The sequence below is a fragment of the Moritella sp. JT01 genome (assembly GCF_001574435.1).
Classification (GTDB): domain Bacteria; phylum Pseudomonadota; class Gammaproteobacteria; order Enterobacterales; family Moritellaceae; genus Moritella.
The window spans coordinates 340,529-398,199 of record NZ_LOCN01000007.1 but is presented as its reverse complement, the minus strand read 5'-3'; the positions used below and the strand labels follow the sequence as shown (position 1 = coordinate 398,199).

General features: G+C 38.8%; 52 protein-coding genes (2 of these 52 running past the window's edge). 27 read left to right on the top strand and 25 right to left on the bottom strand.

All coding sequences use genetic code 11. The annotated features are described in order from the left end of the window. Both AKG98_RS08425 and AKG98_RS08420 read right to left on the bottom strand, forming a co-directional pair. Positions 1-715, bottom strand: partial view of a calcium/sodium antiporter gene (locus AKG98_RS08425; RefSeq protein WP_067044158.1) — the 5' portion only. The gene continues 308 nt to the left of window position 1, outside the view; the window shows 715 of its 1,023 coding nt (coding positions 1-715); its start codon is at positions 713-715; the stop codon falls past the left edge of the window. 281 nt (positions 716-996) lie between these two features. Further along, a complete protein-coding gene (locus AKG98_RS08420) occupies positions 997-2,025 on the bottom strand; it encodes an endonuclease/exonuclease/phosphatase family protein (protein WP_067044155.1) in 1,029 nt (342 codons plus the stop codon). Between the two features lie 297 nt (positions 2,026-2,322). On the opposite strand from AKG98_RS08420, the gene udp reads away from it, so the two are divergent. Next, positions 2,323-3,093, top strand: coding sequence for a uridine phosphorylase (gene udp, locus AKG98_RS08415; RefSeq protein ID WP_067044152.1), 771 nt, complete (start codon positions 2,323-2,325; stop codon positions 3,091-3,093). Between the two features lie 59 nt (positions 3,094-3,152). Here the strand turns inward: udp and AKG98_RS08410 are convergent, their stop codons facing one another. Next, positions 3,153-3,818 (bottom strand): glutathione S-transferase, encoded by a 666-nt coding sequence (locus AKG98_RS08410; protein WP_067044149.1) that lies wholly within the window; start codon positions 3,816-3,818, stop codon positions 3,153-3,155. Between the two features lie 187 nt (positions 3,819-4,005). On the opposite strand from AKG98_RS08410, the gene AKG98_RS08405 reads away from it, so the two are divergent. From AKG98_RS08405 to can, 5 genes are all read left to right on the top strand, one after another. Continuing rightward, positions 4,006-4,512, top strand: a complete 507-nt coding sequence (locus tag AKG98_RS08405; protein WP_067044145.1) for a type II secretion system protein — start codon at positions 4,006-4,008, stop codon at positions 4,510-4,512. Between the two features lie 298 nt (positions 4,513-4,810). After that, on the top strand, positions 4,811-6,292 hold the full coding sequence (gene zwf / locus AKG98_RS08400) for a glucose-6-phosphate dehydrogenase (protein ID WP_067044143.1): 1,482 nt from the start codon (positions 4,811-4,813) through the stop codon (positions 6,290-6,292). Between the two features lie 22 nt (positions 6,293-6,314). Continuing rightward, the gene (pgl, locus tag AKG98_RS08395) at positions 6,315-7,034 is read left to right on the top strand and encodes a 6-phosphogluconolactonase (RefSeq protein ID WP_067044140.1); all 720 of its coding nucleotides are present in this window, start codon (positions 6,315-6,317) and stop codon (positions 7,032-7,034) included. 562 nt (positions 7,035-7,596) lie between these two features. Then, positions 7,597-8,790 (top strand): Na+/H+ antiporter NhaA, encoded by a 1,194-nt coding sequence (nhaA, locus tag AKG98_RS08390; RefSeq protein ID WP_067044137.1) that lies wholly within the window; start codon positions 7,597-7,599, stop codon positions 8,788-8,790. A 206-nt stretch (positions 8,791-8,996) separates the two neighbouring features. Further along, positions 8,997-9,620: a carbonate dehydratase gene (gene can, locus AKG98_RS08385; protein ID WP_067044134.1), complete on the top strand. Its 624-nt coding sequence runs from the start codon at positions 8,997-8,999 to the stop codon at positions 9,618-9,620. A gap of 173 nt (positions 9,621-9,793) precedes the next feature. Here the strand turns inward: can and AKG98_RS08380 are convergent, their stop codons facing one another. Continuing rightward, complete coding sequence (locus AKG98_RS08380; protein WP_006030497.1) at positions 9,794-10,003, bottom strand: cold-shock protein; 210 nt, start codon at positions 10,001-10,003, stop codon at positions 9,794-9,796. A 681-nt stretch (positions 10,004-10,684) separates the two neighbouring features. After that, positions 10,685-10,951 (bottom strand): acyl-CoA-binding protein, encoded by a 267-nt coding sequence (locus AKG98_RS08375; protein ID WP_067044131.1) that lies wholly within the window; start codon positions 10,949-10,951, stop codon positions 10,685-10,687. 455 nt (positions 10,952-11,406) lie between these two features. On the opposite strand from AKG98_RS08375, the gene AKG98_RS08370 reads away from it, so the two are divergent. Beyond that, positions 11,407-12,222: a hypothetical protein gene (locus AKG98_RS08370; RefSeq protein WP_067044128.1), complete on the top strand. Its 816-nt coding sequence runs from the start codon at positions 11,407-11,409 to the stop codon at positions 12,220-12,222. A 46-nt stretch (positions 12,223-12,268) separates the two neighbouring features. Here AKG98_RS08370 and moeB read toward each other — a convergent pair whose 3' ends face one another. Both moeB and moeA read right to left on the bottom strand, forming a co-directional pair. Continuing rightward, positions 12,269-13,066, bottom strand: a complete 798-nt coding sequence (gene moeB / locus AKG98_RS08365; RefSeq protein ID WP_067044126.1) for a molybdopterin-synthase adenylyltransferase MoeB — start codon at positions 13,064-13,066, stop codon at positions 12,269-12,271. Next, positions 13,066-14,298: a molybdopterin molybdotransferase MoeA gene (gene moeA / locus AKG98_RS08360; protein WP_067044123.1), complete on the bottom strand. Its 1,233-nt coding sequence runs from the start codon at positions 14,296-14,298 to the stop codon at positions 13,066-13,068. The genes moeB and moeA overlap by 1 nt, the downstream gene beginning before the upstream one ends. Before the next feature lie 189 nt (positions 14,299-14,487). On the opposite strand from moeA, the gene folE reads away from it, so the two are divergent. Both folE and AKG98_RS08350 read left to right on the top strand, forming a co-directional pair. After that, the gene (gene folE / locus AKG98_RS08355) at positions 14,488-15,135 is read left to right on the top strand and encodes a GTP cyclohydrolase I FolE (RefSeq protein WP_228140268.1); all 648 of its coding nucleotides are present in this window, start codon (positions 14,488-14,490) and stop codon (positions 15,133-15,135) included. A gap of 216 nt (positions 15,136-15,351) precedes the next feature. After that, entirely contained in the window at positions 15,352-15,924 is a 573-nt protein-coding gene (locus AKG98_RS08350; protein ID WP_067044118.1) for a GTP cyclohydrolase, read from the top strand. A gap of 111 nt (positions 15,925-16,035) precedes the next feature. On the opposite strand, the gene AKG98_RS08345 is transcribed toward AKG98_RS08350, so the two are convergent. Together AKG98_RS08345 and AKG98_RS08340 are read right to left on the bottom strand one after the other, a co-directional pair. Continuing rightward, entirely contained in the window at positions 16,036-17,979 is a 1,944-nt protein-coding gene (locus tag AKG98_RS08345; RefSeq protein WP_067044115.1) for an exoribonuclease II, read from the bottom strand. Between the two features lie 183 nt (positions 17,980-18,162). Further along, positions 18,163-18,642: a glutathione peroxidase gene (locus AKG98_RS08340; RefSeq protein ID WP_067044112.1), complete on the bottom strand. Its 480-nt coding sequence runs from the start codon at positions 18,640-18,642 to the stop codon at positions 18,163-18,165. Positions 18,643-18,917: 275 nt separating this feature from the next. On the opposite strand from AKG98_RS08340, the gene htpG reads away from it, so the two are divergent. From htpG to AKG98_RS08320, 4 genes are all read left to right on the top strand, one after another. Further along, positions 18,918-20,828, top strand: coding sequence for a molecular chaperone HtpG (gene htpG / locus AKG98_RS08335; protein ID WP_067044109.1), 1,911 nt, complete (start codon positions 18,918-18,920; stop codon positions 20,826-20,828). Between the two features lie 167 nt (positions 20,829-20,995). After that, a complete protein-coding gene (gene adk / locus AKG98_RS08330; RefSeq protein ID WP_067044106.1) occupies positions 20,996-21,640 on the top strand; it encodes an adenylate kinase in 645 nt (214 codons plus the stop codon). A gap of 161 nt (positions 21,641-21,801) precedes the next feature. Continuing rightward, positions 21,802-22,782 carry a ferrochelatase gene (gene hemH / locus AKG98_RS08325; RefSeq protein ID WP_067044103.1) on the top strand — a complete coding sequence of 327 codons (981 nt, stop codon included), beginning with the start codon at positions 21,802-21,804 and terminating at the stop codon, positions 22,780-22,782. Between the two features lie 7 nt (positions 22,783-22,789). Beyond that, positions 22,790-23,131: a hypothetical protein gene (locus AKG98_RS08320; RefSeq protein ID WP_067044100.1), complete on the top strand. Its 342-nt coding sequence runs from the start codon at positions 22,790-22,792 to the stop codon at positions 23,129-23,131. Between the two features lie 82 nt (positions 23,132-23,213). Here AKG98_RS08320 and argA read toward each other — a convergent pair whose 3' ends face one another. Then, the gene (gene argA / locus AKG98_RS08315; RefSeq protein WP_067044097.1) at positions 23,214-24,542 is read right to left on the bottom strand and encodes an amino-acid N-acetyltransferase; all 1,329 of its coding nucleotides are present in this window, start codon (positions 24,540-24,542) and stop codon (positions 23,214-23,216) included. A 76-nt stretch (positions 24,543-24,618) separates the two neighbouring features. Beyond that, positions 24,619-24,933, bottom strand: coding sequence for an HI1450 family dsDNA-mimic protein (locus AKG98_RS08310; protein ID WP_067044094.1), 315 nt, complete (start codon positions 24,931-24,933; stop codon positions 24,619-24,621). 193 nt (positions 24,934-25,126) lie between these two features. On the opposite strand from AKG98_RS08310, the gene aroG reads away from it, so the two are divergent. The 5 genes from aroG (at position 25,127) to AKG98_RS08285 (ending at position 31,518) form a co-directional block, all read left to right on the top strand. Next, complete coding sequence (gene aroG, locus AKG98_RS08305; protein WP_067044090.1) at positions 25,127-26,185, top strand: 3-deoxy-7-phosphoheptulonate synthase AroG; 1,059 nt, start codon at positions 25,127-25,129, stop codon at positions 26,183-26,185. Positions 26,186-26,296: 111 nt separating this feature from the next. After that, a complete protein-coding gene (locus AKG98_RS08300) occupies positions 26,297-26,791 on the top strand; it encodes a DUF3085 domain-containing protein (protein ID WP_067044088.1) in 495 nt (164 codons plus the stop codon). A 363-nt stretch (positions 26,792-27,154) separates the two neighbouring features. After that, positions 27,155-28,198 carry an efflux RND transporter periplasmic adaptor subunit gene (locus tag AKG98_RS08295; protein WP_067044085.1) on the top strand — a complete coding sequence of 348 codons (1,044 nt, stop codon included), beginning with the start codon at positions 27,155-27,157 and terminating at the stop codon, positions 28,196-28,198. Continuing rightward, the gene (locus tag AKG98_RS08290; RefSeq protein ID WP_067044082.1) at positions 28,195-31,242 is read left to right on the top strand and encodes an efflux RND transporter permease subunit; all 3,048 of its coding nucleotides are present in this window, start codon (positions 28,195-28,197) and stop codon (positions 31,240-31,242) included. Before AKG98_RS08295 ends, AKG98_RS08290 begins: the two co-directional genes overlap by 4 nt. A 48-nt stretch (positions 31,243-31,290) precedes the next feature. Next, positions 31,291-31,518: a hypothetical protein gene (locus tag AKG98_RS08285; protein WP_067044079.1), complete on the top strand. Its 228-nt coding sequence runs from the start codon at positions 31,291-31,293 to the stop codon at positions 31,516-31,518. A 185-nt stretch (positions 31,519-31,703) separates the two neighbouring features. On the opposite strand, the gene ylqF is transcribed toward AKG98_RS08285, so the two are convergent. Together ylqF and lpxL are read right to left on the bottom strand one after the other, a co-directional pair. Further along, positions 31,704-32,630, bottom strand: a complete 927-nt coding sequence (ylqF, locus tag AKG98_RS08280; protein ID WP_067044070.1) for a ribosome biogenesis GTPase YlqF — start codon at positions 32,628-32,630, stop codon at positions 31,704-31,706. 291 nt (positions 32,631-32,921) lie between these two features. Next, positions 32,922-33,848, bottom strand: a complete 927-nt coding sequence (lpxL, locus tag AKG98_RS08275) for an LpxL/LpxP family Kdo(2)-lipid IV(A) lauroyl/palmitoleoyl acyltransferase (RefSeq protein ID WP_083543916.1) — start codon at positions 33,846-33,848, stop codon at positions 32,922-32,924. 333 nt (positions 33,849-34,181) lie between these two features. Here lpxL and AKG98_RS08270 point away from each other — a divergent pair, with 333 nt between their 5' ends. From AKG98_RS08270 to AKG98_RS08260, 3 genes are all read left to right on the top strand, one after another. After that, complete coding sequence (locus AKG98_RS08270) at positions 34,182-35,324, top strand: fatty acid desaturase (RefSeq protein WP_067044066.1); 1,143 nt, start codon at positions 34,182-34,184, stop codon at positions 35,322-35,324. Positions 35,325-35,384: 60 nt separating this feature from the next. Continuing rightward, positions 35,385-35,741: a hypothetical protein gene (locus tag AKG98_RS08265; protein WP_228140253.1), complete on the top strand. Its 357-nt coding sequence runs from the start codon at positions 35,385-35,387 to the stop codon at positions 35,739-35,741. Positions 35,742-35,885: 144 nt separating this feature from the next. Then, positions 35,886-37,187, top strand: a complete 1,302-nt coding sequence (locus AKG98_RS08260) for an inosine/guanosine kinase (protein ID WP_067044063.1) — start codon at positions 35,886-35,888, stop codon at positions 37,185-37,187. 132 nt (positions 37,188-37,319) lie between these two features. Here the strand turns inward: AKG98_RS08260 and dacB are convergent, their stop codons facing one another. Continuing rightward, positions 37,320-38,774 (bottom strand): D-alanyl-D-alanine carboxypeptidase/D-alanyl-D-alanine-endopeptidase, encoded by a 1,455-nt coding sequence (gene dacB, locus AKG98_RS08255; protein ID WP_067044060.1) that lies wholly within the window; start codon positions 38,772-38,774, stop codon positions 37,320-37,322. Positions 38,775-38,961: 187 nt separating this feature from the next. Between dacB and AKG98_RS08250 the strand changes: the two genes are divergently transcribed. After that, positions 38,962-39,231, top strand: a complete 270-nt coding sequence (locus AKG98_RS08250) for a GIY-YIG nuclease family protein (protein WP_067044056.1) — start codon at positions 38,962-38,964, stop codon at positions 39,229-39,231. Here AKG98_RS08250 and AKG98_RS08245 read toward each other — a convergent pair. Next, positions 39,228-41,015 (bottom strand): GMC oxidoreductase, encoded by a 1,788-nt coding sequence (locus AKG98_RS08245; protein ID WP_067044053.1) that lies wholly within the window; start codon positions 41,013-41,015, stop codon positions 39,228-39,230. The genes AKG98_RS08250 and AKG98_RS08245 overlap by 4 nt on opposite strands. A gap of 359 nt (positions 41,016-41,374) precedes the next feature. Between AKG98_RS08245 and AKG98_RS08240 the strand changes: the two genes are divergently transcribed. Further along, positions 41,375-42,052 carry a metallophosphoesterase gene (locus AKG98_RS08240; protein WP_067044050.1) on the top strand — a complete coding sequence of 226 codons (678 nt, stop codon included), beginning with the start codon at positions 41,375-41,377 and terminating at the stop codon, positions 42,050-42,052. Here AKG98_RS08240 and AKG98_RS08235 read toward each other — a convergent pair. Both AKG98_RS08235 and AKG98_RS08230 read right to left on the bottom strand, forming a co-directional pair. Continuing rightward, positions 42,049-43,935 carry a DUF3413 domain-containing protein gene (locus AKG98_RS08235; protein WP_228140252.1) on the bottom strand — a complete coding sequence of 629 codons (1,887 nt, stop codon included), beginning with the start codon at positions 43,933-43,935 and terminating at the stop codon, positions 42,049-42,051. The two genes, AKG98_RS08240 and AKG98_RS08235, sit on opposite strands and share 4 nt — an antisense overlap. An 83-nt stretch (positions 43,936-44,018) precedes the next feature. Then, the gene (locus AKG98_RS08230; RefSeq protein WP_067044047.1) at positions 44,019-44,249 is read right to left on the bottom strand and encodes a DUF1414 domain-containing protein; all 231 of its coding nucleotides are present in this window, start codon (positions 44,247-44,249) and stop codon (positions 44,019-44,021) included. A gap of 80 nt (positions 44,250-44,329) precedes the next feature. Here AKG98_RS08230 and yejK point away from each other — a divergent pair, with 80 nt between their 5' ends. Continuing rightward, the gene (gene yejK / locus AKG98_RS08225; protein WP_067044044.1) at positions 44,330-45,364 is read left to right on the top strand and encodes a nucleoid-associated protein YejK; all 1,035 of its coding nucleotides are present in this window, start codon (positions 44,330-44,332) and stop codon (positions 45,362-45,364) included. A 67-nt stretch (positions 45,365-45,431) separates the two neighbouring features. On the opposite strand, the gene AKG98_RS08220 is transcribed toward yejK, so the two are convergent. The 3 genes from AKG98_RS08220 to AKG98_RS08210 all read right to left on the bottom strand — a co-directional run bounded on the left by AKG98_RS08220 (position 45,432) and on the right by AKG98_RS08210 (position 48,549). Next, positions 45,432-45,929 carry a hypothetical protein gene (locus tag AKG98_RS08220; protein WP_067044041.1) on the bottom strand — a complete coding sequence of 166 codons (498 nt, stop codon included), beginning with the start codon at positions 45,927-45,929 and terminating at the stop codon, positions 45,432-45,434. Positions 45,930-46,239: 310 nt separating this feature from the next. Next, positions 46,240-46,653, bottom strand: coding sequence for a hypothetical protein (locus AKG98_RS08215; RefSeq protein WP_067044038.1), 414 nt, complete (start codon positions 46,651-46,653; stop codon positions 46,240-46,242). 180 nt (positions 46,654-46,833) lie between these two features. Beyond that, the gene (locus tag AKG98_RS08210; protein ID WP_067044035.1) at positions 46,834-48,549 is read right to left on the bottom strand and encodes a choice-of-anchor I family protein; all 1,716 of its coding nucleotides are present in this window, start codon (positions 48,547-48,549) and stop codon (positions 46,834-46,836) included. A 208-nt stretch (positions 48,550-48,757) separates the two neighbouring features. Between AKG98_RS08210 and AKG98_RS08205 the strand changes: the two genes are divergently transcribed. Then, positions 48,758-49,057 carry a Dabb family protein gene (locus AKG98_RS08205; RefSeq protein WP_067044033.1) on the top strand — a complete coding sequence of 100 codons (300 nt, stop codon included), beginning with the start codon at positions 48,758-48,760 and terminating at the stop codon, positions 49,055-49,057. Positions 49,058-49,225: 168 nt separating this feature from the next. On the opposite strand, the gene metE is transcribed toward AKG98_RS08205, so the two are convergent. Next, positions 49,226-51,508, bottom strand: coding sequence for a 5-methyltetrahydropteroyltriglutamate--homocysteine S-methyltransferase (gene metE / locus AKG98_RS08200; protein WP_067044030.1), 2,283 nt, complete (start codon positions 51,506-51,508; stop codon positions 49,226-49,228). A gap of 215 nt (positions 51,509-51,723) precedes the next feature. Between metE and AKG98_RS08195 the strand changes: the two genes are divergently transcribed. Further along, on the top strand, positions 51,724-52,644 hold the full coding sequence (locus AKG98_RS08195) for a LysR family transcriptional regulator (RefSeq protein WP_067044027.1): 921 nt from the start codon (positions 51,724-51,726) through the stop codon (positions 52,642-52,644). A 100-nt stretch (positions 52,645-52,744) separates the two neighbouring features. Here the strand turns inward: AKG98_RS08195 and AKG98_RS08190 are convergent, their stop codons facing one another. Beyond that, positions 52,745-53,542 carry a response regulator gene (locus AKG98_RS08190; RefSeq protein ID WP_067044024.1) on the bottom strand — a complete coding sequence of 266 codons (798 nt, stop codon included), beginning with the start codon at positions 53,540-53,542 and terminating at the stop codon, positions 52,745-52,747. A gap of 694 nt (positions 53,543-54,236) precedes the next feature. On the opposite strand from AKG98_RS08190, the gene AKG98_RS08185 reads away from it, so the two are divergent. After that, positions 54,237-54,485 carry a DUF3297 family protein gene (locus tag AKG98_RS08185; protein ID WP_067044020.1) on the top strand — a complete coding sequence of 83 codons (249 nt, stop codon included), beginning with the start codon at positions 54,237-54,239 and terminating at the stop codon, positions 54,483-54,485. 185 nt (positions 54,486-54,670) lie between these two features. Here the strand turns inward: AKG98_RS08185 and AKG98_RS08180 are convergent, their stop codons facing one another. The 3 genes from AKG98_RS08180 to AKG98_RS08170 all read right to left on the bottom strand — a co-directional run. Next, the gene (locus AKG98_RS08180; protein WP_067044017.1) at positions 54,671-55,666 is read right to left on the bottom strand and encodes a hypothetical protein; all 996 of its coding nucleotides are present in this window, start codon (positions 55,664-55,666) and stop codon (positions 54,671-54,673) included. Between the two features lie 232 nt (positions 55,667-55,898). Next, positions 55,899-57,365 (bottom strand): cell wall metabolism sensor histidine kinase WalK, encoded by a 1,467-nt coding sequence (locus tag AKG98_RS08175; RefSeq protein ID WP_228140251.1) that lies wholly within the window; start codon positions 57,363-57,365, stop codon positions 55,899-55,901. Continuing rightward, on the bottom strand, positions 57,355-57,671 hold the end of the coding sequence (locus AKG98_RS08170; protein WP_067044014.1) for a response regulator transcription factor. It continues 388 nt past the right edge of the window; the window shows 317 of its 705 coding nt (coding positions 389-705); its start codon lies beyond the right edge, outside the window; it ends in the stop codon at positions 57,355-57,357. Before AKG98_RS08170 ends, AKG98_RS08175 begins: the two co-directional genes overlap by 11 nt.

Genomic DNA, 57,671 nt, shown 5'->3' with positions numbered 1-57,671 from the left:
CAATGACAGTCGCGAATGCAATTTCAGGCATACCACGGCGAACACCTGCGATAGCAGCGGCTAGTTCGGGTAAGCTCGTACCAAATGCAACAATTGTTAGACCAATCAACAAGTCGCTAACACCCATCGCTTGCGCAAGTTGTACACTACCCCAAACCATGATTTGTGAGCTGATTAATAGCATGAACAGCATGGCGATAGTTTCAACTAATGCTCGATTTTGGCTTACATCTAAAAACTCTAGCTCGTTCTCAACATCTTCGTCCGATGACGATTTAGCGAGGTATACACAGTACAGTGCAAGTAATAGGATCAGGATAAGACTGTCCCACATCGTAATTGAGCCATTTGACATTAACGCAATTACAGCAATAAGTGCGACAACTAGAATCGGTAATTCGCGTTTAATGAAGCGTACTTGAATAACAAGCGGCATAAATAAGGCACAAAGCGCTAGTACTAAACCACAGTTAATGATGTTAGATCCGATAGCATTACCGACAGCAAGACCTTCTGCACCATTAAATGACGCAATTGCGCTTACGACTAATTCTGGGAATGAAGTACCAAAGGCAATGACGGTCATACCAATAAACATGACTGAAACACCAAACTGTTTGGCTAATGTTGATGATACTAAGATAAGACGGTCGGCACTTACGGTAAGTAAAATGAAGCCAACTAACACTGCGATGATGGGTAATAATAAAGACATAGGGTTCTCGTACGAGGGCATTTAGACATAAACAAGCGACACCCTGCCCTCGAAAGTAGGTGTTTACTTGTTCAAGTCTCATCAAACTTAGTTTCGGATTATTAATCTCGAACTAGATTGAATACACCACGACCTGCGGGTCAGTTATGTTGATGTACTCCCTCACTTGCGTGAAGCGACTACTCCCTCGAATAGATTGGCGCATTATAAGATAGAATTGGGCTAACGCAAGCATAATATGTAATTTAATTACAGAATGATTAAATCGCTTTATGTAAGTGTTAATTTCTCAATTGCAAATTGATTTGTACAACTGCATGGTCGGTACTTTCGCTATCACGCTCATAGATAGGGTTAATCAGGTGGCGATCATACGTGTGGTAATCGCTGACTTCATAAAGGCTTCGCTGATATTCTGCATTAAACTCACACGACAGTAAGATGTAATCTAATACCGAGCCTTTGTTGTAAAAGTAATGTGTCGCGGGACGGGGGACTGGCGTACAGCTGGCGACCGAGCCATTTGTGGCATGCTGATATAAATGCCAACTGTCTTGTAAGCTAAATAGTTTAACAATATCTTGTGCTTGTGGATCTGAATTGAAACGTAAGGTATTCATAGTTAGGTGCGATAATATTCCATCGCGGTCATTATCTAATACGTCGTTAAAGTCACCCATTAACATCATTGGATTGTTAGTCGCTAGTCGACGTTGGATCATTTGTTGAAATAGTAAAGCAGCTTCTGAACCGCGTTGTATCGATGATCCCCAACTTCCGCACATTTGTTTGGTAAAAGCATCGAGCACAGCTTTGGTTGTCGCCAGTTCATTATCTTCACTTTCTAGCATTGGCCGTTTAGATTTAAAATGCACAACATAGCAATCCGTTGTGCCAAGGTGTGGCAATTCAATACTGGCGCGCAGTGGTTTACGGCTAAATTGATACTCTGATGATAATCCCATACTGACGGCAAGATCACTCTCGGGCATGACTGCTGCGATATCTGTTATCGGGTAGCGTGATGCGATAGCGACTACAGGGCTGCGAAAAATATAGTCTTCGATAATATCGGCGCTATCGACCACTTCAAAATAGGGGTAATCACATTCCGCCATTAATGCTTTTAAAGAATCAGGGCTAAATACTTCTTGAAAACCGATGACATCAGGCTGATGTTCGGCAAGATAATCACGTATCCACTTTTGCTTTTTCTGCCATTGTTGCTCGTCATAGATTCGATCAAAATCATAACAGGCAAACGGTGGTTCAATGTAATTAAAAAGATTAAAGGTGGCAATTTTTAGCATAGGTAAGGAATACCATGAAATAGAAAATAACAACTATGTTATAACAAGCTTAGGAGCATGGGGCAAGTTTGGTCATAGTGATTCTGGTTTTTTGTTGCTTTCACTTGAAGCTAACCAGTGTGTTGTTTATAAATCGAGCACCCATTAAGCATAACTATTATATGTATTAAACATGTGACAATTATCACTTTATGGGTGCTCTCGCTGCATTATGATTACGTCTTATTTTTACCGTTATTTTAATATCGTTATATCATTTTTATTATAATGGTTTTCTCCGGTTTTAAGGAATATGTTATGACTACTGCAAATGTTTTTCACCTTGGTATCAACAAATTAGATTTAAAAGGTGCTGAATTGGCAATCATTCCAGGTGATCCAGCTCGTGTCGAAAAGATCGCACTGCAAATGGAAAACCCACAATTTTTAGCAAGTCATCGTGAATACACTGTTTATTTAGCAGAGCTAGAAGGTAAGAAAGTTGTCGTATGTTCGACTGGTATTGGCGGTCCTTCTACATCGATCGCCGTTGAAGAGCTTGCTCAGTTAGGCGTTACTACATTCTTACGAGTGGGTACTACTGGCGCAATTCAAGAACACATTAATGTTGGTGATATGATTGTGACGACTGCATCAGTACGCCTTGATGGTGCAAGTTCACACTTTGCGCCAATGGAATATCCTGCTGTTGCTGACTTTGCTGTTGCAACAGAAATGAAAGCTGCTGTTGATGCAGAAGGCATTAAAGTGCACATGGGCGTAACCGCATCAAGTGATACTTTCTATCCAGGCCAAGAACGCTATGACACATTCTCGGGTCGTGTTACTCGTCGTTTCCAAGGTTCAATGCAAGAGTGGCAAGAAATGGGTGTTCTGAACTTTGAAATGGAATCGGCAACGCTTTTTACTATGTGTGCAAGTCAAGGTTTAAGAGCAGGTTGTGTTGCTGGTGTTATCATTAACCGTACTCAAAAAGAGATCCCGGATCAGGCTGCGATGAAAGCGGTAGAAACATCATCAATTAAAGTTGTAGTTGATGCTGCACGCCGTATGCTAGCTGTATCATAGTCGCATTGATTATAATTTTAGAGCCAGACTACTTAGGTAGCTCTGGCTTTTTTGTAGGTCTAACTTGCTGATGCAAAATACACGGCTTTATCGCCAGCTGACCATTGTGGATATTTGTACATAATATCAGTAAACAGAGGTGAGCTTGTGTGTCGTGTTAACCATGTGCGTAATTTAGGGTAGGGGGACTGTGAAAACCAATCTTTGTCCACACTTGCGAATTGGCGGATGAAAGGAAAAATGGCAATGTCAGCCAGGCTAATTTCTTCGTCAATAAGGTTACTGTGCAATGTTAGCAGGAGCTCTAATTGATTCAGGAAATGGCAGCCTTGTTCGCGATACACTGCTTCAGTATATTCTGGATGGCGATCCGCGTATTTATATTTGTCTAAAATTGCTTTAAATTCGTTATCGTTTTCATCGATCAGTGAGGTGATCTGCTTTTGTAATTGGGGCAGATTCTTACGAAGCCAATTATTACTGTCGTTTTGTGATAGCGCCCACTGCATAATATCGCGACTTTCATCAATAATCTGTTTGTCGTTGGTGACAAGAACAGGCACTGTTCCTTTTGGAGAATAAGCTAACAAGCTTGTTGGTTTATCTTTTAAAACCACTTCTCTTAGCTCTACTTCAACTTGGCTATAACGAATAGCTAGTCGTGCTCTCATTGCATATGGGCAACGTCGGAATGAATAGAAAACAGCAGGGCGGTTAGCGCTCATGAATAGGTTCCAGCATCAAATGTTTAAGGTCAATAACGTAAGATATCTCGATTTAGTTATAGTATCAAATACTCATGTAACATATATTAAAATGATGGATTAATTAGTTTGATTTATACACCCTTATCATTTTCATGTATGTTAATATTGCCCTGTTAACTGATATTAATTAAGGTTTTACATAAAAATGAAAGATAAAATGGGCTTTTCATTGATTGAATTAACGTTTGTGATTGTAATTCTTTCTATCCTCGCTATGTTCGCCATACCTGAATATACAAAGACACACCGAGAAGCTAAGATTGCAGTGCTTAATGATATGCGTGGCAAGTTGAATAATGCGGTCGATAATTTAAAAACAGCCTCAAATATTGATTCGCGAAAACAAACGCTTCCAAATGGACTAACCTTTGTTCAATACGATACCCATAAAAGCTATCAGGTGTCAGGTCAATTACTCTATCCAACAGAAATATGCCATATTTTAGGTTTAACGACACGCCCCCTTGTCGAAGGCATTGAAGTGGACTCTATCGATGCCAGTTATACCTGTAAAAATGAAAATAAAAGTTATTCTTGGGTCAAGATGAATAAACTTGAATCGACAGATTGCACGTTATCTTATAGGGCGAGGTATAACGAAGACATTATCACATCTGTAGACATTAAACTTGTCGGAGAATGCCAAGAATAGTGAACCCTTGTTTGTAACGTAGGTAAATCGCACTATGTTTAACATTTAACGCTGCGTCCTGACTTTCTAAACTTTCGTTTTTTCGTTTCATTCGAAAGTGATTTAGGGTTTTATTTGAGATAGACTTTTACTTGAATACTCATTATTAGGTATTTATATAATATATTGCTGAAACCATTTTAGTTTTTCGTCATTTTGAGTGATAATGCCGCGCCCTAGTCTGTTATCTACGCGCAATGCAAACTAGCTAGAGCGATATATTCTAATCTTTTCGATAAAATCTTTAGGAAATAAAACCATGGTAAAACCTGAGAATAACAGTATCGTCATTTTTGGTGCTTCGGGTGATTTAACAAAACGAAAGTTACTTCCCGCGCTTTATCACCTTTATGTCAATGAACTGTTACCTGAAGATTTTTCTATTTTGGGTGCGAGTAAAACAGCATTCACGGATGATTCATTTCGTGAAAAAGTAACTAATGATTTAATCAAAAGTGAAGGCGTCTCTCAGCAGCAAGCTGAAGATTTCTGTCAACATTTGTATTATATATCGATGGATATGACAGATGCTAATAGCTATATAGCCTTTAAAGAACGCTTAGAAACATTATCTGAGACGCATAATACGGTTGGTAATGCTATTTATTACATGGCTACGCCACCAAGCCTATACGCATCAATTTCATCTAATTTAGCTCAACATAAATTGAATAAAGACCGTAACGGTTGGAAACGATTAATCGTTGAGAAGCCGTTTGGTTATGATCTTAAGTCAGCAAACGAGTTAGATGAACATCTACATACTTGTTTCCGTGAACGTCAGGTTTACCGTATTGATCATTATCTAGGTAAAGAAACAGTACAGAATCTATTAGTATTCCGCTTTTCAAATGGTTTATTTGAACCACTGTGGAACCGTAGTTTTATTGATTATGTGGAAATTACTGCAGCAGAGAGTTTAGGTGTTGAAGAGCGAGGTGGCTATTATGATCATTCTGGCGCGGTTCGAGACATGCTGCAAAACCACTTGTTGCAAGTGTTAGCACTTGTTGCGATGGAACCTCCTGCGGTCATTAACGCCGATGCAATGCGTAACGAAGTAGTTAAAGTGATCCAAAGCTTACGTCCCCTTGAAGAACAAGACTTACGTGATAACCTCGTATTAGGGCAGTACACAAAGAGTGTTGTAAATGGCGAAGAATTGCCAGGTTACCGTAGTGAAAATGACGTTGATGAAGATTCTCGCACACCTACGTATGTAGGCATGAAGATGATGATTGATAACTGGCGTTGGAACGGTGTGCCTTTCTATGTACGTACCGGTAAACGTATGCCAGAACGTCTAACTGAAATTGTTGTTCACTTTAAGAAAACCCCACATCCAGTGTTTGGTCAAAATGCCCCAGAGAATAAGTTGATCTTACGTATTCAACCAAATGAATCGATTCAAATGGATTTCGGTTTGAAAAAACCGGGTGCAGGTTTTACTGCGCAACAGGTATCGATGAGCTTTAATTATAACAGCCTGGAAGAAAATAATTTATTAACGGCTTATGAGCGTTTGCTACTGGATTGTATGAAAGGCGATGCGACTTTATTTGCTCGTTCCGATGCAGTTAAAGCATGCTGGGAATACGTGCAACCAATCTTAGACTACAAAAAAGAAGTGAAATCTTTATTTGGTTATAAGTGTGGTACTTGGGGTCCGAACCGAGCAGATGAAATGTTAGAGAAAGATGGCCGTGAGTGGCGCTTTTCTAGCGAAGAAGTGATTAATTAATTTAAACTTTAGAAGTGGAACTATGATGGATTATCGTACTTTTGAAACACCTCAACAAGTTGTTGAGTCATTAGCTAATTCGCTCGTCGAATACAGTAAACAAAATAAGCCTGTGCATATCTCGTTATCAGGCGGCAGTACACCAAAACTTCTATTCAAAGTACTAGCAAAGGCTCCTTTTGCTACAAGTATTGAATGGGGTAACTTGCACTTCTGGTGGGGTGACGAACGTTGCGTAGCACCTGATGATGCTGAAAGTAACTTTGGTGAAGCTCAAACGTTATTATTTTCTCAAGTTGCATTACCTACAGAGAATATTCACCGTATTTTAGGTGAAGATGCACCAGAGCAAGAAGTTGTTCGTTTTGCACAAGAAATGAAAGCATGTATTCCAGCGAATAATGGACTGCCTTGTTTTGATTGGATCTTGCTTGGCATGGGGGGTGATGGACATACTGCATCATTATTCCCAGGCCAAACTGATTATAATGATCAAAATATTGCAATTATTGCGCAGCACCCAGAATCAGGACAGTATCGTATCTCTAAAACGGCACGTCTGTTAGCAAATGCAAAGCGTATTAGCTATTTAGTGATGGGTGAAGGTAAAGCACAAGTGATCAAGCAAATTCATGATAATGATGATGCCGCACTTGTATACCCTGCGGCACAAGTAAAAGCCAGCCAGGGTAAAACTGAATGGTTTTTAGATGCAGATGCCGCTAGGTTAATTAACGGTTAATCCTTATAAGTAATTTCGATAGCTCACTGAGCTTAAAGTAAAAGACCTGTTAGTTTATACTAACAGGTCTTTTTTTGTTCGTTTGTTTGTTTTTCATACTTACCTTAAATATATAATACTTCATTAAATTATCCTAAAAGGCTTTTAAAGCACCATTTAAAATTCAGCTGATATTAGTTTGAGTTGCACTTAGATCGTTTCTTATAAAGCTAATTAAGTGGCTTGTGGGAAGGGTTTTGTTTCCATTCTGTGTTGTTTTTTATTTTTGATAGGTTTTATAACTGTTTTAGCGCTGTTTATTAGCCATTTATGGCTATTTTTTAGAACTGTGTTTGATATTTATATGTGTGATTTCTTATTATTATGTGTCATATTACTTGCCATATTATGTCGATAAGACGGAGGCGGTAGCAGTAGTAAAGCGTCTTAATAGCATTAAATATAATTATGCTTTAATTTATATAAATTGATAATACTGACATATCGTCATTCTATATTGGTGTAATGGACTAGTTGTATTGAGCGACCATTTATAGATGAATATGTAGGTATAAGGAAAAGTATGAACAACACACAAGATTCATTTTTATCTAGTTTCTTTAAACTAGAATCAGCGGGTGGCATTATCTTAATGTTCTCAGCTGTATTAGCTATGGTTTTAGCTAATAGCCCTGCACAAGATTTATATGCATTATTTCTGGAAATTCCAGTAGAGATCAAGCTTGGCGGTTTAGAGATCGCGAAACCATTATTACTTTGGATTAATGATGGTTTAATGGCTGTGTTCTTCTTTTTAGTTGGACTTGAGCTAAAAAGAGAATTAGTAGAAGGGGAGTTATCTGATCCTCGTAATATTATTCTACCGGGCGTGGGTGCTATCGGTGGTATGTTATTCCCAGCGCTTATTTATGTTTACTTTAATATGGATGATCCTGCTGCGTTAAGTGGTTGGGCTATCCCTGCTGCAACAGATATTGCATTTGCGTTAGGTATCCTGAGTCTATTAGGTTCTCGAGTGCCTGTTAGCTTGAAAATATTCTTAACATCGCTCGCTATTTTTGATGATATTGGTGCAATTTTAATTATTGCCTTCTTCTATACATCGAGCCTGTCTATTCCTGCACTTATTATTTCGGCATTATGTATTCCTGTGTTGGCCTATTTCAATAAACGCAACGTTGATTCGAAAGCATTGTATATCATCGTTGGTATTGTGATGTGGGTGGCAATGTTGAAATCTGGTATTCACGCAACATTGGCGGGTGTTATTCTTGCACTGTTTATTCCGATGCAGTCAAAAGATAAATCGCATTCACCACTGAAGACGATGGAGCATGGACTACACTTTATTGTTGCATTCGTTATCTTACCTGTCTTTGCATTTGCGAATGCCGGTATTAATTTATCGGGTGTTGGTCTAGATCAAATCTTACACCCAGTGCCTATGGGTATTGCGTTAGGTTTATTTATTGGTAAGCAAGTTGGTATCTTTGGTTTATGTTGGTTAGCGATTAAATGTAAGATTGCAAAAATGCCAAAAGGTATGGATTGGTGTTCTTTATATAGTACTGCCATTCTATGTGGTGTTGGTTTCACCATGAGTTTATTTATTGGCTCATTAGCCTTTGAAGATACAGGTACAAACCCATTATTTGATGAGCGCCTTGGTATTATCTTAGGTTCATTACTGTCTGGTATTGTTGGTTTCTTCATGTTGAGATCATGTCTATCCAAGCAAGGGGACGTCGCTAAATAACGTAGCGTTCACCTTGTAATTTAATAAAAAAGCACCCTTGATTGGGTGCTTTTCTATAGCTGGCTTGTACAGTGTTTTTTTTAATTTTTACACTCATAAGTCCAGTGGCTTATATTCGAAGATTACTTATTTATCAGTTGAATATATTGATTAAACAAGCTAATTTAAGGATTCAAAATGTAGTTATTTAATCAGAGAGCGTAGTCTTGAGTACTATTAAATCGATATTTGAACGTAATCGCGCATGGTCAGAACAGATTAATGAACAGTTCCCTGACTTTTTTGAACAACTTTCTAAGCAGCAATCACCTGACTATCTCTGGATCGGCTGCTCCGATAGTCGCGTACCAGCAAACCAGATCATGGCCCTGCCTCCGGGGGAAGTTTTCGTGCATCGTAACATTGCTAATATTGTTGTGCACACCGACTTAAATTGTTTATCAGTGATCCAGTACGCGGTTGAGGTGCTTAAAGTTAAGCATATTATTGTCTGTGGCCATTATGGTTGTGGTGGCGTTAAGGCAGCTATGGGTGATGAGCAGCATGGTTTAATTGATAATTGGCTGCGTCACATAAAAGATGTAGAACGCTTTCACATGGATGATTTAAAAAACGTTAGTGAAGAAGATAAAATTGATCGCATGTGTGAATTAAACGTTGTAGAGCAGGTTAGAAATGTCTGTAATACCACCATTGTGAAGCGAGCTTGGCGCAAGGGTGAAGAATTAACGATTCATGGTTGGATTTTTAATATTAGTAATGGTGTATTGAAAAGCTTAACTGAGAGTATTAGTTCGAGAGAGAAGCAACTGGAAGTAATTACTAAGTAGTCCAAATATTTAAGCGCGTAGTCATACCTATAAAAAAAGCCAATGAGATACCTCATTGGCTTTTTTAGTATCTAAACCTCATTCCACATTACATGTCATAAATTTTAGACAATAAAAAAGGTGAACTAAGTTCACCTTTTTTGATAACTGTTTAACCGATTAATAGTAAACTATTAAAGAGGTTTAACGTTCTCAGCTTGAGGACCTTTTTGGCCTTGGCCTACAGTGAACTCAACTTTTTGACCGTCAGTAAGTACTTTAAAGCCATCAACTAAGATAGAGCTGAAATGTACGAATACATCTGGGCCATTTTCTTGCTCGATGAAACCGAAACCTTTAGCTTCGTTGAAGAATTTTACTTTACCGATTACTGTATTAGACATATTAAAAACCCTGTATATATATACGTTATTAAAAAAATTGTTAAAAAACCAGGGTGTAACTTATATAAACAATACAAAACACAATAATCAATACGAGTATTAACTAAAGCTTATTCTACCGATATAAACTAGCCTAATTTCTTAAGACGAATTATACATGGTTAAAGGCTCATAGCAATACACCCGCTCGTTATTTTTATGAAATTGTTGTTTTCATTAACAAAATCATTATTCTCAAGGCCTATTTGATGCCTTTTTAGGCGTTGTAACGCTTATTTCGTGCAATATACGTTCATATTACACCCAGTTTATATTTCGATCTGGTTTTGCAGTAAATTTAGAACTGTAGTTATTGGTTATTGCTAACGTAGCTGTGTTTAAAACCACATAATGTAATTCATAAGCTTTTGATATAAAAGATCTATGATTGATATTGGTTATAGGTGTAGTTGGATTGATTTTTAGCAGAAAGTAGACATTTATAAGATAAATTTAAGGCGTGATGATGAGTAAGTGTGCTAGTAGACAGTGGTTTTTTAGCCAAAAGAAAGTAGTGAAGCGCTTCATTAATAAATAATAGGTCAGATATTTGAAGTCTATTTCTTAATGAATAGATGAGCTACTCTAAAAACTGTCAGTAAATAAGCTTATTTACTGACAAAATGTTATTTTCTTTATCAATTAAGCTGCGTATTCTTCTTCTACGCGAGCAATGTATTTTTCCATTGCTTGCTCTGTCGATAAACCGCGTAACTTATCCCATGCAGTCCATTTCGCGAAAGCAACCATATCAAAAATAGATGGTTTCTTTGTTGCGACATCACCTTCCGTTGCTTGCTTAAATAATGAGTAAAATTCTAACTTTAATTCTTGAGAAGGTTTTTTCTTTGCTGTGCCATTTTGAACTTGGTCTACTGTTGCTTCGAATTTAACGCGTAGGTCTGTCATTGTATATTCCTTTATTTATCTAATTATGAATCAATAAGTACTTAAATATCATTACAATCAATAAAAGTGTAATGCACCTACTAATGAGTAGTTAAGTCGCGAATCGAATATTACATTTATTTTTGTATTAATACACTCTTTAATTTCAATTTTAGGTATGAAATTAAATGATGAAAAATCCTTATGTTTCAAACTGGTAACGAGTAAATAAGTATGAACTTTCTAAATTAGATAATCATTATACTGTCAAAATGATAAGCCGAAGAATCTTCTAAATATTGATATAGCGTATGAATGCTAATATTTTAGGTTAAAAAACAGTAATTAAACTTGATATATATGGAATAATATATATCATTACCCATTTGTAGTTACGACTTTTTGGGTGTTAGGGATATATTTATCTTTAATGCTAGAAATGGAGTAGCGCTAAACTCATTTATTGTAAATAAGATATGATCGGACAACAATCGAAGAGCAAGATAACATTATTCGAGGCTGTATTGCACAACCTCACAACCTTACAACGCTGCTTGATGTTCACTTTCGCGTTTTTAGTGATGAGTGCCATTGTGTTTGCCGAAAAAACGAACATAGCATCGTTTTTTTTCGCTAGCTTGCCGATGGGACTTGGTTTAACAAGTAACTTTATTACACCTTTAGTTACTTTAGGTTTATTGGCGCTATCCAGTGCGGCTTATTTTGGTATCGTCTATGCGACTAAGATGTCAACACCGCCGCGGCAAGATACCAATCGTTCAGGTTTTTTATCTGAATTACAGCTTACTCTGGTATTCGGGGCTTGCTTTGGTTTATTGACCGCTATTTTATGTAGTTTGATCTTTGTGATTGCTGAACCGCATTTACCGCAGGCATTCCTTAAATACCATCAAATATTTGGTTCGTTAGATATTGCTTTAATTCTAGTTACAGCAACAGTCTTAAGTACCTTATATTTAGGCTTGCTTATGTTACCGCTATCTCTTTTGCTATCTCGGTTATCAGAGAGGGAAGGGAACGTGACGCCAATCAAACTCACGACTCGAATTATTCTTACGTCATCACTTATAGCCTCGTTATTCGTGGCACTGTTAATTGCCATCATCACATCTACGTTCTCAATAAACCTGATTGTGTTTAGTGTGATTATATCTGTGATTACAGCCACGGCGTTAGGTTTGCTATATTGGTTTGTAGGACTGGAGGCGAGTATCATTGGCAACGTGGTATATTGCTTATTAGTGTCTTATCTGGCAAATATATTTTTATAATCTAGCGCAATTAACTGTCGGTTGATAACCGCGTTAGATTATAAGGTTATGCTGTTCTTGAAGCGTGACAAACCGTACAGGTAGGCAGTTTTGGTAGTTTCATCTGTTGAAATGAAAGTGTGAGACCATCGACAATTAAGACTTTTCCGGTCATTGGCTGACCAAAATTAGCAATAACCTTAATTGCTTCCATTGCTTGCATCGCACCAATAATACCCACCATCGGCGCCATAATACCGGATTCCACACAGCTTAATGTCCCGTTACCGAATAATTGGCTTAGGCATTGGTAGCAAGGCTCATCATCGGCATAAGTAAATACACTGATTTGACCTTCCATGCGGATCGCTGCACCTGATACTAATGGCGTGCGTAAAGCAAAACAAGCACGGTTTATCTGCTCTCGTGTATCGACGTTATCAGTACAATCGAGCACGATATCATGTTGTTTGATTAAGTCCGTTAACTCATCTTCAGACAGCCTTTTAGTGATGGCCTGCACTTTACAGTGTGGATTTATCTGCTCCAGCTCATATTTAGCTGAAAGTGATTTTAATTCACCAATACGACTATCACGGTGTAACAATTGGCGTTGTAAATTCGATAATTCAATATGGTCAAAATCGACCAATGTCATCTTACCCATACCCGCTGAGGCTAAGTATTGGCTACTCGCACAGCCAAGACCGCCAGCACCAATAATTAATACATTGGCTTGTTTTAAGGCTTCTTGTCCGTCAAAGTCAAAGTGACGTAGGACAATTTGACGGTTATAGCGTAACTCTTCTTCCGAAGATAAGATGTCTTCGGAAGGTAAGTCGCCATTAGTAAAGGGGGTTTTCATTAATTTAAGATCTCGTTAAATGGTTCGATAGTCACTGTTTCACCGATTTCAACATTACCGCGGTCCTGCTCTAAGATAGCATAACAATTAGAGTGGCTCATGCTACTAAATACGCCTGAACCTTGACTGCCTGTGGATACAACTTCAAGTTGTCCGTCTGCATTGACACTATAAATGGCGCGTTGGAAGTCCATACGACCAGGTGCCTTTTTCAATTTTGTTGCCGCAATAGCATTGAAACGTGGTGTTGGAGTGTAAACTTGGTTGGTCATTTTAGCTAATGCAGGTACAACAAGTTGATGAAAAGTCACTGTTGCTGATACCGGGTTACCTGGCAAACCAAAGAATTTACTGTTTGGCAGCGTACCGAACGCAAAAGGCTTTCCGGGCTTAATCGCTAATTTCCAAAAGCCAATCTCCCCCAGTTCTTCAAGTAATATTTTTGTGTAGTCAGCTTCACCAACTGATACGCCTCCTGATGTGATCACTGCGTCTGCAGCTGCATCGGCTTTGATGAACGTTTCACGAAGTAGGGCTTCATCATCAGGAACAATACCAAAATCAATGATATCTAAATTTAAACGCGACAGCATTGCTGTGATGCTGTACCTATTACTGTCGTAAATCTCACCGTTAGCTAAAGGTTGGCCCAAGCTTTTAAGTTCATCACCTGTTGAGAAAATTGCAACTTTTAAACGACGATAAACGGTTACTGTATCAATTCCAATGCTTGCTAGCATTGGGATATCACGTGGCGTGAGACGGCGACCTTTGGTTAACACTGCTTGACCGACTGCAATATCTTCTGCGGTATTACGAATATTGTCATGCATTGGCGGTAAAGCTTCAAAAGTCACCAAATCACCATCGACTTGTGTTCGTTCTTGCATGATGACGGCTTCACAACCTGTCGGCACTGGTGCGCCAGTCATGATGCGAATACAAGTACCAAGTGGCCATACATCATTGAATGGTTGACCTGCAAAGGCTTTTCCAGCAAGTGGTAGTGTCATTGATTGTGTCAGATCTGAGATTCGAACAGCATAACCATCCATTGCTGAATTATCAAAAGGTGGGACATTAATTGGAGAGACGATATCTTCAGCGAGAATATAATCGAGCGAATCAGCTAAGTTTAATGTGAGTGTTTCTTTCACTGCATCGATATTGGCTAACATCTCTTGCATCGCTAAATCCAGCGGCTTTAGCCCTTGTACGTCACAACATCCCATTGCATACCCTTAGTTGGTTATTTTTTAATATATCGGTAATTATGACAAACTCAGCTGGTTGACGATAGGATCTATAACAATAAAAAGCTTAATTAACGCTATTTCAGCTAATTTGTTTATCTTACTTAATTGTTAGATGTTATTATGCGCCATTATTTTAAAGTCGAACCGTTTGTGGAGTAATCAATGATCTGCCTAAGTAAAGAAGCTTTATTAGTCCGTTCAGTCTTGGAAGAGCGCGGGTTAGAAACACCTATGATCGAAACTGGGCTAACGAGCGCAGAAAAAAAAGAAAGCATTGAATCGCATTTTACCGAGATTCTAAAATTATTAGAACTAGATCTAAGCGATGATAGTTTGACTGAAACGCCACACCGTATTGCAAAAATGTACGTGAATGAAATATTCTCAGGCTTAGATTATGCATCATTTCCTAAAATCACTTTAATTGATAATAAAATGCAAGTCGATGAAATGGTTAAGGTGAGTAATATTACGTTAACGAGTACGTGTGAACATCACTTTATTACTATCGATGGTAAAGCCACTATTGCGTACATTCCTCGCAGTAAAATAATTGGCTTATCAAAGATTAACCGTATCGTGCAGTTTTTCTCACGCCGTCCACAAGTGCAAGAACGTTTAACTCAACAAATCTTAGTTGCGTTGCAAACCTTGCTTGATTCGCAAGATGTTGCTGTTAGCATTACTGCTACACACTATTGTGTGAAAGCACGTGGTGTGATGGATGCAACGAGTGAAACAACAACGACATCACTGGGTGGTATCTTTAAATCTCGTCCTGAAACAAGAGCTGAGTTCTTACATTGTCGATAGTGATTGATGGTTAATCGCTTATTAAGTTGACCCGGACTACAATTCTCGAGTGCTTCCACTCTGTAGTTTGGGTTTATTCATCATTTTTACCGCATCATCTAACGACCACATTGCCACATTTCGTCATTATTCATCTTTCTTCATCACTTTAATGAAATTTAATCGCCACACTTGCTTGGTTTAATAGCCTCATTGATGATTAATGAGTTGCTTTAAATGAATCCGATATTAAAACTAAATCCACAATGGAAATTACACGACGGTCACCAACAATTTGCGCCGCTGTTATTACTGTGTTGTTTCTTCGTTTGCCTTACTGCAATAACAAGTTTAATCCTGATCAATTCAAATAGCGTTAACGCTAAAAATATGGCGTTATTATCCATTTATGATGATAACTCAACACAGGGCATGGTGAATATAGATGGTATTTATGCCGATGCGATCAACATCGATAGCCGAGCTATGGTGGATGTCACGTTGGTGAAGGATCAGGTAAAGTACGAACAGCTTAAATTTGAAGAAAAGTTAGCAGATTTAGAGTTTGTGTTACAGCAGTATCAAATGATGGAGTTACAAGCCTTTAACTTTGTGATGGATATGCCGAAACGTGAGCAAGTCACGATGGTAATGCTGACGCATTTAAAAAACATGCTGGCGGAGTTTACGGCGTTAAATCCGGATATTAGTGCGAACTGGCAGATAGATCCAAATAACAAGCTTAAATTAATTGTGCAATTGCACACAGAGCGACAGCGACATTGGGGTAGGGCAGGGTTTATTATTTAACGAGGGCAAGCGATCTTGCCCTCGTTAACTGCGTTGTATAAAAACAAGGCTATAACAACGAATACGTTACTACTATTTGCGATTACTATTTGTTATTAATAACTGCGGCGATTAACTCGCTATTTTTTCAACTGGTTTAGCAACAATGTTACGTTTTTCTTTGTTGATTTCAGCAATGTTTACGTAAATCACGTCACCTAGGCTGTATTCAACTTGATCTTTAATGCTGATTTGGCCAGTTTCAACTAAGCATTTAACTTCTTTCTTATTATCATGTAATAAGCTAGCAGGGATAAATGCAACCGCACCATTCTCAAGTAAACGCACACGTAAACCACCACGGTTAACATCCATAATACTTGCTTCGAATGCTTGTTGGCTTTCTACTGCAGGTGTTAGGTAGTCAACGTATAACCACGATGAGATATCACGTTCAGCCATTCTGTGTTGACGACGACGTTCTGACATTAAGATAACTTCATCTTCAGTCGCTGACGGCGCAGAACCATTGGTCAATGTTGCTTTGATTAGACGGTGGTTAATGATGTCACCATATTTACGAATAGGTGATGTCCACGTTGCATAACCGTCTAAGCCCATCGCGAAGTGGCGTTCTGCACTTGCACTGATTATGCTATAGCTTTGCATTCGACGTAAACGACTGTCTAACGCTGGATTGGCTTTTTCAGCGAGTGTACGTTGTAATTCAACATAACCTGGTAGTGATTGGATGTGCTCTTTAGTACATTCAATACCATGCTCAGTTAATAACTCGACAACCAGATCAATTTTCTCTGGGTCGAAACCAGCATGGGTATTAAATACACCAATATCACCATTTTGACGGAATAAACGTGCTGCTGTAATGTTCGCTGCAACCATTGTTTCTTCAATCATTTGATTGGCAATACGACGGTGTTCTACATGAATAGCCAGTACATTACCGGTGTCATCTAGTTCAAAGCTATAATCAGGTTGGTCTGGGAATACGATTGCATTCTTCTTGCGCCACTGCTGGCGATGACGTGAAAAAGTAGCCAGTGATTGTAGCTGTTCTGCCAGTTGTGCTTCAGGCTGCCAGTCAGTTGATACTTCTTCAATCCAATCTGATACTTGTGTGTAAGACAGTTTGTGCTGTGATGTGATCCATGCTGTGAAGAATTCAAATTCTTCAGCTAATGCACCGTCTTCTTGGATAGTATAAGTACAGCATAATGTTGGGCGTTTTTCGCCAGCAACGAGTGAACAAACACTATCACTGAGTTCACGTGGCATCATTGGGATATTACGGCCCGGTAAATACACAGTGAATGCACGTTCTGCTGCAATTTTGTTTAACTCTGAATCGGCAGGGATATATGACGTTGGGTCGGCGATCGCCACTGTTACTTTTAAATTACCTTCCGCTGTTTTTTCAACAAGTAGAGCATCATCCATATCTTGGGTTGATGCTGAATCGATAGTGAAAAAGGCTTTATCGGTTAGGTCTACACGTGTGGTGTCATCTTTGAATTCAACCGAATCAGGCATTGCCGGTACATCTTTAGCTAAGTCTTGACGTGCTAATGTTACCCACCATGGTGCATTTGGATCGGTTGCCGTCGCGACGAAGCTTGTTACTTCTGCAGCAAAGTTACCGTCTTTTAATGCATGAGATTTAAGTTGTGCAACGACCCAGTCACCTTCATTCACTTTCTGGCCACCCAAACCGACTAATTTCGCTTTGATTGGCATATTGATAACAGGGCTATCTGCAAGAATGGTGAGTTTATTTTTAGTAATACTGATACGCGCAATAAAACGCGTTAACTTAGCTTCAACTAAAGTATCTGGTTCTGCGGATGTTTTATCACCGTTAGTTTCGATATACGCTTTAATTCTATCGCCATGCATGATTTTTTTCATGTGAGGCGGGGCAATGAAATAGCTTTCGCCATCATCCGCTTCAAGGAAGCCAAAACCACGTTCAGTGCCTTTAACTGTACCTTCTACACTCGGCGTGTTTTGGCGCATATTTTGTTTTAATTGAGATAGTAGTGGATTGTCGCGAAACATGTAAAGCCTTCCTATAATGAATTGCGCATACTATACGACAGAGAAAGGCGAAGTTCCACCCCTTATGAGGGTTGTTTGTTGTAAACATAAACGATGTTAAATAGTTAGCTTTATCTAAAAAAACCGCCAACCATTTAACTAAGTTATTGTAACTATTAAATACTTTATTAAAAAAAAGAAAATCTACAGTAGTTTTTCAATGTCTTTAACCATGCCTTTTGGTGACAAGGTCGGTGGAAAGCGATCGACAACATCGCCATCGCGGTTTACTAAGAATTTAGTGAAATTCCATTTAATGCCTTTACTGCCTAATATGCCTTTTGCTTCTGTTTTAAGCCAATTATAAAGCGGGTCTGCATTATTACCGTTAACATCGATTTTACTGAACATATCGAACGTTACGCCAAAGTTAAGTTGGCAAAATGAGTTGATGTCCGCATCTGAGCCTTGCTCTTGTTGTTTAAATTGGTTGCAAGGGAAGCCTAATATAGCTAATCCTTTACTGCCATATGTTTGGTGTAACTCTTCTAATTCTGCATACTGATTAGTAAATCCACATTTACTTGCTGTATTTACAATCAACACTGCTTGGCCTTTATAATCACTGAGTTTTTTCTGTTCACCTGTGATTGTAGTTACTTCGAAATCATAAAGCTTAGTCATTTTAAGTACCTTAATAATAGAATGAGCACGAATGCTAATGTGTACCACTTAATTTAAGTTGTGCACAATATATTGGTAGTTAGCACACTAATGTGCAAGGACTTTCTTATATTTAATGTTATTTTGTAGTGTATTTTATAGTTGTTGCGTTAGCGGTCACAGATAAAAATTATAAACTGCCCTTGAAAACACTGATAACAAACCCATCTATCTATTAACGAATAAATTCAGATAGTTTTAATCTGAATCACCCCATTAGAACAAAGGAACAAGTAATGACTGATACAGTTAATACTGAAACTCACGGCTTTCAAGCTGAAGTTAAGCAGCTGCTTAAATTAATGATCCATTCTTTATATTCAAATAAAGAAATATTTTTACGTGAACTCGTCTCTAATGCGGCAGATGCAGCCGATAAACTTCGTTTTAAAGCATTATCAGACAACAGTTTATATGAAAATGATGGTGAATTACGTGTACGTGTATCGTTGGATAAAACAGCGCGTACAATTACTATTGCTGATAACGGTATCGGCATGTCACGTGAAGATGTTATCTCACACCTAGGTACGATTGCACGTTCAGGTACATCTGAATTTTTTGACAATCTATCTGGTGACCAAGCGAAAGATTCGCAATTAATCGGTCAGTTTGGTGTTGGTTTCTATTCTGGTTTCATCGTAGCAGATATGATGACTGTAAATACACGTGCAGCGGGCGCAGCAGCTGACCAAGCGGTACAGTGGGAATCTGAAGGTGAAGGCGACTACCGCCTTGCTGAGATCACCAAAGAAAGCCGTGGTACTGAAATCATCTTACATTTACGTGAAGGCGAAGATGATTTATTGGATGAATGGAAACTGCGTCAAATCGTAAACAAATACTCTGATCATATCAGTATCCCTGTTGAAATGTGGAAAGAAGGACAACCTGAGTCAGAAGGTCCTGACGGTGAAAAAACACCTGCAGTTCCAGGTGAGTGGGAATCGGTAACACGTGCAAGTGCATTGTGGACTTTATCGAAAAATGAACTGAAAGATGAAGAGTATCAAGAGTTCTACAAGCACATCGCACACGACTTTGAAGATCCACTAACATGGAGCCATAACCGTGTAGAAGGTAAGCAAGAATACACCAGCTTACTTTATATTCCTGCGCGCGCCCCATTTGACATGTGGAACCGTGAAAAAGAACACGGTCTAAAACTGTACGTACAACGTGTATTCATTATGGATGACGCAGAGCAGTTCATGCCTACTTACCTGCGCTTCGTGAAGGGTGTGTTAGATTCAAACGATTTACCACTAAACGTATCTCGTGAAATCTTACAAGATAATAAAGTAACAACATCATTACGTACTGCTTGTACTAAGCGTGTACTTACGATGCTTGATCGCATGGCTAAGAATGATGACGATAAATACCTGAAATTTTGGAATGAATTCGGTCAAGTACTGAAAGAAGGTCCAGCTGAAGACATGGCGAATAAAGAAAAAATTGCTTCTTTATTACGTTTCTCTTCAACATCTGTTGATGGTGCCGCACAAGAAGTTGGTTTCGATAAATACATCGAAAACATGCAAGAAGGCCAAGAAAAGATTTATTACATCACCGCAGATAACTACACAACAGCTGTGAAGAGTGCTTATCTTGAGATCTTCAAGAAAAAAGGCATTGAAGTATTATTATTAACAGATCGTATTGATGAATGGTTACTGTCTCATCTAACGGATTTTGATGGTAAACAACTTGTATCTGTCACTAAGGGCGATCTTGACCTTGGTGCATTAGATGATGAAGATGCTAAAAAAGCGAAAGAAGATGCAACGGAAGAATTTGCTAGCTTCATTGAGCGTGTTAAAACAACGCTAGGTGAAAAAGTAGCCGATGTTCGCTTAACTCATCGTCTAACTGAAACCCCGTCTTGTGTTGTAACAAATGAAGATGGCATGAGCAGCCAAATGATTAAGTTAATGGAATCTGCTGGCCAAGCTGTACCACCACAAAAGTACATTTTTGAACTAAATCCTGAACACGAAATGATCAAACGTGTTGCTGATGAAGCAGATGAAACCGTATTTACTGACAGAATTCAATTATTGTTAGAGCAAGCACAGCTTACCGAACGTGGTAGTTTAGATGATCCCGCTGCATTTATTGCGCGTATGAACCGTTTAATTGGTTAATTTCGGACTTAACTTCGTGGGTATTATTTTTATCGTATTACTCACAAAGTTGTATACAAAAAAGTAACAAAACTGAGCTGGACTTGAACACATCGGATTTCCCGTGTAGTCTAGCCGTTCTGAAATTTAAGCTATTTATACAAGCTAAGTCAATTTAAGGGCAATTTATGCGTATTATTTTATTAGGTGCACCAGGTGCAGGTAAGGGAACTCAAGCACAGTTCATCATGGAAAATTATGGTGTTCCGCAAATCTCTACTGGTGATATGCTACGAGCTGCCATTAAAGAAGGTTCTGAGTTAGGTCAAAAAGTTAAAGCTGTTATGGATAGTGGCCAACTAGTATCTGACGAACTAATTATTGAATTAGTTAAAGATCGCGTTAAGAAAGAAGATTGTGCAAAAGGTTTCCTACTAGACGGTTTCCCACGTACTATCCCACAAGCTGACGCGATGAAAGAAAACGGTATTGACGTTGATTTCGTACTTGAATTTGACGTACCTGATGAAGAAATCGTTAAACGTATGAGCGGTCGTCGTGTTCACGCTGCTTCAGGTCGTGTTTACCATACTGTTTACAATCCGCCTAAAGTGGAAGGTAAAGATAACGAAACTGGTGAAGAATTAACAATCCGTGTGGATGATGTTGAAGAAACTGTTCGTAAACGTTTAGGTATCTACCATGACCAAACTGCACCACTTATTGCTTACTATGGCAAAGAAGCGGAAGCAGGTAACAGCAAATACGTTACATTTGACGGCACACAAACTGTTGAAGCGGTAAGCAAGCAATTAGCTGAATTACTTGGCTAGTCTGGCTCTTAATTGAGAGAGTATTCTGTCGATTAATTTGTATACGGTTATGAAACCTCGAGCTTGCTCGGGGTTTTTTTATGGCTAAATTTGAGGGAGTTATTGAATCCGATACGTTTAATCGCTTAGAATAACGATACTCGTTAAACGACATAGTGATTATGTGTAATATGACTAAGCAAAGTGTATTATTGGTTAACCTTGGTACGCCTGAATCGGCAACACCAGCGGGCGTTAAAGCATTTTTAAAACCATTTCTTTCTGATCCTCGTGTTGTTAGCATTCCGCGATTATTTTGGTTACCACTATTAAATGGTGTTATTTTACCTTTGCGTTGTAAACGTGTCGCTAAAGCTTACCAGTCGATTTGGTTTGATGATGGTTCGCCATTATTACATTACAGTCTATTACAGCAAAAAGCCTTGTCTTCTTTATTTGAAAACGCGGGTCAAAATGTCAATGTTGAACTGGCCATGACCTATGGTGAACGCAGTATTAAAAATGCCATTGCTAAGTTACAGCAAGCGGGTTCTGAACATATTGTTGTGTTACCGTTATTCCCACAGTATTCCTCAACAACGACTGCGCCGGTATTTGATCAAGTTGCTCATTATCTGCAAACAAATATCGATGTACCAAGTGTGAGCTTAGTGAAGCATTATCATAATAACGCAGCCTTTATTGATGCACTCGCACTGAGTATTGAACGACATTGGGCAGAAAAGGGCAGAGCAGAGAAACTGTTATTGTCTTACCATGGTATCCCTAAGTTCCTTGTTGAAAAAGGCGATATTTATGCTGATCATTGTGTTGAAACGACCGCATTGCTTTGTGCGCGTTTAGGCTTAGCCGAAGATGAGGTTGTACATTGTTATCAATCTCGTTTTGGTAAAGCTGAATGGTTACAGCCGTATACCAATGAAACCTTAGTGAAACTGGCTGAAAGTGGTACTAAATCGTTAGATGTGATTGCACCTGCGTTTGCGGTCGATTGCTTAGAAACGTTAGAAGAAATGGCAATAGAGAATAAAAAATTGTTTGTGGGTGCAGGTGGTGAGGATTATCGTTTTATTGCGTGTTTAAACGACGACGAAGCGCATATTCGTGCATTGCATGCTGTTGCGAGCGATTACTTTCGTTAGTTTTATTATGTTCAAATTAAGACTACTCTTTATAACCGCTGTGTTTTTAATTGGTTGTACACCTGAGCATCCATCACCTACATCCAATATTTTTGAAAATAATATTCCAAAAATGGGAGTTCTATTAGAAGTATCTGAGGATGGGCAACTGATTAATATTCCCCAAATTGAATCGTCGTTAAACGATAATCAAAATAAAATTTTTAATTTGTCAATGCAGTGGATTGCGACTGAATCGGAAATTAAATTTATTGAGCTTAAAGGCAAATCGGCATACTTAATAATTCAGATTGCAAATTGCCTCAAGATCAATGAGAACAAAGGCGTTGATTGCATAAAATCAACGTGAGTAATATAAAGTGAAGGTTCGTTAAGCACTAGGCTTATTTATTACTCCAAAGTGCACATAAAATATTACCGAACCACATCACTTATAAACGCTTCATTAATATTTTCGAACGACGTTGCAGATTATACAATTCTTGTTTTTCTACCGGTAATTGTTCTAGCGCTACAGGTTCAAAGCCTCGCTCTCTAAACCAATGAATACTGTGTGTGGTGAGTACGAAGAGATTATTCATGCCTTGCAGTTTGGCTTGTCTTTCGATCTCTTTAACCAATAAATCACCGCGACTTAAACGTCGATATTCTGGATGAGTTGCTACACTTGCCATTTCAGCAATATTACCAGAGAAGCAATAAAGTGACGCACAGCCAATAATAGTGCCATCGCGCTCAACCACAGTGAAGTGTTCAATATCCTTTAATAGCTGCTCTCTTGTGCGTTGTACTAGCATGCCTTGATCAACTAACGGTTGGGTGAGTAACATTATACCCGCCACATCTTCAATTTTGGCTGGGCGAGTTTGCTCGGCACTTTGACGGACAATCTGGGTACCGACACCATCACGTGAAAACAACTCTTGTAATAGCGACCCATCGGTTTTGTAGCTAACCAAGTGACAACGGGGGACACCTGCTAACGATGCATTGATTGCCGCACGTAAATAAGATGCAGTACCGCTATTTATGCCACCTTGAGCATCAATTTCGGCTAGACGTTCTTGAGCTTGTTCTGGGAACATTTCAGAAATCAGGTTACCGTTATAATCCAAAACACCTTGAGCTGAACAAAAACTGATCAGTTTGTGTGCATTTAGTTTAATGGCAATGTTGGTCGCAACTTCCTCGGCACTGAGATTAAAGCTTTCACCGGTAACGGAATAGCCGAGTGGGGGGATGACGGTGATGGCGTTTTGTGCAAGTTGATATTCTAATGCATCGGTATCGACACGCCTAACACGGCCGGTATGACAAAAATCAATGCCTTCATCAATACCCATCGGTTGCGCAGTAATAAAATTACCACTGACAATATTAATTTTTACGCCGTGCATCTGGGTGTTGACCAGTCCCATTGAAAATGCTGCTGTGATCTCATATTGGAGTCGGCCAATGACTTGCTTGATTAGCGGGAAAGCTTGTTCATCGGTGACGCGCTGTCGCTTGTGAAATACACTTTCACAATTGTGTTGAGCCAATATTGTGTTGATTTGTGGGCGAGCACCAAACACCAGTACGATACGAATGCCAAGAATATTTAATAAGGCGATATCATTGACGATATTAATAAAATTAGCGTGTGCAATCGCTTCACCGCTCAGTGTGAGTACGATGGTTTTATCGCGATGAGCATTGACATAGGGTGCGGACTGGCGAAACCACCGCACTAACTGGTTATCTTGTAGACTCAATTCCATCTCCTTGGATTTTAATGCTTATTCTAAACGCTAATATTCCTTAAATCGGAGATGAAATCAAGTCACAGCGGAACGATTATTCAGTTTTCCAAAGAATATGGATAAACTTATCTCCGGCTTTTTTCTTTACTAGTACACGACCGAATACATCACTGAGTAAATCTTTGTCGTCAACCAGTCCAATATGTAACTCACAATATTCGTCGTCATTCACACCCATCGCCACACTTGCTGGCCAATCGCTACCAAGGTCGACGATATCAACCGCACCACGATCTTCGAATTGCATGGCAAATAAGATTTGATCAGCAGGCTCTAAATACGTTTGCGCACCCTCTAAAAAAGCGTCATAGGCAAAGTCAATTAGTTCATCTTCAGTTTTTAATCGCATGGAATTTCCAAATTTAGAATATTTTGGCTGGATGTTACCTTAATCTCGGCAAGATAAGAATATTTCTTACAATATCCATGGTTTTTTTATGTGATTTCTAATTGCTTCCGAGTGAAATAGACGTTACATTGAATGCGGACAATATCACATTAGAGTATGAATGCCTGAGGGCGAATAAAGGAATATTATTAGTATGCATTATCAAACAGACGACGTCAGAATCCGTGAAGTAAAAGAATTATTACCGCCAATTGCAGTGTTAGAAAAATACCCTGCTTCTGATGATGTGACTAAAACAGTATTTGAATCACGTAATAGCATTAGCCAAATTCTTAGACAAGAAGACGACCGCCTTTTAGTGATTGTTGGTCCTTGTTCAATTCATGACACCGTGGCTGCATTAGAATATGCAGAGCGATTAGTGGCATTGCGTGAAAAGTATAAAGACACACTCGAAATTGTGATGCGTGTTTATTTTGAAAAACCACGTACAACTGTAGGTTGGAAAGGTTTAATCAATGACCCGTATCTAGATGATAGCTTCCAATTAAATGATGGTGTACGTATCGCACGTAAACTATTACTTGATGTGAATGCAATGGGTTTACCTACAGCGGGTGAATTCTTAGATATGATTACGCCGCAATATGTAGGTGATTTAATGAGTTGGGGCGCAATTGGTGCACGTACTACAGAGTCTCAAGTTCACCGTGAACTGGCTTCTGGTATGTCTTGCCCAGTTGGTTTTAAAAATGGTACAGACGGTACAATTAAAGTTGCTATTGATGCGATTGGTAGTGCAAACGCACCACACCATTTCTTATCCGTCACTAAATTTGGTCATTCTGCGATTATCTCAACAGCAGGTAATCCTGATTGTCATTTGATTCTACGTGGTGGCAGCAAGTCGACCAACTATTCTGCTGACGATGTAGCAACAATTACAACTCAGTTAGAAGCGGCTAAGCAAGACGTTAATATCATGATTGATTTTAGCCATGCTAACAGTGAAAAGAAATTCCAAAAACAAATGGATGTTTCAACTGATGTTTCTGGTCAAATTAGTGCTGGTAACAAAGGTATCTTTGGTGTGATGGTTGAGAGCCATTTAGTTGAAGGTCGTCAAGATCTTGTTAACGGTAAAGTTGAAACTTACGGTCAAAGTATCACTGATGCTTGTATCGGTTGGGCTGACACTGAAACAATGATGGCACAGCTATCTGAAGCAGTTGCGACACGCCGTACAGTTTAATAAGCAAGCGGTTAGCTGACTTGCATTACAACGCTGTTTAGGTATATAGTCCTAGCATATTATAAAGCACAAACTTTGGTTTGTGCTTTTGTCATTAAAGAGCGGACCAAAATGAAACGAATTATATTTTCTCTTGATGAAGTTTTGCCTATTGAGGCTGAAGCGTTAGCAGCAAAGACTTTTACCCCTACTTATGATGATCTTTGGGACCCGACGAAATTTAAAGGTTCTAAAGTTATTGATGAGCACGGTAACAATGAAGTTGAGGCATTAAGTAAAGGTCTTAACTTCTGGCCAGATGTTAATCAACTGAACCCTAAAAAACTAACAGCACAATTAACCTTGATGGCTGAGCACGGCGTTTTCATTATGAACAATGTTTCAAGTGATATCTCGCCAATTGAACGAGGTACATTAGCGTACGCACAAGGTTGCCACCCAGATAATGATGCTGATTTTCAAATCAATCAAGATGAAGTTTTTGATGGTGAAATGGGCTCAATCACAATTCCATTGGAATGGGTGAGTCGTTCTGTGAAAGCCGGTAAGGAACAGTTCATTATTGAACTTGGTGATGATGACGATGTGCGTCTAATCATTAAATAAACTGTTAAGTACAAAGTTAAGAAAGCGCCTCTCGTTACTGTAATGAGAGGCGCTTTTTTTTAACGCTAGTTAATATTATAACGGCTAAACGCTCAATCACTGCGGCTGTTTCGTCACAGTTGGCTATTACCCGTCTTAGCAATAATACGATTAGCGAGGATATTAATCGTTGTTTATTTTTCCATTGCAGGCATAACTTCTGCGATTTCTTTACGGGCTTTGTGCATATGCCTGCGGTGCTTATTTTACGACATATAATAGTGAAAATTTATTACCCTCTATTTCGAGCACCTCAAAATAGGTACTATCCTTGTTGTCCATCACCTTTCAGTGTGAGGGATATTTTCTTAAAGGGATATATAAATGAAAGTAAAATTCAGCATCGCAGCAATTGTTGCAGCTATGGTTATTTGGCTCGGTAACGATTATTTTTTTAGTCATGCAACTGAAATTAATCATTCACCTCAGAATATTAAGGTGGTTGTAACCAAAGTAATGGCTCAAAACGTGCCGATTCAGGTCAAAACGATAGGAACGTTATCAGCAAAAAAAGCAATCGATATTAGTCCTGAAATAGAGGGTAAAATAGAGTCTATTCTATTTCAATATGGCACAAAAGTTAAAAAGGGTGATCTTTTATATCAACTTGATAGTCAGCTTTTTCAAGCTCAGTATTCTACGGCGAGGTCTGAGTTACATTTAAGTAAATTAACTTATGAACGCAATTTAAAGTTAATGGAAAAAAACATTATTTCTAAACAATCCTTAGATGATGCGGAGTCTAAATACAATAATAAAAAATATGTGTTAGAAGAGCTTCAGATTAAGCTAAATAAAATGGCAATAAAAGCACCCTTTTCAGGTGTTATTGGAGCGAGTCAGATTGATGCGGGTCAATATGTAGATAGTGGTGAAGCTTTAGTTAAACTGTTTGATAATACGAGTTTGATTGTTAAGTTCAGTATTCCTGAGCAATATTTTAGTCAGGCCGCCATCGATAACAAACTGATTATTTACTCCGATTCCTTACCTGAAAAACAATTCTCTGGAAAAGTCAGTTATATCGCACCAAATGTAGATACTAACAGTAGAACTATGACAGTATGGGCGGAAATCAAAAATACCGATTCAATATTATCCCCTGGTTTATTCGTCCAAGTTGAGCTTGTTCTAGGTATAAAAAATGATGCTTTATTCGTTCCACAAACGTCGTTAATACCAACAATTGAAGGTAATGATGTATTTATTATTGAAAATGGTAAAGCTTATAAACGATCTGTAGAGATAGCTCAAATGATAGGGAATACTGCAGAAATTGTAAAAGGTATAAACGTGGGTGATTCTGTCGTCACGCTTGGGCAAGAGAAGCTAGCTAATGGTCGAAATGTGGAGCTAGTATCATTATGAAAATTAAAAACCTTTATATTGAACGTCCCGTTTTTACCTGTGTATTAAGTTTATTGCTTATTATTATTGGCGTTATTTGTTACCTAAAATTACCGCTACGTTATTTACCGAAAATAACAGTACCTGTGGTAACGATTAGTACTGATTATCCGGGGGCATCGAGTACTATTGTTGAAACTCAGGTAACAACCATTCTAGAAGATGCGATGTCTGGCGTTCAAGATCTTGAGTATATGATGTCAACGAGTCAAGACGGTAACAGTAATATTATGCTTACATTCAAGTTAGGCTCTGATATAGATGATGCTGTCGCTGATATACGAGATAGAATAAGTAAAACTGTTGATGAATTACCATCGGAAATCCCTGTTATTTCGAAAACAGATCCAAATGCCCAACCTGTTTTGTTTCTTGCGTACTTTGATTCAAATGAGTCTATTGGAGTACTGACTAATTATGTGAAACAGTTTATTGTGCCGCAATTTGAAGCCTCAACGGGGGTTGCAAATGTCCTATTGTGGAGTAGTCATCATTATGCATTAAGGATTTGGTTACATCCGGATAAAATGGCAGCTCGTGGAATCACTGTTGATGAGGTAACTCAACTATTAGAGAGCCAAAATGATACAGTCCCAACAGGCTCTATTGAGGGTGATAGCCTGTCTTATACGATTGTGGCGGATCTTACATTAGAGAACACGGCTGAATTTTCAAATTTAATTATTAGGAATAATGATAATCAGCTCGTTAGATTAAAAGATATTGCCACAGTTGAAATGGGTAATGAACATAGAACGAGTGATACACAAGTACGTTATTTTTCTGTTAGTGGTAAATCGGGCGTTGCGATTGGAATAGTACCTGAAGCTGGGGCTAATGTATTAGATATGACGAGTAAAGCACTTGAATTATCAGAGAAAATATCTAGTACACTACCTAGTGGTATGAAATATATAGTTGAATATAACGAGTCTGAATTCACAGAAGCAGCGCTTCACAGTGTGTATAACGCGATTTTTGAAGCATTCATTCTAGTTCTACTCGTCATCACTTTATTCTTAGGCAGTATCAGAGCATCACTTGTTCCTATTGTGACTATACCTATTTGTTTAATTAGTTCTTTTGCTGTGATTTATGGCTTGGGGTATACGATTAATAGTATAACTTTATTAGCTTTGGTTTTAGCTGTTGGTTTAGTGGTCGATGACGCAATTATCATGCTTGAAAACATTTCACGATTTATCGAGGAAGGAGAGCCTCCATTATCTGCTGCTCTTAAGGGGGCTAAGCAAATAACGTTTCCCATTATTTCTATGACGATGACATTAGCCGCTATCTATCTTCCTATTGCATTTTTTGGTGGTATATCAGGTGTTATTTTTAAAGAATTTGCTTTTACGTTATTGGGAAGTATATTTATTTCAGGATTCCTTGCACTTACGTTATCCCCTATGATGTGCTCAAAAATATTGCGAGCATCGAGTACAAAATCCAGTTATACGATTTATTCTGAGCGGTTATTTAAGCGCCTTCAGTCCGGGTATCACAGATATTTATCCTTATTTTTAGCAAGATCTCAATGGGCACTTAGTGGTCTAACCCTATTAATGTTTATTGGTATTGGGATTTTTTATTTATTGCCAAAAGAATTTGCACCAGCGATGAATATGCCATTGCTTAGTTTATCAGTACAAACGTCCCCTCAGGATAGCTTTAGTCGAACCCAATCATTTATACCTCAATTTGAAAAGGTATTGGATGAAACGCCTGAGGTGCAGGATTATTTAATGCAAAACTGGAAACGGGGATCTTTCTATGCCGCAGTGGTCGTAAAGCAGGATGAAGTTAAAAATAGTCATCAAATAGCAAGCCGTTTGCAAGATAAGTTTTCTAATATTCCAGGAACACAAGTTAATATTGGTGTTGTACCTCCACCATTAACTTGGTCTCTTCCGTCAGTTTCATCAGGGGAAATTGAAGTTAAAGTATTGACGACAGGGAGCTATGAGCAACTGCGCAGTACGATGCAAGAATTAGTTAAAGAGACTGAAAAGCATAAAGACATAGTGAGTTCAAATTCAAACCTTAAATGGGATACTAGACAATTGAAAATTCACCTTAACCGTGAATTAGCAGCAGATCTAGATATTCCCATCAATAAGATAACAGATACGTTAGAGACAATGTTAGGAGGGAAGCAAGTCGGTAAATATAATTTTGGTAGCCAAAATGTAGATGTCATTATACAGCTACCTGAGGAAAAACGTCAGTCTTTACAGGTGTTAGAGGAGATATACGTTAGAAGCAATAAGAATGAAATGATTGCTTTGCAAAGCTTGGTGAGAATTAGTGAACATAATGCCCCTTCAGGCTTAGAGCATTATAACCGCCTTCGTTCGGGAACGCTGACAGTCAAATTAGCATCGAATATTTCTATTGAGCAGGGAATTAATGTATTAGGCATAATTTCTAAAGAAACACTTCCATCCAATACGACTATTGCTTTTTCAGGTAGTGCGCAGCAGTATTTAGAATATACAGAGAGTATGATTTGGTTATTTCTATTTGCGTTGATCTTTATATATTTGATTTTGGCGGCTCAATTTGAGAGTTTTGTTGAGCCATTGGTTATTTTGACTTGTGTCCCTTTTGCACTTATCGGTGCTTTACTGTTGTTAAAAGTAACTGGGAATAGTTTGAATTTATACAGTGGTATTGCATTGATTACCCTGATTGGACTCATTGTTAAGCATGGTATATTGATTACACAATTTGCGAAACAAAAACTAGAAGAAGGGGAGCTTTTATTAACGGCAATTTTGGATGCTGCAACGTTGAGACTTCGCCCTATTTTGATGACAACATCCGCCACGGTATTAGGGGCTTTACCACTTGCGTTGGCCATTGGTCCTGGAAGTGAAAATCGACAACAAATTGGTTTGGTGATTGTGGGAGGTTTGTTACTAGGCACATTCATTTCATTATTTGTTGTTCCTTTGGCATTTACCTTTATTAAATCTATAGGTAAAAATAAAGATGAATAGATTATTTTTACTAGTGGTTTTAGCCGTTTAATCTGCGCTGCAGACAGTGTGACGAAAGAACAGGTTAATAGCGTTCTTGATGTAATAATAGGCTCCGATTTTGATAGTGACGCGAACTGTGGCGCTGATTATTTGACGCATATTAAATACACGATAGGTAATGCTCAAGATAAAAATGCACGAGTTCACACGATACGTTATAACACCAAAGGTGCGAATGCCAAAGGTGAGGCAGGATGGAAGTGGGGGCGGAGTGACATATTATTAGAATGGTAAAATTATTAGTGAATCTGGTACTTCAGAAGCGAATTTGTCGCTAGAAGTAGAAAGCGGTTAGTTTAACGCTTACAATTACTAGTGAAGAGCCCTCGTTGAACTGGCCCCCAATAATTGGACTACCAATTACTGGGGGCATTTTTATTTTTCGAACGAAGGGTTAACGACAGTTTAATATTTCTTGATTAACGACGTTTTTTCTTTGGCTTACGCTTTTTAATCTTCACGCCTTCAAGGGCTAGGCGTTCAATCACTGCTTTTTTTTCTGCTTCAGCCATTGCTGGCGTTTCTAAACTGATACGACAGATCTTGGCAGTACGTAATTCATTGATTAAAATAGCAGCAGCTTTGTTTAAATCAACAAAACCACCTGGGCCTAAACAACCACGGCCACGACCAATGTCTTCTAACAATTCTATGTCTGTCTTGTCTAAGTTATCTAGCTTGTAACGTGCACGCATTGCGTCTGGGTAGGTTTTACATAAGTATTCTGCTGCATACATACCAATGTCATCGTATTCAATCGCAGTATCTTTAATTGCGCCTGTTGATGCTAAACGGTAGCCAGAAAGTGGGTTTTGTACTTTTGGCCATAACATCCCTGGTGTATCAGACAACACAATACCGTTGTCTAACTTGATACGTTGCTGCTGTTTCGTTACCGCAGGCTCATTACCCGTTTTAGCAATGATACGATTTGCCAGGATATTAATCGTGGTTGATTTACCCACGTTTGGAATACCCATGATCATCGCTTTAATGACTTTATGTGCACCTTCTTTATTTGGTACGAGTTGACGAATTAGTTGTGGGATCTTTTTTATCTCGTGCACATCTTGCGTGGTGAAGGCATACGCTTTTACGCCTTCTTCTAATTCTAAATATTCTAACCATTGCGCAGTAATGATAGGATCTGCAAGATCACTTTTATTAAGAATCTTAATACAAGGGGTATCACCACGTAAGTCAGAGATCATTGGATTCTCGCTGCTATAAGGGATCCGTGCATCGAGTACTTCGATAATGACATCCATTTGCGGCATAACTTCCGCGATCTCTTTACGGGCTTTGTGCATATGCCCTGGGTACCACTGAATCGTTTGTTTACTCATTTGAAATGTAAGCCTTTTATTTTTCTTTCTATCACACCAAGTTCGCTGAAGGCACTCAATGTGTTGGTTTGAAAGTTGGTTGCTAAAGCAGTGACTATTAACTTTTCCTGCCGTAGTCTGATTAACTGGCGCTAGTTTAACGTAAATCGTGATTTCGGTCACTAAGGGTTAATGCATCAATTTAAGTAATTTTAGCTAATCGCCGCTGGTGAGCAAGCTATTAGCTAATTGTATTGAGAATCTATAGTGTGGTTTACGCTCGTTATTCGTATATATCAATACTGCATAACATTATTTATAGACTGAAGGCGAATCTTGATTTGGGCGAGTTTTAAATCGTCTGTGTAACCACATATATTGAGCCCTATTTTTATCAATGATTTGTTCGATAATGGTATTGCCTCGTTTTGCGTCTGCAACGTGATCTTTGCTTGGGAAGTTATCGAGTGGTGGCATTATTTCTATGGTATAGCCTTTATCATCAGCATTACGTACTACGCTAAATGGTAACACTTTTGCTTTCCCAAGGTGAGCTAGGGTACTTGCACCTGTGATCGTTGCTGCATCGGGCATCGCATAAAAAGGAATAAAGGTTGCGCTGGAACGTCCGAAGTCTTGATCCGCGGTATACCAGATCACATCAAGATTGCGAAGGCTCTTAACCATTTGACGAAGATTGCTTTTAGGCACAAGTGCTTTGTTAGATCTTAGGCGTCCCTTTACTTGTAGGTACTCCATTACGGGATTCTTATGCGGGCGGTAAACACCGACTCCGGGGTGGAATTGACCAAATATTCTGGCCCCCATTTCAAGTGGTAGGCAATGTACAGCGAATAAGATTACGCCGTGACCATCTGCAATGGTTTGAGTTATATGCGCTTGGCCTTTAATCGTCATATGGCGTTGAACTTTCTCGTCTGACCACCACCAAGCATTAGTAATATCGAAAATAGCTTTACCGATCTCTTCAATATTATGCTCAAGCAGGCGTTCTCGTTCTGCCTCCGGCATATCAGGAAAACAGATCTCTAGATTTCGTTTTGCTATACTCACACGACGGCTGATAAGTTTTTTAACCAAGCGGCCGATTGCGGCTCCTAATTTCATTTGCTTGTCCAAGGGAAGGAATTGGGTTAAACGTGCCAAGCTGGCACCAAACCAAAGCGACCAATACTTGGGATGAAATAACGTATTTGAAAATTGCGCTTTTTCTATCAAAATGACCTCGAAACGATAATGTGAGTATTACTTTAATCGTATTGTAAGCATTTTTGTTGGAAGATACTATACGGAAAACTACTGGTCTTTCTTGTTAAGGATCAAGTTTATAATAACGATTAATCGTTTAGTCGATGATGCGCTAGTTGTTATTTTTAATTGGAGTTTAGAGAAAATAAAAACATGACACGTATCACAATTCTAGTTATATAATATAAAACAGCCGATTATCGAGCTATTTTGGTAACATTGGTTTGCTTTAATTAATAACTCAGCTTACACTTGTGCGCTATTATTAGTAAAACTACTTCATTAGGCTTTAGAGATAGTATTATGAAAAAACCACCGTTAATTTGGTTAAATGTATTCGTTTTTGCTTCAACCTTCCTTGTTGCTATAACGGCAGTGCCTTGGTATGGCTATGTATATGGTTTTGAGACCTTCGAAGTTGTAGCTATGATCATCGGCATTTTCGTGTGTGGCTTATCTATTACAGGTGGTTACCATAGACTCTGGTCTCACCGTACTTATAAAGCGCATTGGTCAGTACGATTGATTTTTGCACTAGGTGGTGCGTTTGCATTACAAAATAGTGCAATCCATTGGAGTTCTGATCACCGTCGTCACCATAAACATGTTGATCACGATGATAAAGACCCGTACTCAGCGAGTCATGGTTTTTGGTTTTCGCATATTGGTTGGATGTTACGTGAGTACCATGCAGTAATGTATCATGACTATTCTAATGTGCGTGATTTACAGAAAGACGGTATCGCAGTATGGCAGCATAAATACTATAACGTACTTGCGCTGGTGATGAATGTTGGCGTGCCTATCTTAGTGGGTCTTCTGTATGGAGACGTTTGGGCAAGTTTATTATTGCTAGGTGTTGCTCGTTTAGTATTAAGCCATCATTTTACATTCTTCATCAACTCATGGGCACACATGTGGGGCTCACAGCCTTATACCGATCGTAACACTGCTCGTGATAATGCATTATTGGCTATCTTCACTCATGGTGAGGGTTATCATAATTACCACCATATCTTTGAAACTGATTACCGTAATGGGATTAAATGGTACCAATATGATCCGACTAAATGGTTAATCAATGTTTTAGCGTGGTGCAACTTAGCAAGCGACTTACGTATGGTACCTGAAGCACGTATCGAACAGGCTAAATTGAAGATGGAATTAAAACGTCGTCACGATAAAGTGCAGCATTTACCTAACGCTGAAGAAGTAATTTTACGTCTAAATCAAGAATACGATGTGTTATGTGAGAAACTTAACGCTTTTTATAAAGCAAAAATCGTATTATTTGAATCGAAGAAAAAATCACTGAATGAGAAATTTGACAGAATTCAATTTGAGCAACAAATTCGTGATACTAAATTGCAACTAAGCCAACTTAAAGACGCGTTCTATGCACAGCGCAAAGTCTGGAATAACATGCAGTTTAGTTTTTCTCATTAGATAATAGATGAATAACAGTCAGGTTGTCTTAATACACCCTAACTGATTGCCAAGGATGGCATGTTAATCACGGAGGATATTTTGATCAAGCATAAAGATATGCGTAAGTATTTACTTGCGCACGATTTACTAACCAATGATTTCGGCAACGCCTCATTTTTCGCCTTTGTTGAATATGTCAGCCCATTACGCAAGTGTAGAGTTGAGACGCTTGTCAGTTTCGTTCTTGCTGGCTATTGTGAAGGTACTATTCGTATCGATCCGAATGAAGCATTGACTCAAATGGAATATATGATGAATTTCACCTGCGCTTGGCATGAATGTGAATTTGACCTTGTGAGTAATAGTTTTGTGATTCGTGGTCGTGATGAAACAAAAATGGGTGGTGATTTTGTGGTAACGATTCGACAGTATTAAGCTTGATTTTTTGTTTTTTTCGATTAAATCTATGTGATCGACCAAAATATGGTTAATAATTGGATCATTAATTTGGTTTTACTGGTATTTCAGAATTAGACTGGTAAAATCAGCCCCCTTTTATTCTCTCATGCTGGTTCAAATATGAAATTTCCCGGTCAACGCAAGTCTAAGCATTATTTCCCTGTAAATACAGGCAATCCATTTGTCAAACCAGCAAACATTGCAAATGTAGCTCAACCTGTATTATGTGGTATTGATCAGACACTCGTTGATATTGAAGCACATGTCGAAGATGCTTTTTTAACTCGTTTTGGGCTAGTAAAAGGCGAGTCACTGATGATCAGTGATGACATCGCTGAGCAAATTTATACTGAGTTAAAGCAAAATGATCTTATCGTGAGTGAATTCGCTGGCGGTACTGTTGCCAATACACTACATAACTACGCAATCCTGTCTGAATCACAGTCACTGCTATTTGGTACTATGTGTGACCAAATTAAAATTGGCAGTTATGCGTACCAATATTTATGTAATACCAGCAGTAAAGTAAACCTTAATTACCTGCAACCTGTAAATGGCCCCATTGGCCGTTGCTTTACCTTTATCTCTTCTGATGGTGATCGTAGCTTTGGTATTAATGCTGGTTTAATGAATAAATTAACGAAAGAGCATTTGCCTGTTGATCAGCTACAGAAAAGCTCTGGTTTACTTATCTCCGCTTATTTATTACGGTGTGCAGATGATGATCCAATCAAAGACGCTGCGATGCACATGGTTGAGCAAGCTAAATTCCTTAATATTCCTATTATCCTTACACTCGGTACGCGTTTCATTATTGAAGGTAATGAGAAGTGGTGGCAGAATTTCATTAACGAATATGTCACTGTTATTGCAATGAATGAAGATGAAGGTGAAGCATTAACAGGCTTTACTGACCCATTACTTGCTGCGGATGCGGCACTAGAATGGTGTGACCTTGTTCTTTGTACTGCGGGAGCTGAAGGTCTTTATATGGCGGGTTACACGGATGAAAAATATAAACGTGAAACCAGTGGCCAATTATTACCTGGTGCGATTGCTGAATTTAACCGTTATGAATACAGTCGTCCAATGCGCTTGGCTGATACGACCGAACCACTAAAAATGTATTCACATATTGCACCGTACTTAGGCGGTCCTGTCGAAATTAAAAATACCAATGGCGCGGGCGATGGCGCATTATCTGCAATCTTACATGATATGTTAGCTAACTCTTATCACAGAGATATCGTGCCTAACTCTGATAAACATTCTGCGAGTTGTTTGGCTTATTCATCGCTTTCACAGCTGTGTAAATACGCAAACCGTGTAAGTTATGAAGTTTTGGCGCAACACTCGCCGCGTCTATTAAAAGGCTTGCCTGAACGTGAAGATTCATTAGATGAAGGCTACTGGTCTAGCTAATATCTTTATTGCTGATACTCGCATTATCTAGCGTTAGTGCGGGTTGATAAATAATACAAAAAATGGCGAACAACGAAACTGATAATCAGTTGAGTTGCTCGCCATTTTTTTGGTTCGATTAGTCACAAACTATTAATAATTAGACACGATGGTATTAAAGAATGCGGCCGAATATTGCGTCAGAGGTGATGCTTTTCTCGGTTTATTACGCTTATCTTGCTCAATAGCCTTCGGGTTGTAACCACTCACCATCAGCACAAAAGGTACCATGTGGTTTTTTTCTGTTTTTACAAAACCAACTAAATTAGATAAACCTTTTAATGAACCGGTTTTAGCGATGATCTTACCTGTTAGTTTCTTCGTTAATAATCCGCGACGATATTGCAATGTACCATCTACACCTGATATTGGCATTGTGTCTAATAGTTGTAGTTCATCATCATGGCGGATGACATACTCTAATACACTGAACATGGTGTGTGCCGACACTAAATTGTGACGTGATAGTCCAGAGCCATCGGCAATCACATTCGATGCTAATGAGATGTCTTTTTCGGCCAAGATTAAGCGCATGGCTTGAGCGCCATTTCGGTAATTACCTGCTTGCTGGAAGTACTCTGCTCCGATGGTTTTAAATAATATATCAGCAATTAAATTATCTGATTCTTTCATCATTTTAGCAACAATTTCAGAAAGCGGTGGTGACTGGTGATTGATCACTTCGGCTGTCTTTACTGTTTGATGGCTTTCAACAACCTGACCTGTAAATTTAATGCTAGCTTGTGCTAATTCTGCTTTAAGCAGTGCTGTAAAGTAAGTGGTCGGTTCTGAAATAGCAAATGACAAGGGAAGGTTACGTTTAGAGGGCGTAATACAGCCAAATAACGTGTAATTGTTGTCTGGATGGCGTGTGACCTCTAAATCACAAAATTGTGCCTTCTGCTGTTCTTTAGTGATGATATTAACTTGGCTCGTTAATATTATCGGTTCATAGTCCGGAATGTAAACAGTTGCTTTTTCAAGATCGGCAGAGCGCTTTAAATTTCCTAATACACAATTACTGTTGATGACCAAGGCTGACGCTTGTGTGGCATAACAGACCGCTTGATCATTCCATACCTGACCATTACCCCAATTATAACCGTTAAAACGGCTTTGATTAAGCGTGATATCACCGTTAATCTGTGTGATTCCTTTTGCTTTTAATTGCTTAAGCATTTTACGTAAATCTTCTCTGGTGAAAGTTGGGTCACCTGTAAAATTAAACTCCATTTCGCTTAATGTCTGTTTATAAACATTGCCATGTAAGCTGGTCTTAAAGATATACTCGTCTGTAAGGTAAAGTTTGGCTGTTAATGCTGTTAGCAGTTTTTGTGTTGATGCTGGCGTTAATAAGAGGTCGGCATTATGTTGACTGATGGTGTTATTATTGATTTTTTCAGTTGCATTGAAAGGTTGACCAATAATATAGGCAACATTTGTACCTGGCGGGAGCAGTTTTGCTAAAGGCGCTATTTCATCGGTATTAGCGTTGGCATTAATGCTGATGAAGCAGAGAGTTGTACAATAAAGGAAAGTTCGTAACATATTATTTTTTAATATTGATTGCTGTATGGATGATTATTCTATCTGAGATTGTAAAATAATAAAATGCGTATAATTAAATTACACAAAATATTCATAGATGAGATATTACTATACGAGTGATATTTAAAATGAGAAAACATAGTCATGTATTGATTGTTATGGCTATAAAAGCAAAGGCTAAGTCGTGATGAAAGTAGTAGAACGGTTATGGATTGTTTACCTTATTGAAACTGATGCGGGCCTGTATTGTGGTATAACGACCGATATGGAAAGACGTTATCAGCAGCATTGTAAAGGAACGGGGGCGAAATTTTTTCGTCGAGCGAAACCGATACGGATTGCTTATACTGAAATCCAACCCGACCGAAGTCGGGCCAGTAAACGAGAGTACGCGATCAAACAGCTACCGCGGAAACAAAAACTCGCTTTAATAAAGGCGACGAGCTTTTGCCATTAAACCGCTTTGGTTAGGATCTCAGGCATACCCGCGGATTGGATTGCTGAAGGATTACCGTCGAGCGCTGCTGAGAAGTGAATAGGTTTAATCTTAGCGGCTCTTTCGGCATCAAATACTGGGATCTGTGCCATCGCATGTTCAGTTAAGGCCAGGATCGTAAGCGATGGATTTACGCCTAAATTACCGGCAATAATTGAACCATCGAGAATACGCAGGTTTTTATAGCCATAAGTCTGACCTGTATCATCAAGTACCGCTGTTTTAGGATCTTTCCCCATTCTTGCTCCTCCCATCATGTGAGCGGTGATAGGGGTGCCAACAATGACTTCTAAGGCCAGGTTACCTGCATCACCACCCGAACGTTTTACGTAATGCTCAGCTACTTTATGCGCAATCGGGAAGTAGTTTCTAAGTTTTTCGTCACCTTTATGTTGCACCGGTATCCATGTTGGTTTGAATGGTGAATACCAAGCGCGTTTACTTTCCAGGTGAATGTGGTTTTGTGCTGTCTGCATCACTAATAAGATAATCGTGTCTTTTGCTTTACCAATTGGGTTTGCCATTTTAAGGGTTTTAATGGGTTGCTTAGCGATATTAATGAGCATGCTCACTGAGCGGGGTATACCAGACTGTTTTGACGTCAGTGGTACTGACATGCCACCTGTAAATGCAGCATCACTGCCTTTTGCATAACGTACAATCTCAACTTTGGTTTCATCATCTGGTGAGAAGATCGACGTAATTGCAGTGCCATTCCAAACTTCTTCTTTTTGTTCCTGTTGGGTCAAGCGATTGTGTGAAACGGTTAATAACGTTTCAGAGTTTGTTAGCACGTTCTGACCAAGGTTTGGACTTAGATTTGGTAATGTCTTTTCGACATCGCGCATTCTTAGCAGCAATGGTATAGTGCCAAATACACCACCTGAAACGACGACACCACGTGTTGTTAAGGTGTATTTTTTCTTATTAAATAAACCTAAACCTTCGGTTACATGGATTGTGTAGCCCGCACTACCATCTTTTACGCCGTTTTCATCAGCAATAGGTTCAATCTTAGTGACATTTGATTCTGGACGTATTTCTGCGCCATTACGTTCAGCAAAATAAAGGTAGTTTTTATCGAGACTATTTTTAGCATTGTGACGGCAACCTGACATACAGTTGCCACAATAGGTACAGCTATTGCGCTTTGGACCATCACCATTAAAATAAGGGTCGCCACGATCTTCACCTAAGCGTTCCACGTCAATATTTTGTGAAACCTTATTTTCACCTTTTGGATAGAGTAAGCCGCTATATACCGTTTTAAAGGTATCTTCACGTCCCATCTCTTTTGCCACGTCTTTTAGAATAAGGTCTGCAGGACCAAAGAACCGGTTTTGTTGGACGCCAATCATACGCTGTGCTAATGCATAATAAGGAGACAAACGCGCGTGCCAGTCTTTATGCATGCCTGTCCATGATGGGTCAGCAAAGATCTCTGGGCCTGGGATAAGGTGAGTGTTGCCGTAAACAAGTGAGCCGCCACCAACCGCACTACCATGAACCAAGTTAATTTTACGTGTGATAGACAGGGTAAATGGTCCTGTAAGGCCTAATTGAGGCAGCCACATAAAACGCTTTAAATTCCAGCTCGTACGTGAGAACTCTTTTGTTCTAATACGTTTACCACGCTCTAATATTAGTACTCGAAATCCTTTTTCTGTTAAACGTAATGCGCTGGCTGATCCACCAAAACCAGATCCAATGATTATCTGGTCAAAATCAAAGTTAGTATCTGACATATATTACCCCTACTGCTAATCCTTTAGTTTCACACCAAGACTGTGCTTCAAGCACTATGTTTGTTTTAGAATATCCTTGGTGTGTTCATTAGGTTAATTAAGATTAATGACTGAAATATGTTATCAAGATGTCTTATCATTGTATGCACCATACTGTAGGTATGTTGCGGAATATTTTCCTCAATTAATTGTTAATGTTGTATTTAATCTATATTAAATAATACTAGTAAAATTATCAGGCTGTTATGTTTCGAGGCGTTTTCATTGATTAAGCCGTGCTGGCGTTGACTTATGATAGCGCTAACGTGAACGCAATCGCAAAAATAAAATATTATCATGTATACCTAATGAGGTAGAAAATGCGAATACATAAAAATATACCAATCAACCATAAAGGGCGGGACTTCTTTGTGGGAGACATTCACGGTGAATATAATTTGTTATTAGCGACATTAGCGCAGTGCCAGTTTGATTTTGAGTGTGACCGTTTGTTTTCTGTCGGGGATATTGTGGACCGTGGTCCTGACTCAATAGCTTGTCTTGAATTACTGCATAAACCTTGGTTTTACGCCGTGAGAGGAAATCACGAAGAAATGCTATTCGCTGATACCGAGAGTGAATTGGCTCGGATTCATCGTAATACAGGGGGGGCGTGGTTTTTTCAGTGCTCAGTAGACGAGCAAGCTAGATTAAGATTACTCATTGATCAGTATTGTCCCGTCGCGTTTACAATCGAGTCAAAATTTGGCTCGATTGGCGTCTGTCATGCGAATGCACCACTAAATTGGCCATCGTTACAAAATGCAAATATAGATGATATGGCATTATTAAAAGAATGCGTTTGGTCGACTAAACAATATCAACAGGTGAAGCAGGGAAAAATATTTCATATTCAAGGGGTTAAATTTACGATACATGGGCATGTAAATTGTGCGCGAGTAACAACTAATTTAAATCAATTATGGATAGATACATTAATGCGGACAAGACGATTAACCATCTTATCCGCACAACAAGCATACATGGTTATAGCTTAGTCATCAGTCTGCGCTGGCGCTGCTTTATAAAAGTGATTTAACTCACTAAGTACCTGATTAAATTTAGCTTCATGCATTGCCGTTCTTGGAACTGACTTATAAGTGCTACGATTACGTACATCATGGTTACCCTGGCGACTAAATATACCTTGATAAGAAAATAATGTAATCGTGTCTTCTTGAAGGATAACAAAGTTATTCTCATCGCCGAGTAACTGCCATGTTTTAAAGTTACCGGCAAATAAATCAATACCATTGCTGTAGTCTGAAATTGGGTTTTTTACAGCCGATAAGTTGGTCAAAATAGTCGGAACCAAATCTGTGTGGTTTGTGTCTTGTTCTATGACACTTGGTTCTTTACCTGGCCACACGATAAATAATGGTACTTGCGTTTGATAGATAGAATAAGAACTTCCATAACCCCATGTATGGTTTTCTGAGTCATTAAACTCAGTGCCATGATTAGACGTAAATACGATGACCGTGTTATCAAACTGGCCAGTCTGCTTTAGCTTATAAACTAATTTTGCAATCGCTTTATCGACATAACTAACACTGTTTCGATAGCTGTTAAATAATGCGAGTTGGCGGTTATTTGCCTGGCTATTTAGATCTTGAATATTTGGGTAAAACATAGCTGGAAAACCATTCGGGGTTTTCATGTTTTGCACAGAGTTCAGACTGACATAGGTAAACCAAGGCTGTGTATCTTGTTGCTCACCTAACCACTTTATTGTTGCATCGATAGTTTTATTGTCACTATTTGATCCTTCAAAAATGGTTGTCTGTGCTGAGTCTAAATTAATAAACGCCGTTTGTTTTTGTCGATAATATGCTAAATCATCAGTACTAAATATACCAAGGTTATAGTTTGCTTGAGTGAAATAGTCGAGCATAAACGGAGATTTCGCTGAGGTTTGGATATCATCCCAGTATTGTGATGCAAGGCCATACATCATGCTGAAGTTACCCAAAATATTATCATTACTGGTACTAAAGTGATGAGTGAACAACTGAGCTTGTTGTGATAACTTTGTCATTTCAGGCATGACGCTATCATTAAGCATATCTGCTCGAAGCGTGCTTATGTTAACGAGTAAAACGTTAAGCTTTTGACTCTCTTTGTTAATTACCAATGGATTTTTAGGGTAGTCGAGACGTGAATTTGATCGTTTTTTTGTATCACTCACACGCTTGTCAAATGCCTTTTTATCTAACCAACCGTATTTAGCAAGGAAGGTTCTTGCTGTCATAGGGTAAGCCAGTGGGAAATTTGCTTTTTGTGCGGTAATAGGGCGGTACACTGCCGCATCAGCCCACATGTGTAGCAGGTGCCCGGTTAAGAAACAGCTGAAAAAGAAGATCGCAATAATAGGACCCAGTTTAAAGCGGCTTAAACGTCTTAATCTGTGCCACAGAAAACTTGAGATAAGTAATTCGAGTAAGAATAAGAAGGGCACGAAAACAAAGAACGACTGCCAATCGGAGTTAAGTGTTTGTTCACTTTCTCCCAGTAATATCTCAAAGATAATTGGATTTATATGTAAATTGTAGAGCTTAAATATTTCTGTATCGATAATTAACAGCGATATCCCCAACGTGGAAAATATGACCGTTAAAAAACGTAATGTCCGCGGAAACGGTATCAGAAAACTGACGGGGAAGATTACCACCAGATATAATATAAAAATTATAAAACTAAAATGACCAAGCAAGCTGATAAGGGAATAAACTTGACCCAGCATCGTTTCAGGCCATTCGGCGATGAAAAGGTAACGTGATGCAACAATGATTGCCAGTAAGATATTGGCTAAGCTAAACCAATGACCCCAACTGATAATTTTGGAGACCTGATCGCGATAATGATGTCCTGTTTCTAGCATAAGTTAAACTGCTGTCTCATATAGTATTTTTATAGTGTAATGGCGAATAATAAATGACAAGGCATCCTTGCCTATCATTTTAATTAATGTGATGTATCTTTACTTTTTACTGATGCAACAAGTGCTTTAGCAAATTTTTCAGCAACCGCTTGGCGTTGTTTTGGTGATAAAGAAGCATTGATGATATTTGCAGCTGCATTACCAAGTACCATTAAACCAAGGTCTAGTGGTGCGTCGTGTTTTTCTAGTACATCAATAACTTCATCAATAACTTTTTCAACTTTATTACTTTTGTATTTAGAAACTATAGGCATAATTTAATCTTTTAATGTATGAATGGGCAAAGATGATTATAATACCTCACAGAATTCATTAACTCTAATACTTTAAATATATGCAGCTAAAATTAAATAACATTATTCTACATTCGTTAGCCTTTAATACAGAAGGTGAGCTGAAATGTTACCCTCGCAGTGAGGAATTGGTTAATTCACAGCCGGTTGAAGACCTTGCAAGTGAACTACATCGAATTTACAACGCTAAACCAGCGAAAGGTTTTGGTTATTTTAAATGCGCAGAAGCGGACAATAGCCGTCTACCTTTTGAAGTCGAACTGCGTAAATTCATCGATGAAGAAAGTAATTTTGTTGATTTTTCAAGCTCAGCATCAAATTTGTTGGTGGGTGAGCTACTAAAATATGATTTCGGGACACAAGGTATTCTGTCTTTTGTTCATTATAATTGGATGGCATCTGATTACCTTATCGTTGCGTTATTGGAAAATAAAGACAGTGTAATGGTCACTGAACAACTCGATCTCAGTAATACGCATTATCTTGAACTGTCTAAAGTACAACTTGCCGCTAAAATTGATTTGACTGAGTGGCGACAAAATAGCGATTCGAAACGTTATTTATCCTTTATTAAAGGTCGTGCCGGACGTAAAGTGTCTGATTTCTTCTTAGATTTTCTTGGCTGTACAGAAGGAATGGATGCGAAACTACAAAATGCAGGCTTAATGCGTGCTGTTGATGAGTTTTGTCATGTAGCTGAGCTAGATGCTGATGAATCGATACAAGCACGTGAGCAAGTCGCGCAGTACTGTAATGAACAAATTAAAGAAGGTAAGGAGATTGAAGTTAAAGATCTATCCGATCATTTAGCGGATGTGACATCACGTGACTTCTATCAGTATGCGTCAGAAGCTTATGAACTTGAAGATAGTTTCCCAGCAGATCGTGGTGCAGTACGTAAGCTTACTAAATATGTCGGACAGGGCGGTGGCCTCAGTGTTAGTTTTGATCAAAAATTGATGGGTGAACGCATTACCTATGATGCACAAACTGATACGTTAACAATTGTTGGTATTCCGCCTAATTTGCGTGAGCAGCTTATACGTCGTAGTAGCTCTGTTGATGATAACGAATAGTATTTAACTCGTTATTTGTTGTAAATACAGATGATGGTAATGACGATTACTATCATCTGTTTAAGTCTCATTCAATCAATTTATTTTCTATAGATCTCGCTTGTTTTAATCCCCATTCTCCTTTAACCGCTACTTTTATCATCATATCTAAAAATATATGTAAGCCATTATTATCGAGGTCAAGACAGATACCATGGCTTTCTCGAGAATAAATATATAAGGCGACAAGATTATCAGGTTTTTTATCTAACGAAATTCGCGTGGTTAGCAGCGCATCGGGTTTTGCTGGTGTCGATTTTTTCTGTATTTCGGTTCGCCCTGCAGCATCATGTAATGCTTGTTGATGTTTATCTGCGAAAGATGCTTCTTGGATCGTTTTGTTTTCTTTGTATAAAGATTGAATTTTATCTAGCTCATATTGCAGCGTTAACTCAGCATTTAGCATTTCTAATAATTTTTTGCACATGTGACGAGTGAGCCACCACTGGGGATGATTTATATTATTAGAAACGATGAGTAACATGCGATCTTCAACAGGGTTATAAGTTAAGCTAACTTGGCTCATTCGTTATCCTTACGGGATGATGTACATTGCATTGCATTGATGTAACTTAATAGTAGTTTTTACGTCGTAAAGTGCAAATACAAATAGCAAACACTTTTAATGCAGATTTTGAGAGTATGTACTAAACGGCATAGTGCAGAATCATGACTATATTTAAATAAAAAGTATGATTTATTTAAATAAAAAGTATGATTTGATCAAATCAAAGATAAGCGAACTGAGCATGAAGGAAATTGTGATGGGGTGGAAAATTAGAATAAAAAAGGGGGGAGAAAGCTCTCCCCCTAACCATTAAGTAATCAAAGCTTGATTACGCTTCAGCGGTTGCTTTTGACGCTGCTGCTTTAACAACTTTTTGTACTTTTGCTGGTTCAGTTTTTAATTCGCTGATCATTTGAGCAAGTAGGTCGATTTTGCTTTCTACTTCATTCAGCTTTTGACCTTGACCACCAGTAAAGCGACCAGTAATGCTTTGTGCTTTACTTTCTATTGATTCTAAAGAGATTGTTTTGCTAAAAAGTGCAGAAACTTGCTCTTTAATTTGTGGTTCAACTTGAGCGCCACGCTCAACTAGAGATTCAAATAGTTGAGTTGCTTTATCTGATGACTTTGCTGCTTCGTCAAGGATTGTGCCGTAAACACCAAAACCCGCAGTGATAGATGTTTTTGCTGTTTCTTTTGCGACATTGTAGATAGTTTCTACTTGGTTTAGTAAGTTAGCCATTGTAATCACTCCTAGTGAAAGTATTTTAGGTTAAGGTTTTTTCCAACTGAGTTAATCATATTGGTTTTATTTAGAAATCACATTCCAGAGGGAAATAAAAAATGACTAATTGTAAATAAAAATTCATCACCTATTATCGACTATCTTTGGTTCTAGGAATCGATGCCAGATGTTGGGATCTTAGTTTTGCAATTGATATACAACGGTTGTACCGCTGACTTCATTCGCAATGAATAATAGCGGTTTACCATTTGGGCTCTCATTCGCAGCAATAAATTTCATACCTTCAGGGCCTAAATCACCGACGGCACTTGGATCCCCTTTCGTTACTACACCGTCTTTTACTTCAAATTTAGGTGCAAAATCGCGGTTAACAATGTAATCGACGAAATAAGCTTGCCGTGGTTCGGTAATATCATAAATCATAAAGCCGGATGTGCGTTCTAGACCAATAAAGGCATATTTACGACCATCAATTGCACCGAGCGCTAATGCTTCAGGCTCTGCACCTTTATCATCACTGCGGTTATCACCTTTATTTTTCCTGTTATTGTTATTAAAGTTGATACCAAGACGATCTGCGGTAATTCGGTCAAAGTCATTGCCACTGTCGAATACTTGTTTTCCTTGTGCATCCCAAATAGAGAAAGATCGTGAACCAAAGCTGTAGATCCTATCGATGTCACCGTCATTATCGGTATCACCAATACTGGTTGTTACTTTGAGTCGCCCTAGCTGTGTCTTATCTTGGATAGCGTCAAATTGAGGATGGTTTTTATCAAGTGTTAGTTTACCTGCGCGAGTCTCTTCAGAAAATCCGGCGTAATCACGCGCATCACCTTCGTTGGCGGTAACGATGAAATCAACGCCATTAATACTGTAGGTGGCGATTGTATCAGGCTGGTAAAGACCATACACGCCTGGGTAGGTTTGGATATTTACTTTGCCATCTTTATCACTGGCATCGATGGCGTTTTTTGCTAAACCATAATCTTTGCTGCCTAAATCAACAATACGTTCAACGCGTTGTGATTTTAGGTCAATAACAGCAATGGCGTTATTCTCTTGTAATGATACAAATGCTTGCGAGTTATCGTGAGATATGGCGATATATTCAGGTTCAAGGTCTTGGCTAACGGATGACTTTGGACCGTTAATTTTAACGCCTTTTGGTAATTCATGATGACGTGCTGACTGTGTATTAAACTCGTTAAAACTTATATTAATCGCTTGTTTTACAGGTACATTGTTATTGATGTTGATAATGGAAATTGATCCTTCAGGATCAACTGTGTAGTCATCATTTGGCTCACCTTCGTTGGCGACAATTACTTTACTGCCGTCATGGGTGAAAACAACATTATCGGGAAGGTAACCGACTTCGACAGCGTGTAAATAAGTCGCTTTACCTGTGTTATCTAGTCTATAGAAACCTATGAACCCGTGGTCTTGTACTGGGTTGCCTTTACTGTCACCACGTTCGATTGCGACAGCAAGTAAATTACTATAAATGGCAATGCTGTTGACTGAACCCAGTCGCGTTAGGTTTAGGTCTAAAGCCAGGTTTAAAGTCGATTTTTTAGTTAAATTATTAAGAGCCAATGGGCTTTTAGTTGCTTGAACGGTGCTAATTATACTGGCATCGAGAATATCTACTTGACCACTTTTAGCGTTAACCACAAAAATAGATTTACTTTGTGCGTGATAATCTAAGATCTCTGCAGCACTCACACCATATTGGCCTGATTCATAACGCGCAAGCATTGTTACCGTAAGGGGGGATTGTGCGAGTTGCTGCGGTGTTTGTATCGAGATGTCATTTGGTTTTGCTGTAAAGCCTGTTATGCACGTCGTGAGTACAAGGGCTATGGTTGTGCTTATCAGAGTATTTTTCATTTGATTCACTTATTTAATTGTTTTCAAGAATGCGTATATTGATAAATATAGGGTAGATGTAATGCATGTTTGTGATGCTCATATGACATTCTTGTGAAATATTGATATTCATCCACCTAAATATGACATTTAAAGTTATACTTTCGCTTCTTCAAATCCCCAAGTTGGTTGGGTGAATTATTCGTTTGTTAAAAAGGATGGAACAATCATGGCGTTCAAACATATTGTGATGTGGACTTTACACGACACGGCCAATGGTAATGATAAAAGCACAAATGCTAAATTAGCGAAAGAAGCTCTTGAAGCGCTTAATGGTCAGATTCCAGGGTTACAACGTTTGGAAGTTGGTATTGATTGTCTGCAAGGTGCAGGTTCTTACGATTTAGTATTAATTGCTGATCTCGATTCTCGTGAAACGTTAGATGTATATCAAGATCACCCAGCACATCAAGCTGTGTTACCTATGATGAAAAGCATCACTAGCCAGCGTGCAGCTATAGATTATTAATCAAAAACGATTATTTAAAATAAGCGTGTTTGAGTTATGACCTCTTTATTTATAGATAGGTACATAGATATAAGAAAGGAGAGCGTTTGCTCTCCTTTTTGTATCCTGCCATTTTTATAACTAAACGAGCGTTGAAGCAACGTTTGGTAATATGTAGTAATAAAGCGATTAGTTAGAGAATGTATCGCGTAAGTTATGCGCTGCTGTCACCATGTTCTTCAATGCTTCTTCTGTTTCTTTCCAGCCACGTGTTTTAAGACCACAATCAGGGTTAACCCATAAGCGTGCCACATCAATGTATTCACTGGCATTGGTGATTAGTTGTGTCATCCATTCAACACTTGGTACGTTTGGAGAGTGAATATCATAAACACCCGGACCAATATCATTTGGGTAACTAAAATCAGTAAAGGCAGATAACAATTCCATGTTAGAGCGTGACGTCTCAATCGTGATCACATCGGCATCTAATGCGGCAATTGACGGCATAATGTCATTAAATTCACAGTAACACATGTGTGTATGGATCTGAGTATTGTCCCTTACACCTGACGCACTGATACGGAAAGCTTTAGTCGACCAATCTAAATACGCTTGTTGTTCACTGTGACGCAGTGGAAGCCCTTCTCGCAGCGCAGGCTCATCAATTTGAATTACTTTAATACCCGCCTTTTCTAAATCAACCACTTCATCACGAATAGCCAGTGCGATTTGATTAGTTTGTTCTTCACGACTGATATCATCACGGGTAAATGACCAGCATAAAATCGTCACTGGGCCTGTTAGCATGCCTTTCATTAGCTTGTTAGTTTGCGCTTGTGCATATTGGCTCCAAGCTACTGTCATTGGGGCTGGGCGTGAGATGTCGCCAAAGATGATTGGTGGTTTAACGCAACGTGTACCATAACTTTGTACCCAACCATTTTTTGAGAATGCGAAACCATCGAGTAATTCACCAAAGTATTCAACCATGTCATTACGCTCAGGTTCACCGTGTACAAGTACATCTAGCCCGAGTGCTTCTTGGCGTTTTACGACATCTTTAATCTCTGCTTGCATCTTGGTGATGTATTGGTCTTGGCTGATCACATTTTGTTTAAATTGATTACGCGTTTGACGAATATCACTGGTCTGTGGGAACGAACCAATCGTTGTCGTTGGAAATAATGGTAAATTCAATTCTTGCTGCTGGCTTACTATACGTTGCGTAAATGGACTATGACGTTGTGCATCCTGGTCGGTAATTGCAGCAACACGCGCTTTAACGGCAGTGTTATGAATGCGAGATGACGTTGCTCTAGATGACACTACCGCTGTTGATTCAGTGAGTTGTACGATTAATTTCTCAGAACTGTCACCGCTTAAAAGCGCATTGATAGTACTAATTTCAGTCAATTTCTGGGTCGCATAGGCTAACCAAGATTTAAGCTCTGTATCGAGTTTAGTTTCGTTATCTAGGTCAACGGGGCTATGTTGTAATGAGCATGAAGATGCAATCCATAAACGCTCACCTAACTGTGCTTTAGCTTGCTGTAATGCGCTGATTGATTGTGCAAGATCGTTACGCCAAATATTACGGCCATTAACAATACCAGCAGATAAAATAGCGTTATCAGGGAGTAATGCTAATGCCGACTCTAACTGCTGTGGCGCACGAGATAAATCAATGTGGAAGCCATCAACAGGCAATGAGAATGCCAATTCAGCATTATCGCCTAGCGCACCAAAATAACTGGTGAGTAATAGTTTGTTGCTACCTTTCGCTAATTCAGCATAACTGCTTGTCAATGCCTGTTGCCATTCGCTTGTTAGATCTTGAACGAGAATAGGTTCTTCAATTTGCAGCCATTCAACACCTTCCGTTGCGATGTTAGCAAGTAGTTGCTTATACGTTTCAACAAGTTGAGGTAGTAATGTGAGTTTATCAAAATCACTGTTGGTTTTACTTAACCAGAGGTAGCTTACCGGACCTAGCAAATTCGCTTTAATTGGGAAACCAAGTGCTTTTGCTTCTTGGATCTCTTCAATCAGTTGGTTGTAGCTTAATGCGAAATTTTGGTCTTCGTTTAGTTCTGGAACAAGATAGTGATAATTAGTATCAAACCATTTCGTCATTTCACATGCCGCAGCTTGTTGACCACAGCAAGGGCTAGAACCTCGCGCCATATTAAACAGCGTATCAAGGGTGATCGTTTCTTCTTGATGACGCTCTGGGATAACACCTAACGTCGCTGACAATGCTAATACTTGGTCGTACCAAGCAAAGTCACCCACAGTGATGAAGTCTAAACCCGCATCAATTTGCTGTTGCCAATGTTTAGCGCGCAGTTGTTTACCAACGGCTTCTAACTCAACTTTGGTGATGTCATTTTTCCAATATGACTCAATTGCTTTTTTTAATTCGCGGTCTGCACCGATACGGGGGAAACCTAATATGTGTGATTTAGCCATCTGTAACTCCATTTTCTTAGATGTGTTTGTTTGCTTGAGTCTTAAACTTTAAATTAAAACGGTAAACTTAAGGCGTAGACGCTTAGCTGTTTAGATGGCTAAAGTATTGAACATTATCTCACATGAATCAAATTCATATTTTTACTGATTAAGTTGAAATTAATTGATGTTGGCATTATGCTAAATTTAGTCATCCGTTTAAAAGGGAATTAACGATGCTCGAAGTTAAGCATTTGAAAACTATAATCGCATTAGAAAAGACAGGTTCATTAGTCGAAGCATCTGAAAGTCTCTATATGACGCAATCAGCGTTATCACATCAGATAAAAGATCTTGAAGATCGTTTAAATACGGCGCTATTTATTCGTAAAACAAGACCGCTACGCTTTACGGTCGCTGGTGAAAGGGTGCTTAAACTCGCGAAATCAGTACTACCTATGTTTGCTAATACTGAACGCGATATAAGCCGTTTGCTATCGGGTAATGCAGGGCGTTTACATATGGCAATCGAATGCCACAGTTGCTTTCAGTGGCTAATGCCGGCGATTGATGTGTTCCGTGACCATTGGCCTGAAGTCGAGCTTGATTTAACCTCGGGCTTTAGCTTTGCCCCTTTACCAGCATTAAAGCGGGGGGACGTAGACTTAGTGGTGACGTCCGATCCACAAATATTATCCGGCATTCATTACGAACCGCTGTTTAGCTATCAGCCGATGCTTGCGGTCAGTCGCCATCATGCTTTAGCGGATAAAGCGTATATCGAGCCAGAGGATCTGAGTGATGAAACGTTGATCACGTACCCTGTAGAGCAGGAACGATTAGATATCTTTAATCTATTTCTAGATCCTGCAGGTGTTTCCCCTCGTGCCATTCGACATGCGGAATTAACGATCATGATGTTACAGCTGGTGGCGAGTGGACGCGGTGTTGCGGCATTGCCAAATTGGGCATTAACGGAGTATTTAGAGAAAGATTATATTTTGGCGAAACCACTGGGCGAAGACAGTTGTTGGACAACCCTGTATGCGGCTATCCGTATTGAACAACTTGAAATGCCTTATATGGTTGAGTTTTTAAAAGATGCGAAAGAAAGTTCATTTCAGAAGCTGAAAGGGATAAAAACAGCGAACGGATAGCCTTTTAATTGTTAAAAAGGGAATGAGCTTGGTGAGTTCATTCCCCTTGATGAATCTACTCTATGTTGAAAGCTGTCTTCACGCTAAGAGTAGACCAGTACTATTGTTCATTCAATAACTGCTGCACAAGCATCCTGACCGTATCAATATCAAAAGGTTTATCACACAGTGCTGAGACACCTGCTTGCTTTACAGCGGTTAACTGGGCGCTGCCTTCTTCAGATGTCACCATCAGCACAGGTAGGTAAGATAATTCTGGGTTCATTCTGATTTTTTCAATTAACTCTTTGCCATCCATTTCCGGCATGTTGTAATCGGTAACGATCAAATCGAATGTATTTTGTGCTAAATATTCCAGAGCTTCGACACCATTTTCTGCTGTGGTGATATTCACAATGCCCATGCTATTGAGTACGCGACAGATGTGTTTTCTCGCTGTCAGGCTGTCATCAACTACTAGTATTTTTAATGTGGTTACATCGTATAAATCCAGCTCCATTTCTTCTGGTTCAATGTAACTCAGTGTGGCATTGAGTGCGCGTTGCAAGTCGACAAACTTAAATGGTTTTGGCAAAATAGCGATAGCGCCAGCTTGTTTCACTTGATCTAAGACAGAAAATCGCTGCTCGCTAGAAATGAGCATAAAGGCAATATTTTCAGTAAGTACATTAGATTTAACGAATTCCGCCAATTCCGCTCCAGAGCCATCTTCAAAATACATTGCGCTGATAATCAAATCCGGAATAAATCCGGTTAAACTTTGCTTTGCCTGCTCGATTGAGACAAGGCATTCGATGTTATCAACACCAGCGTCTTGCAATTGTGTAGTAATGAATTTACGTTGTGTGCTAGAAGGCTCAATTAATAAAATTGACAGATCACGAACTTCAAGACTCATATTATTCCTTGTTATATAAGTTGATATTACAGCTAAACAGTCAACATCATGACTAATACGTATAATCGATATAAATTACCGCGACTGAATAAGATAGTCTAGTTTTACCTCGATGATTAGTGATCTCGATGGCTCATAGTATTTGATTCTTGCAAATAATATACAGAGTCTACTAATTTGACTGACTATAATCTGTGCTGAATGAAAACGGTACGATAGATTAATTGATGCATTGTTATTGGTACTTTGGTAAAGCTATCATGGTTTTTTTAAAAGACAGTCAGGTTTATTTGTAGCCGAAAATTAACATACTCAGGTTAGATAACTCGTCTTGTATATAACTTACAAGGCTAAATAAATAATTTACAGAACTGCTCATAGTCCTTGAAGTCGGCGATGAAAAAGTTCCAATATAATATTAAATTTCAATGCGTTAGGTTTTTTTTGGTAAGGGTTGTTGATTGGGGAGAGACACGCTACTGTATAAACTTCATAAATTCGGGGGGAGTAATTGGGAATGTCAGGGGTCATTTGCAATGGCTGTCTGCTTTATATTTTCCGATGCGCTTAGCAAACCGGTTACGAGTTATCCGTAACGTGTGGTATTTTTAGAAACATTTATTACCGCAGCTCTTGAGCGTTAGGCCTATATTGTCTACAATAGCGCACTTTTTATTTACTACAGGTCACGAACATGAACGATACTAAATCGAAACCAGCTTTACCGGATCGCCTTTCGGGTAATCCTCGCAGCCCACATCATGTAGAAGAAGTTTTCCAGCATGACATTGGTATTATGCTTAATGGTAAAGAGCGTTTCGATGTCGAAGAATATTGCATCAGTGAAGGTTGGGTAAAAGTGCCGTCACATAAAGCGTTGGACCGTCGCGGTCAACCGCTTATGATGACGATAAAAGGAACTGTTGAATCGTTTTATCGTTAAGACGTGTCAATGAAAAATAGATAACTTAGTTAAGGGTAATCCCTCTTAGTGAGTTGGCGCAATTGTGACGTATTTTTGCAATGCCACTTATCATTTGAATCTAAGTCATCGCCAAAAAAGGGCCTAGAGAAATTTAGGCCCATTTAGCTGTAAAGGCTAATTATCAAGGTCGCTTAACGTATACGTTACTTATAAGCCGAATCAACCTCTTTTTTTTCAAATTCAGCTAACTTAGCAGTAAGCGCGAGTTCAAACGTTTGTACTTGAGCCTTGTATGACAAGTTTGATAGGTCTTGACCGATAAACTTAGTGCCTAATCCTTCGAGTGTGGCGCGATAGTGTAAAACAATCTGTTCACGTTGTTTTATATCAAGTCCATTGATCCAGCTTACATCTGTCGTTATATGCTCTGCACGTTGAATCCCATTTTTGATTAAGTTCGTTGTTGTTGTCAGCAAAGCGGTATCCCGAGGGCTGGTAATGATAATGGTATTAAGCTGTTGTAAACTCTGCGATACGTTATTGTAGCTCTGTGGAATTAATTGCTGATTTAATAGGTTGAATTGATCTTCTAATGGAGAATAATAGTCTGCTGTAACAATATTTATTTCTAGGTCACCTATTTTTTCCTGTAACTTATCTCGTTCAAATGCTTGTCTTGAAACTGAATAATCTTCCTCAATCATATTTATGATGCGGTTTAAATCTTGATTAATAATCGCGAAATCTCTTTGCCATACATTTTCTATTTTGGGCGCTAGATATTCAATATCAGCTAAGGGTTGAGCTAAAAATGCTGTAACCTGAATTTTTGTTTTTTGTGCTTTAATTAATTCATCACTAGTCTCCGCAATACCTTCTAAAACAGTACTTTCTGATGGGCCGCCAAAAAAACCTTGGTCATTGGGATCAAACCGATTCACGAGCTTACGCATACTGATTAAGTTTTTTTGAATTGACTTCCAAGTGCTGGGTGCATAGGTAGCAAAATTTTCATCTTTTGCCTTTAGGTAAGTTTGCTCAACTTCCGTTACCGCATCATTTACGCGTTGATTAAGGCGTGAATTACTGATTTTAGTTTGTTGGAGTTCTACTGCCGTCGATGATTTTTTTTCAAAGCTGGCACAACCTGTGATAAGGGTGATAAATACAAGGGTATGAGTGAGTTTAAATAAGTGCATGTTCATCCATCCTAAAGGGTGTATTGAGAGTGGCATAACCGTAATCTAATGGTTTGTATAAGACTAGTGTGAGTTAAAATCACGATAAGCAGTGATAACTATTTGAAAAGTTTGATCTCGAGTGAATAAAATAATCGAGAGATAAGAGATAAGAGATAAGAGATAGAGTTGTTCTGAATAATTTTAAGTAAAATCTGCAGCTTAGCTGATTGGCACTAAGCTGCAGTCAAATCTATATGCTTCCACTTGTCGGTAAACTAAAGCTGAACGTTGTACCTTGGCTTAACACGCTAGATACTGAGATCTTGGCATGGTGTAATGAAAGTAGTTTTGCAACGATAGCAAGGCCTAAGCCCGAGTTTCCTTGTTGACCATTGACGGTATTTTTAGCCCTAAAATGTGCATCAAAAATCCGCTCAACATCTTCCTTTGGAATTCCCACGCCAGAATCGGCAATACTAATAATTAGCTGGTTATCTTTCGGTTGTAGATGGATCTTAATACTGTCACCGGATAGACAGTGTCTTAGGGCATTATCAACGAGGTTGGTTAGTACTCGCTCCAATTTAGCAATATCGGCAATGGCTTGTAGACTTGGGTCTTTAGGCTCAACTGAAAGGGTAATATTTTTTTGCTGTGCTTGTAGCTGGAATTTGCTTAATACATCTTGTGCTAACTCGGCAACAGCGACAGGCTCTTGGTATAGGCTTACCGTATTACTGTCGAGTTGAGCGAGCTCGATGATCTGTTCGACAAGGCGTTGTAATTGATTCGCGTTCTTTTGTGCGACTTGAATGAAATCGTTACCTGCAGCCTCAGGATATTGTAATAACCAGGTTTCAAGATAACCTTTTAAGGACGCTAGTGGGGTTTTCAAATCATGGGATATATGCGATAGCATTTCTCGACGTAGTTGTTCTGTCGACTTAATTTGCGTTAATTGATTGTGTATCTTACTTTCTAATGACGAAAAATTATTGTGTAGATTGATAATCTCATTCGCAGCATACTGATGCGGTGTTGATGTTGAGACCGTTGAGAAGTCATTTTTAACAAAATTAGTTATATCTTGATCAAGTTGTATTATCGGCCTCACGACTCGTGCAAAAATGAATACTAATAGCGCAAAAGCAAGTGCGAAGAATACAATAAGTGCCGCAAGGATCTTGTACATACCGCTATCGAACGCTAAGTTTTTTACGATGCTATCGTATTTATCGCCACCGAGAATGACAAAGACATAGCCAATTTGTTGGTTATCTTTAAATATAGGGGCTGTTGAAAAGAGCTTTTGTTGATCTAGACTTCTAGGGTTATCGGCATAAATAGGGTAGGTAGCCCCTTTTATAAAATGGTCTAATGGTTTTGTATCAATCGATTCCCTTCTTATTTTACTCGGTTCTGCTGCATAGACGAGTAATTTACCTTGGTTATCTGTGATGTATATTTCATAGCTGGGGCCAAGCAACATTAAACTGTGGAAGGCGGGTTTTAGTGCTGTAAGACTAATCTCGCCTTGTTGTAAATCCTCTGAATAGTGGATTATTTGCTGAGCTAAGTTTTTGTGTAGTGTTTGTTCTACGCGGGCAGAGTTTGTATCGGTAATTACACAATAAATAAAAAACAACCCCGTTGCCATAGTGACAAACAAAATAATCAACGGGAATGTTATCTGTCCTAACAAGGATCTATGTGACATCGCAGACCTCCAGTTTATAACCAACGCCCCACACTGTTTTGATGTAGGTGGGTTTTGCTGGATTGGGCTCAATTTTATTTCTTAATCTATTCATGTGTGAATTTACCGTATGTTCATAACAGTCGTTATGATAATCCCATACTTCAGCAAGCAATTGCTCTCTGCTATACACACGGCCAGGCGATTTGGCTAAAAAGAATAACAAAGAAAATTCAGTACTGGTTAAAGAGATGAGTTCCTTATTCCGATGAACACTATGCGTCGCTTGATCTATGACTAGATCTGCAATCTTGATTTGTTCTGGTT

Excerpts from the sequence above, each read along its gene's own strand:
- ylqF (WP_067044070.1), bottom strand. The coding sequence starts at position 32,630 with ATGAGTAAACAAACGATTCAGTGGTACCCAGGGCATATGCACAAAGCC.
- AKG98_RS08410 (WP_067044149.1), bottom strand. The coding sequence starts at position 3,818 with ATGAGCGCTAACCGCCCTGCTGTTTTCTATTCATTCCGACGTTGCCCA.
- moeB (WP_067044126.1), bottom strand. The coding sequence starts at position 13,066 with ATGAAAACCCCCTTTACTAATGGCGACTTACCTTCCGAAGACATCTTA.
- AKG98_RS08340 (WP_067044112.1), bottom strand. The coding sequence starts at position 18,642 with ATGACTAAGCTTTATGATTTCGAAGTAACTACAATCACAGGTGAACAG.
- AKG98_RS08235 (WP_228140252.1), bottom strand. The coding sequence starts at position 43,935 with ATGCTAGAAACAGGACATCATTATCGCGATCAGGTCTCCAAAATTATC.
- htpG (WP_067044109.1), top strand. The coding sequence starts at position 18,918 with ATGACTGATACAGTTAATACTGAAACTCACGGCTTTCAAGCTGAAGTT.
- AKG98_RS08180 (WP_067044017.1), bottom strand. The coding sequence starts at position 55,666 with ATGCACTTATTTAAACTCACTCATACCCTTGTATTTATCACCCTTATC.
- aroG (WP_067044090.1), top strand. The coding sequence starts at position 25,127 with ATGCATTATCAAACAGACGACGTCAGAATCCGTGAAGTAAAAGAATTA.
- AKG98_RS08420 (WP_067044155.1), bottom strand. The coding sequence starts at position 2,025 with ATGCTAAAAATTGCCACCTTTAATCTTTTTAATTACATTGAACCACCG.
- AKG98_RS08300 (WP_067044088.1), top strand. The coding sequence starts at position 26,297 with ATGAAACGAATTATATTTTCTCTTGATGAAGTTTTGCCTATTGAGGCT.
- udp (WP_067044152.1), top strand. The coding sequence starts at position 2,323 with ATGACTACTGCAAATGTTTTTCACCTTGGTATCAACAAATTAGATTTA.
- AKG98_RS08350 (WP_067044118.1), top strand. The coding sequence starts at position 15,352 with ATGAATCCGATATTAAAACTAAATCCACAATGGAAATTACACGACGGT.
- AKG98_RS08310 (WP_067044094.1), bottom strand. The coding sequence starts at position 24,933 with ATGCGATTAAAAACTGAAGATGAACTAATTGACTTTGCCTATGACGCT.
- dacB (WP_067044060.1), bottom strand. The coding sequence starts at position 38,774 with ATGTTACGAACTTTCCTTTATTGTACAACTCTCTGCTTCATCAGCATT.
- AKG98_RS08270 (WP_067044066.1), top strand. The coding sequence starts at position 34,182 with ATGAAAAAACCACCGTTAATTTGGTTAAATGTATTCGTTTTTGCTTCA.
- AKG98_RS08265 (WP_228140253.1), top strand. The coding sequence starts at position 35,385 with ATGTTAATCACGGAGGATATTTTGATCAAGCATAAAGATATGCGTAAG.
- hemH (WP_067044103.1), top strand. The coding sequence starts at position 21,802 with ATGTGTAATATGACTAAGCAAAGTGTATTATTGGTTAACCTTGGTACG.
- AKG98_RS08215 (WP_067044038.1), bottom strand. The coding sequence starts at position 46,653 with ATGGCTAACTTACTAAACCAAGTAGAAACTATCTACAATGTCGCAAAA.
- AKG98_RS08295 (WP_067044085.1), top strand. The coding sequence starts at position 27,155 with ATGAAAGTAAAATTCAGCATCGCAGCAATTGTTGCAGCTATGGTTATT.
- AKG98_RS08405 (WP_067044145.1), top strand. The coding sequence starts at position 4,006 with ATGAAAGATAAAATGGGCTTTTCATTGATTGAATTAACGTTTGTGATT.
- AKG98_RS08205 (WP_067044033.1), top strand. The coding sequence starts at position 48,758 with ATGGCGTTCAAACATATTGTGATGTGGACTTTACACGACACGGCCAAT.
- zwf (WP_067044143.1), top strand. The coding sequence starts at position 4,811 with ATGGTAAAACCTGAGAATAACAGTATCGTCATTTTTGGTGCTTCGGGT.
- AKG98_RS08375 (WP_067044131.1), bottom strand. The coding sequence starts at position 10,951 with ATGACAGACCTACGCGTTAAATTCGAAGCAACAGTAGACCAAGTTCAA.
- AKG98_RS08175 (WP_228140251.1), bottom strand. The coding sequence starts at position 57,365 with ATGTCACATAGATCCTTGTTAGGACAGATAACATTCCCGTTGATTATT.
- AKG98_RS08290 (WP_067044082.1), top strand. The coding sequence starts at position 28,195 with ATGAAAATTAAAAACCTTTATATTGAACGTCCCGTTTTTACCTGTGTA.
- AKG98_RS08210 (WP_067044035.1), bottom strand. The coding sequence starts at position 48,549 with ATGAAAAATACTCTGATAAGCACAACCATAGCCCTTGTACTCACGACG.
- AKG98_RS08345 (WP_067044115.1), bottom strand. The coding sequence starts at position 17,979 with ATGTTTCGCGACAATCCACTACTATCTCAATTAAAACAAAATATGCGC.
- moeA (WP_067044123.1), bottom strand. The coding sequence starts at position 14,298 with ATGGGATGTTGTGACGTACAAGGGCTAAAGCCGCTGGATTTAGCGATG.
- AKG98_RS08245 (WP_067044053.1), bottom strand. The coding sequence starts at position 41,015 with ATGTCAGATACTAACTTTGATTTTGACCAGATAATCATTGGATCTGGT.
- AKG98_RS08230 (WP_067044047.1), bottom strand. The coding sequence starts at position 44,249 with ATGCCTATAGTTTCTAAATACAAAAGTAATAAAGTTGAAAAAGTTATT.
- pgl (WP_067044140.1), top strand. The coding sequence starts at position 6,315 with ATGATGGATTATCGTACTTTTGAAACACCTCAACAAGTTGTTGAGTCA.
- AKG98_RS08240 (WP_067044050.1), top strand. The coding sequence starts at position 41,375 with ATGCGAATACATAAAAATATACCAATCAACCATAAAGGGCGGGACTTC.
- adk (WP_067044106.1), top strand. The coding sequence starts at position 20,996 with ATGCGTATTATTTTATTAGGTGCACCAGGTGCAGGTAAGGGAACTCAA.
- AKG98_RS08190 (WP_067044024.1), bottom strand. The coding sequence starts at position 53,542 with ATGAGTCTTGAAGTTCGTGATCTGTCAATTTTATTAATTGAGCCTTCT.
- AKG98_RS08260 (WP_067044063.1), top strand. The coding sequence starts at position 35,886 with ATGAAATTTCCCGGTCAACGCAAGTCTAAGCATTATTTCCCTGTAAAT.
- nhaA (WP_067044137.1), top strand. The coding sequence starts at position 7,597 with ATGAACAACACACAAGATTCATTTTTATCTAGTTTCTTTAAACTAGAA.
- AKG98_RS08195 (WP_067044027.1), top strand. The coding sequence starts at position 51,724 with ATGCTCGAAGTTAAGCATTTGAAAACTATAATCGCATTAGAAAAGACA.
- AKG98_RS08370 (WP_067044128.1), top strand. The coding sequence starts at position 11,407 with ATGATCGGACAACAATCGAAGAGCAAGATAACATTATTCGAGGCTGTA.
- argA (WP_067044097.1), bottom strand. The coding sequence starts at position 24,542 with ATGGAATTGAGTCTACAAGATAACCAGTTAGTGCGGTGGTTTCGCCAG.
- metE (WP_067044030.1), bottom strand. The coding sequence starts at position 51,508 with ATGGCTAAATCACACATATTAGGTTTCCCCCGTATCGGTGCAGACCGC.
- AKG98_RS08220 (WP_067044041.1), bottom strand. The coding sequence starts at position 45,929 with ATGAGCCAAGTTAGCTTAACTTATAACCCTGTTGAAGATCGCATGTTA.
- AKG98_RS08250 (WP_067044056.1), top strand. The coding sequence starts at position 38,962 with ATGAAAGTAGTAGAACGGTTATGGATTGTTTACCTTATTGAAACTGAT.
- AKG98_RS08320 (WP_067044100.1), top strand. The coding sequence starts at position 22,790 with ATGTTCAAATTAAGACTACTCTTTATAACCGCTGTGTTTTTAATTGGT.
- AKG98_RS08380 (WP_006030497.1), bottom strand. The coding sequence starts at position 10,003 with ATGTCTAATACAGTAATCGGTAAAGTAAAATTCTTCAACGAAGCTAAA.
- yejK (WP_067044044.1), top strand. The coding sequence starts at position 44,330 with ATGCAGCTAAAATTAAATAACATTATTCTACATTCGTTAGCCTTTAAT.
- AKG98_RS08185 (WP_067044020.1), top strand. The coding sequence starts at position 54,237 with ATGAACGATACTAAATCGAAACCAGCTTTACCGGATCGCCTTTCGGGT.